General features: G+C 39.7%; 51 protein-coding genes and 1 tRNA gene (2 of these 52 running past the window's edge). 17 read left to right on the top strand and 35 right to left on the bottom strand.

The window, feature by feature from the left end; translation table 11 throughout:
* Nucleotides 1-4, top strand: the 3' end of a protein-coding gene (locus tag QWY93_RS02365) for a porin family protein (protein WP_353959613.1). Its footprint begins 581 nt before the window's first position; only the last 4 of its 585 coding nucleotides appear in the window; its start codon lies beyond the left edge, outside the window; the stop codon is at nt 2-4.
* Between the two features lie 192 nt (nt 5-196).
* On the opposite strand, the gene QWY93_RS02370 is transcribed toward QWY93_RS02365, so the two are convergent.
* From QWY93_RS02370 to rpoN, 3 genes are read right to left on the bottom strand one after another with little or no spacing between them, the layout of a single operon-like run.
* A complete protein-coding gene (locus QWY93_RS02370; RefSeq protein WP_290246588.1) occupies nt 197-991 on the bottom strand; it encodes an enoyl-CoA hydratase/isomerase family protein in 795 nt (264 codons plus the stop codon).
* A 3-nt stretch (nt 992-994) separates the two neighbouring features.
* Nucleotides 995-1,618, bottom strand: a complete 624-nt coding sequence (locus tag QWY93_RS02375) for a phosphatase PAP2 family protein (protein ID WP_290246589.1) — start codon at nt 1,616-1,618, stop codon at nt 995-997.
* Complete coding sequence (gene rpoN, locus QWY93_RS02380) at nt 1,618-3,069, bottom strand: RNA polymerase factor sigma-54 (RefSeq protein ID WP_290246590.1); 1,452 nt, start codon at nt 3,067-3,069, stop codon at nt 1,618-1,620. The genes QWY93_RS02375 and rpoN overlap by 1 nt, the downstream gene beginning before the upstream one ends.
* A 206-nt stretch (nt 3,070-3,275) precedes the next feature.
* Here rpoN and asnS point away from each other — a divergent pair, with 206 nt between their 5' ends.
* Nucleotides 3,276-4,727, top strand: a complete 1,452-nt coding sequence (gene asnS / locus QWY93_RS02385) for an asparagine--tRNA ligase (RefSeq protein WP_290246591.1) — start codon at nt 3,276-3,278, stop codon at nt 4,725-4,727.
* Between the two features lie 222 nt (nt 4,728-4,949).
* On the opposite strand, the gene QWY93_RS02390 is transcribed toward asnS, so the two are convergent.
* The 14 genes from QWY93_RS02390 to QWY93_RS02455 all read right to left on the bottom strand — a co-directional run bounded on the left by QWY93_RS02390 (nt 4,950) and on the right by QWY93_RS02455 (nt 16,964).
* Entirely contained in the window at nt 4,950-6,449 is a 1,500-nt protein-coding gene (locus tag QWY93_RS02390) for an NAD(P)H-hydrate dehydratase (protein ID WP_290246592.1), read from the bottom strand.
* Nucleotides 6,450-6,458: 9 nt separating this feature from the next.
* Nucleotides 6,459-7,772: an MFS transporter gene (locus QWY93_RS02395; RefSeq protein ID WP_290246593.1), complete on the bottom strand. Its 1,314-nt coding sequence runs from the start codon at nt 7,770-7,772 to the stop codon at nt 6,459-6,461.
* 65 nt (nt 7,773-7,837) lie between these two features.
* A complete protein-coding gene (locus QWY93_RS02400) occupies nt 7,838-8,302 on the bottom strand; it encodes an ExbD/TolR family protein (RefSeq protein WP_290248804.1) in 465 nt (154 codons plus the stop codon).
* A 2-nt stretch (nt 8,303-8,304) separates the two neighbouring features.
* Nucleotides 8,305-8,940 (bottom strand): ExbD/TolR family protein, encoded by a 636-nt coding sequence (locus QWY93_RS02405; protein WP_290246594.1) that lies wholly within the window; start codon nt 8,938-8,940, stop codon nt 8,305-8,307.
* A gap of 6 nt (nt 8,941-8,946) precedes the next feature.
* Nucleotides 8,947-9,276 carry a hypothetical protein gene (locus tag QWY93_RS02410; RefSeq protein WP_290246595.1) on the bottom strand — a complete coding sequence of 110 codons (330 nt, stop codon included), beginning with the start codon at nt 9,274-9,276 and terminating at the stop codon, nt 8,947-8,949.
* A 57-nt stretch (nt 9,277-9,333) separates the two neighbouring features.
* Nucleotides 9,334-10,149, bottom strand: coding sequence for a MotA/TolQ/ExbB proton channel family protein (locus QWY93_RS02415; RefSeq protein ID WP_290246596.1), 816 nt, complete (start codon nt 10,147-10,149; stop codon nt 9,334-9,336).
* 302 nt (nt 10,150-10,451) lie between these two features.
* Nucleotides 10,452-10,539, bottom strand: a tRNA-Ser gene (locus QWY93_RS02420).
* 201 nt (nt 10,540-10,740) lie between these two features.
* Nucleotides 10,741-11,817 carry an asparaginase gene (locus QWY93_RS02425; protein WP_290246597.1) on the bottom strand — a complete coding sequence of 359 codons (1,077 nt, stop codon included), beginning with the start codon at nt 11,815-11,817 and terminating at the stop codon, nt 10,741-10,743.
* The gene (locus tag QWY93_RS02430) at nt 11,814-12,611 is read right to left on the bottom strand and encodes a TatD family hydrolase (protein ID WP_290246599.1); all 798 of its coding nucleotides are present in this window, start codon (nt 12,609-12,611) and stop codon (nt 11,814-11,816) included. Before QWY93_RS02430 ends, QWY93_RS02425 begins: the two co-directional genes overlap by 4 nt.
* A complete protein-coding gene (locus QWY93_RS02435) occupies nt 12,590-13,693 on the bottom strand; it encodes a glycosyltransferase (protein ID WP_290246600.1) in 1,104 nt (367 codons plus the stop codon). Before QWY93_RS02435 ends, QWY93_RS02430 begins: the two co-directional genes overlap by 22 nt.
* On the bottom strand, nt 13,690-14,316 hold the full coding sequence (locus QWY93_RS02440) for a polysaccharide deacetylase family protein (RefSeq protein WP_290246601.1): 627 nt from the start codon (nt 14,314-14,316) through the stop codon (nt 13,690-13,692). Before QWY93_RS02440 ends, QWY93_RS02435 begins: the two co-directional genes overlap by 4 nt.
* 10 nt (nt 14,317-14,326) lie before the next feature.
* On the bottom strand, nt 14,327-15,538 hold the full coding sequence (locus QWY93_RS02445; protein WP_290248805.1) for a PP2C family protein-serine/threonine phosphatase: 1,212 nt from the start codon (nt 15,536-15,538) through the stop codon (nt 14,327-14,329).
* 21 nt (nt 15,539-15,559) lie between these two features.
* Nucleotides 15,560-15,811 carry a hypothetical protein gene (locus QWY93_RS02450; protein WP_290246603.1) on the bottom strand — a complete coding sequence of 84 codons (252 nt, stop codon included), beginning with the start codon at nt 15,809-15,811 and terminating at the stop codon, nt 15,560-15,562.
* A gap of 25 nt (nt 15,812-15,836) precedes the next feature.
* Nucleotides 15,837-16,964 carry a glycosyltransferase gene (locus QWY93_RS02455; protein ID WP_290246605.1) on the bottom strand — a complete coding sequence of 376 codons (1,128 nt, stop codon included), beginning with the start codon at nt 16,962-16,964 and terminating at the stop codon, nt 15,837-15,839.
* 26 nt (nt 16,965-16,990) lie between these two features.
* On the opposite strand from QWY93_RS02455, the gene ruvC reads away from it, so the two are divergent.
* Nucleotides 16,991-17,563, top strand: a complete 573-nt coding sequence (gene ruvC / locus QWY93_RS02460) for a crossover junction endodeoxyribonuclease RuvC (protein ID WP_290246606.1) — start codon at nt 16,991-16,993, stop codon at nt 17,561-17,563.
* A 26-nt stretch (nt 17,564-17,589) separates the two neighbouring features.
* Here ruvC and thiL read toward each other — a convergent pair whose 3' ends face one another.
* Complete coding sequence (thiL, locus tag QWY93_RS02465; RefSeq protein ID WP_290248806.1) at nt 17,590-18,618, bottom strand: thiamine-phosphate kinase; 1,029 nt, start codon at nt 18,616-18,618, stop codon at nt 17,590-17,592.
* A 153-nt stretch (nt 18,619-18,771) separates the two neighbouring features.
* Nucleotides 18,772-19,173, bottom strand: coding sequence for a methylmalonyl-CoA epimerase (gene mce, locus QWY93_RS02470; protein WP_290246607.1), 402 nt, complete (start codon nt 19,171-19,173; stop codon nt 18,772-18,774).
* Between the two features lie 94 nt (nt 19,174-19,267).
* Here mce and QWY93_RS02475 point away from each other — a divergent pair, with 94 nt between their 5' ends.
* From QWY93_RS02475 to QWY93_RS02510, 8 genes are all read left to right on the top strand, one after another.
* The gene (locus QWY93_RS02475; RefSeq protein WP_290246608.1) at nt 19,268-19,594 is read left to right on the top strand and encodes a HesB/IscA family protein; all 327 of its coding nucleotides are present in this window, start codon (nt 19,268-19,270) and stop codon (nt 19,592-19,594) included.
* Between the two features lie 220 nt (nt 19,595-19,814).
* Nucleotides 19,815-22,901: a SusC/RagA family TonB-linked outer membrane protein gene (locus QWY93_RS02480; protein WP_290246609.1), complete on the top strand. Its 3,087-nt coding sequence runs from the start codon at nt 19,815-19,817 to the stop codon at nt 22,899-22,901.
* Nucleotides 22,902-22,906: 5 nt separating this feature from the next.
* Complete coding sequence (locus QWY93_RS02485; protein ID WP_290246610.1) at nt 22,907-24,280, top strand: RagB/SusD family nutrient uptake outer membrane protein; 1,374 nt, start codon at nt 22,907-22,909, stop codon at nt 24,278-24,280.
* Between the two features lie 295 nt (nt 24,281-24,575).
* Nucleotides 24,576-25,670: a glycine cleavage system aminomethyltransferase GcvT gene (gcvT, locus tag QWY93_RS02490; RefSeq protein ID WP_290246611.1), complete on the top strand. Its 1,095-nt coding sequence runs from the start codon at nt 24,576-24,578 to the stop codon at nt 25,668-25,670.
* An 89-nt stretch (nt 25,671-25,759) separates the two neighbouring features.
* The gene (locus tag QWY93_RS02495) at nt 25,760-26,488 is read left to right on the top strand and encodes a 2-phosphosulfolactate phosphatase (protein ID WP_290246612.1); all 729 of its coding nucleotides are present in this window, start codon (nt 25,760-25,762) and stop codon (nt 26,486-26,488) included.
* Nucleotides 26,489-26,876: 388 nt separating this feature from the next.
* Complete coding sequence (locus QWY93_RS02500; protein WP_290246613.1) at nt 26,877-28,001, top strand: aminotransferase class I/II-fold pyridoxal phosphate-dependent enzyme; 1,125 nt, start codon at nt 26,877-26,879, stop codon at nt 27,999-28,001.
* Between the two features lies 1 nt (nt 28,002).
* Entirely contained in the window at nt 28,003-28,602 is a 600-nt protein-coding gene (gene bioD / locus QWY93_RS02505; protein ID WP_290246615.1) for a dethiobiotin synthase, read from the top strand.
* Between the two features lie 112 nt (nt 28,603-28,714).
* Nucleotides 28,715-29,863 carry a beta-ketoacyl-[acyl-carrier-protein] synthase family protein gene (locus QWY93_RS02510; protein ID WP_290246616.1) on the top strand — a complete coding sequence of 383 codons (1,149 nt, stop codon included), beginning with the start codon at nt 28,715-28,717 and terminating at the stop codon, nt 29,861-29,863.
* Nucleotides 29,864-29,977: 114 nt separating this feature from the next.
* Here the strand turns inward: QWY93_RS02510 and QWY93_RS02515 are convergent, their stop codons facing one another.
* The 3 genes from QWY93_RS02515 to dtd form a co-directional block, all read right to left on the bottom strand.
* Entirely contained in the window at nt 29,978-30,304 is a 327-nt protein-coding gene (locus QWY93_RS02515) for a nucleotide pyrophosphohydrolase (RefSeq protein WP_290246617.1), read from the bottom strand.
* A gap of 87 nt (nt 30,305-30,391) precedes the next feature.
* On the bottom strand, nt 30,392-31,906 hold the full coding sequence (locus QWY93_RS02520) for an ATP-binding cassette domain-containing protein (RefSeq protein WP_290246618.1): 1,515 nt from the start codon (nt 31,904-31,906) through the stop codon (nt 30,392-30,394).
* Between the two features lie 188 nt (nt 31,907-32,094).
* Nucleotides 32,095-32,547 carry a D-aminoacyl-tRNA deacylase gene (gene dtd / locus QWY93_RS02525; protein ID WP_290246619.1) on the bottom strand — a complete coding sequence of 151 codons (453 nt, stop codon included), beginning with the start codon at nt 32,545-32,547 and terminating at the stop codon, nt 32,095-32,097.
* A 36-nt stretch (nt 32,548-32,583) separates the two neighbouring features.
* On the opposite strand from dtd, the gene QWY93_RS02530 reads away from it, so the two are divergent.
* Nucleotides 32,584-33,798, top strand: coding sequence for a hypothetical protein (locus QWY93_RS02530; protein WP_290246620.1), 1,215 nt, complete (start codon nt 32,584-32,586; stop codon nt 33,796-33,798).
* Nucleotides 33,799-33,858: 60 nt separating this feature from the next.
* Here the strand turns inward: QWY93_RS02530 and QWY93_RS02535 are convergent, their stop codons facing one another.
* From QWY93_RS02535 to QWY93_RS02575, 9 genes are all read right to left on the bottom strand, one after another.
* A complete protein-coding gene (locus QWY93_RS02535) occupies nt 33,859-35,151 on the bottom strand; it encodes a nucleoside hydrolase-like domain-containing protein (RefSeq protein WP_290246621.1) in 1,293 nt (430 codons plus the stop codon).
* Nucleotides 35,152-35,205: 54 nt separating this feature from the next.
* Nucleotides 35,206-38,361 (bottom strand): DUF6298 domain-containing protein, encoded by a 3,156-nt coding sequence (locus QWY93_RS02540; protein ID WP_290246622.1) that lies wholly within the window; start codon nt 38,359-38,361, stop codon nt 35,206-35,208.
* A 126-nt stretch (nt 38,362-38,487) separates the two neighbouring features.
* Nucleotides 38,488-40,035: a family 43 glycosylhydrolase gene (locus QWY93_RS02545; protein WP_290246623.1), complete on the bottom strand. Its 1,548-nt coding sequence runs from the start codon at nt 40,033-40,035 to the stop codon at nt 38,488-38,490.
* Nucleotides 40,036-40,456: 421 nt separating this feature from the next.
* The gene (locus tag QWY93_RS02550) at nt 40,457-40,960 is read right to left on the bottom strand and encodes a GreA/GreB family elongation factor (RefSeq protein WP_290246624.1); all 504 of its coding nucleotides are present in this window, start codon (nt 40,958-40,960) and stop codon (nt 40,457-40,459) included.
* A 420-nt stretch (nt 40,961-41,380) separates the two neighbouring features.
* Nucleotides 41,381-41,818, bottom strand: a complete 438-nt coding sequence (locus QWY93_RS02555; protein ID WP_290246625.1) for a hypothetical protein — start codon at nt 41,816-41,818, stop codon at nt 41,381-41,383.
* Between the two features lie 472 nt (nt 41,819-42,290).
* Nucleotides 42,291-42,854 (bottom strand): DUF4256 domain-containing protein, encoded by a 564-nt coding sequence (locus tag QWY93_RS02560; protein ID WP_290246626.1) that lies wholly within the window; start codon nt 42,852-42,854, stop codon nt 42,291-42,293.
* Nucleotides 42,855-42,946: 92 nt separating this feature from the next.
* Nucleotides 42,947-43,543 (bottom strand): YdeI/OmpD-associated family protein, encoded by a 597-nt coding sequence (locus tag QWY93_RS02565; RefSeq protein WP_290246627.1) that lies wholly within the window; start codon nt 43,541-43,543, stop codon nt 42,947-42,949.
* Between the two features lie 605 nt (nt 43,544-44,148).
* The gene (locus tag QWY93_RS02570; protein WP_290246629.1) at nt 44,149-45,414 is read right to left on the bottom strand and encodes a GAF domain-containing sensor histidine kinase; all 1,266 of its coding nucleotides are present in this window, start codon (nt 45,412-45,414) and stop codon (nt 44,149-44,151) included.
* 641 nt (nt 45,415-46,055) lie between these two features.
* Nucleotides 46,056-46,778, bottom strand: coding sequence for a flavodoxin family protein (locus QWY93_RS02575; RefSeq protein ID WP_290246630.1), 723 nt, complete (start codon nt 46,776-46,778; stop codon nt 46,056-46,058).
* Between the two features lie 588 nt (nt 46,779-47,366).
* Here QWY93_RS02575 and QWY93_RS02580 point away from each other — a divergent pair.
* From QWY93_RS02580 to QWY93_RS02600, 5 genes are read left to right on the top strand one after another with little or no spacing between them, the layout of a single operon-like run.
* On the top strand, nt 47,367-48,107 hold the full coding sequence (locus QWY93_RS02580; protein ID WP_290246631.1) for an outer membrane lipoprotein-sorting protein: 741 nt from the start codon (nt 47,367-47,369) through the stop codon (nt 48,105-48,107).
* Nucleotides 48,107-49,330 (top strand): ABC transporter permease, encoded by a 1,224-nt coding sequence (locus tag QWY93_RS02585; protein ID WP_290246632.1) that lies wholly within the window; start codon nt 48,107-48,109, stop codon nt 49,328-49,330. The genes QWY93_RS02580 and QWY93_RS02585 overlap by 1 nt, the downstream gene beginning before the upstream one ends.
* A gap of 6 nt (nt 49,331-49,336) precedes the next feature.
* Nucleotides 49,337-50,551, top strand: coding sequence for an ABC transporter permease (locus QWY93_RS02590; RefSeq protein ID WP_290246633.1), 1,215 nt, complete (start codon nt 49,337-49,339; stop codon nt 50,549-50,551).
* Between the two features lie 11 nt (nt 50,552-50,562).
* The gene (locus QWY93_RS02595; protein WP_290246634.1) at nt 50,563-51,270 is read left to right on the top strand and encodes an ABC transporter ATP-binding protein; all 708 of its coding nucleotides are present in this window, start codon (nt 50,563-50,565) and stop codon (nt 51,268-51,270) included.
* Nucleotides 51,251-52,447, top strand: coding sequence for a hypothetical protein (locus QWY93_RS02600; protein WP_290246635.1), 1,197 nt, complete (start codon nt 51,251-51,253; stop codon nt 52,445-52,447). The genes QWY93_RS02595 and QWY93_RS02600 overlap by 20 nt, the downstream gene beginning before the upstream one ends.
* 67 nt (nt 52,448-52,514) lie before the next feature.
* Here the strand turns inward: QWY93_RS02600 and QWY93_RS02605 are convergent, their stop codons facing one another.
* From QWY93_RS02605 to QWY93_RS02620, 4 genes are all read right to left on the bottom strand, one after another.
* Entirely contained in the window at nt 52,515-53,735 is a 1,221-nt protein-coding gene (locus QWY93_RS02605; RefSeq protein WP_290246637.1) for a radical SAM/SPASM domain-containing protein, read from the bottom strand.
* Nucleotides 53,725-55,416 (bottom strand): hypothetical protein, encoded by a 1,692-nt coding sequence (locus QWY93_RS02610; protein WP_290246638.1) that lies wholly within the window; start codon nt 55,414-55,416, stop codon nt 53,725-53,727. Before QWY93_RS02610 ends, QWY93_RS02605 begins: the two co-directional genes overlap by 11 nt.
* Nucleotides 55,417-56,012: 596 nt before the next feature.
* Nucleotides 56,013-56,402 carry a VOC family protein gene (locus QWY93_RS02615; protein ID WP_290246639.1) on the bottom strand — a complete coding sequence of 130 codons (390 nt, stop codon included), beginning with the start codon at nt 56,400-56,402 and terminating at the stop codon, nt 56,013-56,015.
* A gap of 342 nt (nt 56,403-56,744) precedes the next feature.
* Nucleotides 56,745-57,671 carry the 3' portion of a sodium:calcium antiporter gene (locus QWY93_RS02620; protein ID WP_290246640.1) on the bottom strand. 114 nt of this gene lie beyond the right edge of the window, so the window shows 927 of its 1,041 coding nt (coding positions 115-1,041); the start codon falls outside the window, past its right edge; the stop codon is at nt 56,745-56,747.

The raw sequence follows: 57,671 nt of genomic DNA on the forward strand, positions 1-57,671 counted from the left end.
CTGATTAGATATGGAGTATATACCCGTATAGGAATGCCTGGATTTAATGTTTGGGGGTATTATGGGCTTAATGAGTTTTTTGAAAATGGCCAGGGTCCATTTGAAACCCAAACAAAACAATTTAATTTTGGTATATCTGTGGCATTATTTTAAGCCAAAATAAAATTGCAAAACTTCTATCAGGGCGTAAAATAATCTACGCCCTTTTATTTTTTCCAAAATTTGGGCTTCGTTTTTCATTAAATGCCCTTATCCCTTCTGCAAATTCGTCGGAACTCCCAGCCTTATTCTGGTGCTCGGCCTCCATTTCCAAAACTTGATCCAGGTTCATTTCCAATGATTTATTCAAACCCTGCTTTATAAGCTTTAGGGCCATTTCAGGTGCACTTGAATAATGTTCGACATAGTGCTTTACCAGTTCATCCAACTCCGATGCCTCAACGCACCTGTCCACCAACCCCATTATCTCAGCTTCCTCTCCAAATACCTTCCTTCCAGTGGTTGTCAATTCAAAAGCCTTGGAATATCCAACTCTCCTCAGAAGGAAGAAACTGGTTCCAGCATCCGGAACCAGCCCTATTTGGATAAAATTAAAAGCCAAATAAGCTTCTTTACAAACAAGGACTAAATCCGTTGCCAATGCTAAAGCACAACCCGCCCCTACTGCTGGCCCATTTATTTTTGCAATAACAGGAAGCTTTATGGATCGGATTTTAATAATTAATGGGTTATAATATTTTTTTATAAATTCCTTAATAGGGATGTCTTCATAACTTTCTTTTAACACTTTCAGGTCTTGCCCACTGCAAAAAGCTTTCCCCTCACCGCTTAATACAACACATCTGCATTTGGAGTGATTTTCAACCCTATCAAACGCACTGAACAACTCCATTAACAATTCTTTATGGATCGCATTAAAAATCTCAGGCCTATTCAACCTAATTTCTAACCATTCACCATGGTCAATAAACTTGATATATTTAAAATCCATTTTCTATAACAAAAGGAAATAATAAAATGACACAAAACAAGTGATAAACCCCAAACAAAAACCGCCCAATACCTCCAATGGCCGGTGGGCATTTAAATATAGGCGGGAAGAGCCTACCAAACCACAGATTAAAATAATCCCTATCAATGGATACAACAATACCTCCGCCTGAAATTTCAAACTGAGAACAACAGTAATTGCAATTAGCCCGGAAAGACCGGTAATGTGTGCACTTATTTTCCAAAAAAAAGTAATGAAGGTCAGCAAAACGATGGACACAGTTATGGTCAACAAGGTAAATACTACCAATTCATCTATATGTATTCTTGCATAAAAATAATATGTCACCACTCCGTAGAATAAGCTGACCATGGAAAAGGGAAGAAACCTTTCTTGCTTGGTCCCCATCTGGAGGCTAGGGATGGTCCTCATATACCGCATCCCCAATACACTTAATAGGGGAATCAACAGTGTGGACACAATGACCAAAAGCAACATGGAAAACTTTATTTCCTCCGGTACTATGGTAGCCTCAGGAATCAAATATAGTAATATTACAAATACCAAAGATGGTACCAATAGCGGTTGGAAAATTATCGAAAGTAAAAGGGCTAATTTTCGATTCACTACAACTCCTTTCTTAATCTTGCAACTGGTATTTGAAGTTGTTCCCGGTATTTAGCTACTGTCCTTCTTGCAATATTATAGCCCTTTCCATTCAATAATTTAACCAGTTTGTCATCAGAAAGAGGTTTCCTTTTATCCTCCTTATCAACCATTTTCTGCAAAACACTTTTCACCTCACGGTTACTCACATCCTCGCCTCCTTCTGTGCTAATCCCCTCGGAAAAGAAATATTTCAGTGGAAAGACCCCAAATTCTGTTTGAACTGCCTTACTATTGGCCACCCGGGATACCGTGGAAATATCCATGTCAATTCTTTCTGCAATATCCTTAAGGATCATGGGTTTAAGCTTGGTTTCATCACCTTCCTCAAAAAATTCATACTGGAAATCAAGAATGGCATGCATGGTTTTCAAAAGAGTCTGTTGCCTTTGTTTGATGGCATCAATAAACCATTTAGCAGCATCCAGTTTTTGCTTAACAAAACTGACAGTCTCCTTTAATTTTTTATCCTTCTTATCACTTTTGTCATAAGCCTCAAACATTTCGGAATAAGACCGACTAACCCTTAACTCAGGCGCATTTTTAGCATTTAAGCTAATTTCAGGCTTACCATTGACATTATTCAAGATAAAATCAGGTAGGATATATTGGGTTCTTAACATACCATCCGAGCCTCCTCCAGGTTTGGGATTGAGCCTGATAATCATATGAATCACCTCCTTTAAGTCTTCTTCATCAATACCGCACTTTTTCAGAATTTTGTCGTAATGCTTTTTGGTAAATTCATCAAAGCAGTCATTTACTACCCTAAGGGCTTTTTGTATTCTCGCATCCTCCTGATGCTCTTTCCTTTCCAGTTGAATGATCAAACATTCCTGTAAATTTCTGGCTGCAATTCCTGCAGGATCAAAATTCTGGATTTTCCGAAGCACTTCCTCCACTTCATCCAGGTCGGTTTCAACATTCTGGCTAAAAGCCAGATCATTGATAATTGCCTCCAAATCCCTGCGGATATAGCCATCACTTTCAATGCTTCCAATTAGCTGTTTTCCGATTATCTTCTGATGGTCATCAAGCTTCAGGAAATTCAATTGGGAAATCAATTGCTCATGAAGTGAGGTAGCACTGGAAAGTGGGATTTCCCTTTCTTCATCATCAGGGGAATAATTCCCATCTCCCTGCATTTTATACCCGCTATAATCATCACTGAGATATTCTTCTATATTGAGGTCTTTCTCCTCCTTATTGTCATCCTCAAAATTTTCCGGGATTTCATCTTCATTTTGTTCTCCATTCTCTTCCTTTCCCTCTTCCAAGGCAGGATTAATCTCCAATTCTTCTTCCACCCTAGCCTCCAACTCCGCAGTTGGTACCTGCAACAGCTTAATAAACTGAATTTGCTGTGGAGACAGTTTTTGAGATAGAACCTGATTTAAATTTAATTTTTGCATAAAGTATAGGTCCTCAATATAATTATGTATGCAAGTTACTTAACAAACTTTACACCAACAGGACTAATAACGTCCCTTTCCATATTCAAATTTAGGAAATTAGATCAAAATTTTGATAAAAAGCTTATTATATCGTTTTTTGCATTCCATTTTAGAAATTGTCAACTTCTGGCCCGTTAAGAAATGGGCAAATAAGCAACAAATTTATGGCATTCAACAAAAGATCGAAAATCAGGTCAATACTAGAAAAAAAACCTATAGGGGACCAAGTTACTCTAATGGGTTGGGTCAGAACCAAAAGGAGCAATAAAAACATCACATTTATTGCCTTAAACGATGGCTCTATCATTCAAAACTACCAAATAGTTGCCGATCCGAATGTCATTGATGAAAAAACCCTAAGAAGAATTACCACTGGGGCCAGCATCAAAGTAACCGGAAAAGTAGTAGCTTCACAGGGAGCAGGCCAGGACTCAGAACTGGTAGCTGAATCCTTGGAAGTCTTAGGGGAAGCTGACCCTGAAAAATATCCTTTGCAGCCCAAAAAACATTCCCTGGAATTTCTTAGGGAAATCGCCCACTTAAGAATGCGAACCAATACCTTTGGTGCTGTTTTCAGGGTAAGGCATGCGCTATCATTTGCCATTCACCAATACTTTCACGAAAAAGGATTTTATTATATCCATACCCCAATCATTACCGCTTCAGATGCTGAGGGAGCTGGGGAAACATTTAAAGTAACAACCCTGGATCCCAAAAACCCACCGCTAACCCCAGAAGGAGAAATTGATTACAAGGAGGACTTCTTCGAAAGAGAAACCAATCTGACTGTTTCAGGTCAGCTGGAAGGGGAGTTGGCCGCCATGGCCTTATCTGAGGTGTACACCTTTGGTCCAACCTTCCGGGCAGAGAACTCTAATACCACAAGGCATTTGGCTGAGTTTTGGATGATTGAACCGGAAATGGCTTTTTATGATGCCGAGGACAACCAAGATCTTGCTGAGGATTTCCTAAAATACATCATCAAATACGCCTTGGAAAATTCTCCAAAAGACCTTGCCTTTTTGGATAAAAGGGCTTCGGATGAAAATGCAAAAAAACCCGCCAATGAAAGAAGCGAAATGGGACTTTTGGAGAGGTTGAAATTTATTATTGATAACGAATTTGAAAGGATCACCTATACTGAGGCTATTGAAATCCTGAAAAAGTCAAAACCCAACAAAAAGAAAAAGTTCAAATACCTTATCGAAGAATGGGGGGCAGACTTGCAATCAGAGCATGAGAGATTCCTGGTAGAAAAGCATTTTAAAAAGCCAGTGATCATCACCGATTATCCAAAGGACATCAAAGCTTTCTATATGAAGCAAAATGAGGATGACAAAACTGTAGCTGCCATGGATATTCTATTCCCAGGCATTGGGGAAATTGTTGGTGGTAGTCAAAGGGAGGATAATATGGAAAAACTCACCTGTAGGATGGGCCAGCTGGACATTAGTGAGGAGGAACTATTCTGGTACCTGGATACACGTCGTTTTGGAAGTGTTCCCCATTCAGGATTTGGGCTTGGTTTTGAAAGAATGGTTCAATTTGTAACTGGAATGGGCAACATCAGAGATGTCATCGCCTTCCCCAGAACCCCTGGAAGTGCTGAATTCTAAAAGTGAATTAAATAACAAAAAAAGCCAATTCAATTTAAGAATTGGCTTTTTTTGTTATAGATTTCTTCACCCATATCAATATGAAACCTCTCCAATAGAACCTTAGCTTAAAACCTGGGCGCATTCCTGTTCAACCCTTAATTTATAAATACTTAATCCTTCCTGGAATGGACATTTTTCAAAAATAAAATCAACCATCAATAAGGAAGGTTTTCATCTTTTCTAATGGATTCCCAATTGTAAATAGGTCTGCGGAATTTTTGCAATAATATCCGAGGCAATCGTTCCTCTCCTGTTTACCTTTCCTGCCAATTCCCCAGCTAAACCATGATGATAGACCCCGCAAAATGCAGCTTCTTTGGGCGAATAACCTTGCCCCAGGAAAGACGTAATCATGCCTGTGAGAACGTCCCCAGCACCTCCAGTGGCCAAATAAGCATTGCCAGAGGAATTAAAGTTTAGGGTACCGTCAGGACAGGCGATCAAACTATGAGCCCCTTTCAAAATTATAGTACATTGAAATTTTTCAACAAATTCAGCCACCTTATCAACCCTTTCCCTTTGATGGGCACAAGCACCAGCCAGTCTTTCAAACTCTTTTAAATGAGGGGTTAGGATAATATTGTGCCCTAACATGTTCAATAAGTGGGGATGTGAGGCCAGTAAATTGATTCCATCTGCATCAATCACCATCGGCCCTTTATATAATTTCAATAGTTCCTCCAACATAATAGCAGTTTTGGAATGTTGGCCCATGCCGGGCCCTACCCCTAAGGCATCATAACGGGTCAGATTATCAGGAGGGTATTCATCCAAATAATGATCCTGTTCGGAAACCTCCACCATGGCTTCGGGAAGTGAAGATTGAAGCACTTGGATACCACACCTGGGAACAAAACAAGAAACCAAACCACTGCCGGTTCTTAATGCTGCCTCAGAAGCCATACGGACTGCTCCCATTTTCCCATAGCTCCCGCCAATTAGCATTACCTTTCCGAAATTTCCTTTGTGACTAAACCGGTCAAAGGATTTATGCAATTCAGGAATATCCTTTTTTTCCAGATAATACATTTTTGGTTCAAAGGTTTCAAAGTAATCAGGACTTATCCCTATATCCTTTATCACCAATTCACCTGTGTAAGAAGCGTGCTCAGGGAAAAGCAGGGCCATCTTGGGAAATTGAAAACTAACGGTAAACATGGCTTTAAATGCCTCTCCCTCCAAAATTTCATCCGAGGGCAAACCGGTAGGCATATCAATGGCTATTCTTTTAGCCGGAAAGTTATTCAGCCTTTTTATCAGGTCTAAATACGCCCCTTCGAGTGGACGGTTGATACCAACACCCAATACTCCATCAATTATTACTTTTGCCTTCCAATTTTCCCAATTGACATTTTCAACTAATTGGACAGGTATGGCTTCTGGTAAAACTTCATGATTCAATTTAAAATCCTTGGACCCATTGGCCGGATCACCCATGATAAAAACTTTAACGGAATATCCCCTCTCCCAAAGCAATCGGGAAATGGCCATACCATCCCCCCCATTATTACCTGTTCCACAAAAAACTGCCAAATCATTTTCAGGACTAATCTGTTCTACAAACCAGTCACAAAATGCCAGAGCAGCTTGCTCCATTAACTTGTATGAAGTTATGCCTTTATCTTTAATAAATGCGGCATCCAGTTCTTTAACGGATTTTCCAGGTATGATTTGTTGCATGATTAAAGTTTATGTCTCCACCAATTTCATTTTGGGAACCTTAACCAAAATAAGAAAACCTAAGCCAACAATAAAGAAGGAAGCCAACATTAAAGAATTATTTCTCATACTACCTGTGAGTTGTTCTATCAAGCCATATGAAAATGTTCCCAAGACAATGGCCACTTTTTCGGTGACATCATAAAAACTAAAATAAGAAGCATGGTCTATGGTGTTTCCAGGGATCAATTTGGAAAAAGTGGATCTGGATTGGGATTGAATTCCTCCCATAACAAGGCCAACCACAAATGCCAAAATATAAAATTCGGTTTCGGTATAGACCATGTAGGCAGCCCCACAGACTCCTGTCCATATTATTACCATGGTTATTAAGGAGAATTGATTCCCCAATTTTTGGGACATAAATGCAAAAAAGTAACTTCCCAGGATGGCAACGATTTGAATAATCAAAATGGTAAGTATCAATTTATCACCAGCCAATTGAAGCTCCTTCTCCCCAAAGGTAGCTGCCATATACATCACGGTTTGGACTCCCATGCTGTAAAACAAAAAGGCTGACAAAAACCCTTTAATGTTGGGCATCTTTTTTACCTCATGGAAAACTTGGCGAATTTCCCTGTATCCGTTCCACAATAAGGAACTTGTGATTTCCCTTTTAAAGGGATTATCAGGCAAAAATTTAAAGGGGATTTGAGAAAAACCAATCCACCAAAGTCCGGTAATTAGAAAAGACCAACGGGCTGCCTGTCCTCCATCTTCCAAGAAAAACCATTCCGGAAATTGAACCATCAAAAGGTTAACAATTAAAAGCAATACACTTCCTAAATATCCCAAAGCAAAACCTTTGGCACTAAGCATATCATATTCTTTTGGTTTACTGATTTCAGGAAGGAAACCGTTATAGAAGACTATACTTCCCGCATATCCTATACTTGCCAACATGCTACAAATAATTCCCCACTCTAGGTTTGGCCCATTAAAGAAAAACAACCCCATACAGGAAAGCCCCCCCATATAGGCGAACAATTTCATAAAGAGCAATTTCTTTCCACCCGCATCAGCCATTCCCGATAATAATGGAGAGATTAAAGCTATAACCAAAAAGGAAAATGAAATGGACCAGGAATACAGCACCGTATTTTCCACATGAAAACCAAAAAAGGATACTATCTCCCCAGTTTCAGATGCTGCCCTGGTTACATTGTTATAATAAACAGGAAAAATAGTAGAGGTAATTACTAAACTATAAACGGAATTGGCCCAATCATACATGGACCAGGCCCATTTTACTTTTTTTGGAGAATGTTTAAGTTGGTTTTTCATTATTATTAAGACAAAAAAAAAAGCTACCCCGGAAAGGGATAGCTTTTTGTTAGATTAATTTATGATTATTCAGGCCCTTGTTTCCCAGTAGATGCATATAAAATCTTCCGGGCATCCGCCTGTCTTAGTTCCCACTGAATATCAGCTATAGGTCCCATTTTCACATCCCGGTCAGCTTTAAGGGAAATGGTAATCTGATCCCTTTCCACTTCCGACAAGTTATCTTTTTCCTGGTTTACCCACCTGATGATGTCATTGGTGGTAATCAATGCATCATTGGCTTGAATCCTTGGTTCAGTACCGTACAAGCTTGTATTTTTGGGTTTTCCTACATAGAGATAAGAAATCAGGGACTTCTTTTCCAATTTCTGTAATTGGGTTGCTTGAGGGAGACTTTGTTCTACCAAAATTTCCTGTTCTCTCAAAACGGTTGTTACCATGAAAAAGAAAAGAAGCATAAAGATAATATCAGGTAACGCTGAGGTTGGGATATTCTCTTCGGTTTTCGATTTTTTCTTAAACTTACCCATCATTACTCACCTCCTGTTTTATCTGGTTCAGCAATAGAAATGGCCATAGGTATATTTTCCTTACCTCTTTCCAATAATTCTTTTTCAGCTGCAGATCTACTGGACAATGCCCTGTATTCATCTGCGGATAATCCTACCCTTTCAGCATAAATTTCAAAATATGCCTTTTTCACCAAGTCCAAAACTTCCAGGTAAAGCTCATAGCTAGTACCTCGATTGGTTTTAATAGAAACCACCGCTTCATTGGGGTGGTCGGATGAATTAGGATCCCTTTGGGCAATTCCCTTTAGAGAAGGGGGAAGGCTATTGTAAAGTTCAATATTTTCCTGGTCTGGATTTCCGAAGTTCATCACAAACTCCTTGATTTCCTGCCCCAGTCCTTCAGTATTTTCTCTAAAATCATCCTCCACCAACAACTGGTCGTTGGAGTTGATCAATATTTTGAAAATATTTCTCTCGTTCTTTTTAACGTCGGGTGGTGGAACATTAGGATCTTGCTTAGGAGGCAGGATATTGGTTATCCCTTTATCTGAAGCAATAGTTGTGGTAACAAGAAAGAAGATAAGCAGCAAGAAGGCGATATCCGCCATGGAACCTGCATTTACCTCCTGACTCATTCGGTTTTTCTTTCTTGCCATTATAACTTACTTTAACAGTTTATTAAACTCCGTAATTACAATTCCGATCAAAGACAATCCGAATAATAAATACGTGGTAATCAACACGCCTCCAACCATTTTGGAGGTACCTGGGGTCAAGTTAAATGGTTTAACGGCATATTTTGGAAGTACTTCATCACTGGATATACTATAAGCAATCAAGAACAAAACCAAAACTCCTAATACGCCGACTCCGATTTTAACCAAACTTTGGGGGTTGTCTATAGACTTGATCAGGGGCATGATGATTGCAGCAATCAAGCCCAGACCTATCAATAGGTACCCAACTCCTAACATAATATCGAATGAATCCATATTGTTTTTCTTCTTTGGTTTAAAGATTAATTAATCAAAGCCACAAGGCCGGTCCAATTATTTGGACAGTTTGTGCTTTACAAGGATATCTACCAAGGTAATGGAAGCATCCTCCATATCGTTCACCAAAGAATCGATTTTAGCTACACAATAGTTGTAGAACAATTGAAGAATAATCGCAACGATCAAACCAGCAACCGTAGTCAAAAGGGCGATTTTGATACCACCAGCTACCAAAGAAGGAGAAATATCTCCCGCTGCTTCAATAGAGTCAAAGGCACCGATCATACCAATTACCGTACCCATGAAACCCAACATTGGAGCAAGGGAAATAAACAAGGAGATCCATACCAATCCTTTTTCCAATCGGCCCATTTCAACAGAACCGTAAGAAATGATGGATTTTTCAACCATCTCGATACCTTCAGAATATCTCATCAAACCTTGGGTAAAGATGGAAGCTACAGGTCCTTTAGTGCTCTTGGTGACGTCTTTAGCTGCCTCAATACCTCCTTGGTCAAGGGCATCTTCAACTTTTGCCAAAAGCTTTTTGGTATTGGTAGTAGAAAGGTTAAGGGTGATAATTCTTTCCAATGCCACTGCCAGACCCAAAATCAAACAAATCAACACTGGAGACATGAAAGTAGGGTCCCCCTCAATAAATTTGTCTTTAATTATTTGATGGAAAGGTTTTTCTTCCACAACAATTTCGTCGTCGGTCATTGCAGGAGCGGGTTCTTCAGCTTCCTCCTCCATCATCATTTCAGTAGTGTCCGCTGCAGAAGCTTCTTCTGTAGTGTCCTCTTGTGCTTTTGTAATAACCGGAGACATAAGGATTCCGGTAAGCATGAACAAAGCGATTAACTTTTTCATAATTTAGTTTTTAATAGACTTTAAATAAAGGTTAAACGGTATCAAATATTAATAATGAGCTTTTAAAGATATAATTTTTTCAAATCAAATGACAATGGATATTTGTATTATTTTTCAATATCGCTATTTCCCCTAATATTCCCTTTAATGTCACAAGGTAACCATCTTTCCGTAAATTGGAAAAATGCTTTTAATAAGAAAAGGAATGGAGGAGAGTCATTTGGATAATTGTGTCAGTGGAAAGGAAAGAACTTGGTAGCTCCGTTTCGGTTCCAAAAAACTACCGTTGGATTAAGAAAATGCAGAGAGGAAGGGATTCGAACCCTCGATACCCTTTAGGGGTATACACGCTTTCCAGGCGTGCTCCTTCGACCGCTCGGACACCTCTCTGTTTGATTGATTTTCGTGCTAACAATCGAGGCGACAAATAAAGATATAATATTTAGCCAATGCAAGTATTCAAGAGCTTATTTTCTATAAAAAAAGCTTTTTAAAAAGCTTTTTTTCCTTCATCCACCAAGTAGGGAATTGATTTTCAACCGCTTATTTCCACTGTTTTTTTCACCCTCTTTTTTTGCAAGTACAATCCCCTTAATTGCTTGTAAGGGACATTTCCCCCGCCAATGGAGTTATCAATTTTCTTCGTATTTCTTCTTCATCCGTTTCATTGGCGAGTAAAAACATCATTTTGGAAATGGCTGCTTCCGAAGTAATATCCCCTCCACTAAGAACCCCCACTCTTTTTAGTTCCTTACTTGTTTCATAACGCCCTTGAATGACCCTTCCCCCATTACACTGAGATACATTAAATATAATAATTCCTTTCTTCACTGCCTTCTCCACACTTTCAATAAACCAAGCCTCAGTGGGACTGTTTCCAGAACCGTAAGTCTCCATTACCACTCCCTTAAGGCCCTTGGTATTGAAACAACTGTCCAGTACCCCAGCGGTAATGCCTGGAAACAATTTTAAAATCATCACATGATTGTCCAATTTATTGAGATACTTTAACTGTATACCTTCCTCAAAAGGCTTGATGGCGGCATAATTATAATCGATAACAATCCCTGATTCTGCCAATGGTGGATAATTTTCAGATTCAAAAGCATCAAAGTGTACACTTTGCATTTTTTTTGCCCTATTTCCCCGAAGGAGCATATGGTTGAAAAATATGCATACTTCAGGAACAATGGGTTTCCCATTGGCTTTGGATATGGCTATTTCCAGAGAAGTCATCAAATTTTCCCTCGCATCCGACCGCATGGCACTAATGGGCAATTGTGCCCCAGTAAAAATAACCGGTTTACTAAGCCCTTTGAGCATAAAGCTGAGCATGCTGGCTGAATAAGCCATAGTATCAGTACCATGAAGCACCACAAAACCATCATAGGTATCGTAGTTTTCATAAATAATGTATGCCATATCTACCCAATGCTGCATATTGACATTGGATGAATCAATGGGTTCCGGAAAAGATATTACAGTAATGGCAATATTAAGATTGGTCAGGTTTGGCATTTTCTCCAGGATCTGGCCAAAATTAAATGGCACCAATGCACCGGAATCATCGTATGCCATACCAAGCGTGCCGCCAGTATAGATAATCAAAACAGAGGATTTTATCTCACTTTTGGCTGCGGTATTTAATCTTACGATCTTATAATTCATAAAGTAGACCGGTTAAAAATCTTATTGGCATTAAAATTAGTGATTTTTGCTACCTTTTCAAGTGGATTTTCGGTCAGGTCCCCTACCCTTTCTGCAATGAGAGGTATATACTCCGGTGAATTTCTCTTTCCCCGGTAAGGCACAGGAGCCAAATAAGGTCCATCTGTTTCCAAAACCAATTGACCAAGACCAATTTCCGGAAGCACCTTATCCAATCCTCCGTTTTTAAAAGTAGAAACACCACCAATACCCAATAAAAAATCCATCTCCATAATTTTTTTGGCCTGGTTTACTGTTCCAGTAAAACAATGGAAAATCCCCGTAAGGTTTTCCTCTTTCAATTCCTCAATAATTTGGATGGTTTCATCAATGGATTCCCTGCAATGGAGCACTATGGGTAACTTTTTTTCTTTTGCCCATTCCACCTGAATCCTCAAGGCTTCTTTTTGATATTCAAATAATGACTTGTCCCAATATAAGTCTGTTCCGATCTCCCCAATAGCTACAAAATCCCTTTTATTAAGCCATTCCTCAATTACATACAATTGTTTTTCAAAATTCTTATCCACCTCACAAGGGTGTAAGCCCATCATGGGAACACAAACATCCGGATATTTTAACTCCGCTTCTAACATGGGGTCAATGGAATCTACATCCACATTAGGCATATAGATTTTTTTCACACCTTTTTCCTCACATCTCCTTATGACATCATCCCTGTCATTATCGTATTTTTTAGAATAAATATGTGCGTGGGTATCAATATAGTGCATCAGTAATTCCTTTCTTTCCATTTAATCTTCGAAGGCCAAAAATAATATACTATTGTAGACCATGAAATTACCGCATAATAAACTTCAAAAAATAATAATGGAATAAAAGGCAGCCTGGTTTTAGTTTTTTGGGCATAATACTGCATCAGGTTCATTTGTAAAAAGATTTTGATTGCCCAAAGCAGCAGGCCAAAGGTAAAATTTTGAAAAACCAAATAAATTATGGCTGGAAAAAACAGCAATTGCATTACCAATGCCATTTTCCAAAACCAGGGAAGTCCCATGGCCCCCTGAGTCCAGCGTTTCCGCTGCCTGAGCAAATCCAACACATTATTTTCGGCTTTGGTCAATGCCAAGCTTAATAGGCTTACTTGATGGACCGGCCGGTATCCTTTTGCCCATATAGCCCTCCCCAGTTCAAAATCTTCTGTAACAGAAAAGGGAAGGGCCTCAAATCCCCCTACACTATTATAAGCTTCCTTACTGACAAGCATATTATTCCCAACACCTGTAAGGGATTGTCCCAAATCGGAGGCCACCTTGACCATGCTTAATGTCAGCCACCAATCCATTCCTTGCCACCTTTCCCAAAAGGATTTTGCCTTTACCCTGGAAATGCCGATTACCATTCCCTTCTCTGGGGTAAAGGCCCTTACCATTTCCCTTGCCCATTCGGGATTTACCTCGCAATCTGCATCGGTAAACAAAAATAATTCCCCTTCTGCCACTTGAATCAACTGGACTAAGGCATTGGCTTTTCCATTCATCAAATTTCCCTTTTGGGGACTGACATTTACATAAACCCTGTTATGTTCCTTGCCTGCCCAAGCCTTGATTATGGCTTCTGTTTGATCAGTACTTTCATCATTACCTATGATAAATTCAATCTTTTCAGGAGGATAACGGAGTTTTTCAAGAGCTTTTAAACATTGAGGTAAATATTGGGCTTCATTCCTAGCAGGGATCAAAACACTAATTCTTGGCCAACTTCCTTCCTCAATCGGCTTTGAGTAATCCTGGAAATGATATTTCAACAATATCCATAAAAGTAGGTCCTGAATAAGCAGCAAAAAAACAAGGAATATGGAAATCAAGCTGATCATAACTTTCCAGTCCGATAACCCTGACTTCCTAAATAATCTAAAAATTCCGGAAGGACTTTTCTGATAATATTTTTTGTTTTTAATTGATCATGAAAAACTATAATGGAACCGTTCCTGACATAGTTTAAAGTTTTTTGAAGGCATATTTCGGCAGGTTGGCTTGGATCATAATCACCAGAAAGAACATCCCACATTATTATATCAAAGAATTCCTTGGTTTGTTTACGTTGACTTTTTCTCATTCTTCCATAGGGGGGGCGAAACAAATAGGGCTTCATTCCCAATTCCTGTTCTATTATTTCCTGGCATTTCCCCACATTATCCCAATAATCCCTCAAGTTTACTTTTGTACCTTTGATATGATTAAAGGTATGGTTACCGATTTGATGGCCCTGATGGAACACTTCCCGCGCCAATTCGGGAAACTTGGCAACATTATCTCCTACCATAAAGAAGGTAGCTTTCATACCCCTTTTCCCCAATTCTTCCAGCACAAAATCCGTTACTCCAGGAACGGGGCCATCGTCAAAAGTGATATATACCTGTTTTTCTTCCCTGCTCTTATGCCAAATCAAATCAGGGTACATCCACCTAACAACTTTGGGAACATGGTGAATAACCATTTATTACTATTTAATTAAATCTTAAACTCATCAAGGTAATATCATCCCTCTTTGGAACTTCATCTGTAAAAGCATTCCATTTTTCAAAAAAATCATTATGAAATCCCATTGGGTCTTTGCATAAATTTCGCCCTATATATTCCAACAATCTCTTTTCCCCAAATTCTTCTTGTTGAGGATTCAATGCCTCAGTCAATCCATCAGTATAAAGGTGAAGGGTAAAGCCCTTTAATTCTTTTCTCTCCCCCTCTTCCAAAAATGGTAATTTTTCGAAAGCCCCTAAAATGGTGGTTCCAGCTTCCAACTGTTCGGTGGCCTTTTTATCCTCCCAACACAACACAGGAGGATTATGACCTGCATTGATATATTTCAATGTTCGGGTTTTATAATTGTAATAACCCAAAAAGAAAGTAATAAACCGCTCCCCATGCGTATTCTCAAAAATCGTGAAATTGAGCTGCTCTGCGATCATCTTCAAATCGGAGGAACTTCGGAGCAAAGTCCTTAGTGCGGCCTGGAAATTGGACATCAATAGGGCTGCTGGCATTCCCTTTCCAGAAACATCGGCGATACAAAAAAACACTTCATCTTCCGACTTTTGAATCAAATCATAATAATCTCCCCCCACCCTGCTATGTGGGAAATAGGTAACTTTAGCTTTGAGCTTATCTGTTTCAGGAAGCTGGAATGGAAATAACATCCTTTGAACACTGCTGGCTATTTCCACCTCCTTTTTTAAGCGTTCCTGCTCCAATTGCCTTCGGGCAAACCTTTTGTTTTCCAGCGCAACCACCAAAATATTGGTAAGTGCCTGGGTGAAATCAAGGTCCAAATCCCGCTCTCCATCCTTGGTTTTTAGCAAAAGGATTGCAAGCATTTTGTCCTTATGATATACCGGAACATAGATATCCAATTCAGAAAAGGAAAATTCTCTGGGCATCACCAAGTTTAATTTTCCAATGGCCCGGTTATCCTCCACATCTGAATTGGGAATAAACTTGGGTATATTTGCCTTTACCCCATGAACCACCCGCTCTTCAAACCCATCCTGATTGGCCACATACAAGACCAAGGCCTTGATGTTCAAATGCACCAAACAGGTAAATTTGAAAATATTGAGCAATACAGCTTCCGTCTTGTTTTCATTGATGGCCTGGGTGATTTCCAAGAGGGCTTTTAACTCAAGTTCTTTCCTTTGATATTTTAATGTCTCGGTGGTCAATTTATCGGCTTCAATCACTTTTTAAAGGGTATTATGGGCCATAAGCCCTTTTTTGGTGGCCAGAAAGTAATATTGCTTTCCATTTTTTGGAATATCCGGACTTCCGGTCAAATCCTCATCTGGCCCGGCCAGACATTTGATGTATTTTTTCTCAAATAGTAACTGCAATGTACTCAAAACCTTGGCTTCTTCCCAACACAAGGTTTCTTTTAACCCTTTGAAGGATTGGACAAAGTACAATTCATCCATCAAATCAAATTCTTCATCGGACATGGTCGGTATTATTTTTGACTTAAAATTACTGATTTGAAATATTATCCCTTCCCTTCCAGGAAAATTTTCCAGTTAAGGCTTTTCCTGCCACTACCACAGAATATATGGGATGTAATAGGCTGGCATAAATGTAACTGTACCAGGGAGTGGGAATAAGGAGTTCATTTAATACATGGCCCAAAGCCCAATATTCTGCCCCGACCTTTATCCCCCAAAAAAGTACAAAAGCACTAAACTGCTTTTCCACCAAAAGTCCTAAGCTAAACAAAAAGACCAAGGCAAACCCCACCATTCCAATGGCGGTACCAAAATTACTTTTCTTTTGATGCTTGTTCCATTTATTGGCCCACCTGGCCCTTTGCTCAACCAAGCCTTTCCAATCAGTGGCAGTAGATGTTACCACTAAATTTTCCCTGTAAGGAAGATAAGTTATAGCTTTTGGCCCATAATAATGGTTGATCTTATAAAGCAGAAAAGCATCATCCCCTGAAAGCACTGAATGGTTTCCAAAGTATCCTCCTGCTTGCTGAAAAGCTTCCTTCCTATAAGCTAAATTGGCCCCGCTGCACATAATAGGCCTTTTCCATTTGAAAAATGCCTGGGTAACCAATAAAATACTGGCCCATTCTATTTGCTGAAAATAATCCCACATGTTCCCCTGGGATTTGGAGATCACGGGCCCTGCCACCATTTGAACCTTTTCATCCCAAAATGGCTGAACCATCCTTTCTACCCAATCCGGGGGAAATTGGCAGTCCGCATCCGTGGTCAAAATGATATTTCCAGTCGATAACATTACCCCAAATTCAATCGCACCCTTTTTTCCCTGAGCTGGGCTTAATACCACATGGCAATTCCGAATCTCCTTTTTATTAATGACTTCTTCGGCAAGTAGCCTTCCACCATCTGAGCTGTGGTCGTCTATCAGGATTATTTCTAATTGGGAATAGGTGAGTTGCCCTAAACTTTCGATCAGGGATTCTAAATTTGGTTTTTCGTCCCTGAAAGGAACTAATAGAGTAACTGGAAAGGGGGATTTTTTAGAAGAAATGGGACCATGGACTGTTTTCCACTTATCGGCCAACACCACTAAAACAAGTCCGTACAGCAATGCTGCACCTAGGAAGAAAATCACCAAAAGATTCATGCCCATGGAAGGAAATCTGCTAAATTGCGACAATGGGCAAAATACCGAAAAAGGAATTGAAAGAGCAAATTATTTTGGGAATCGACCCCGGTACCAATGTCATGGGTTATGGGTTGATCCTTGTAGAAGGGAAGAAATATAAAATCCTGCAATTTGGGGTAATCCATCTAAAAAAATATGGGTCCCATGAACTGAAATTAAAAAAAATCTTTGAACGGATTACAGGAATAATTGATGAATTCCACCCCGACAATGTAGCACTGGAAGCTCCATTTTTTGGTCAAAATGTGCAGTCCATGCTAAAACTTGGAAGAGCCCAGGGGGTTGCCATGGCCGCAGCTTTGGCAAGGGACATCCCCATTACAGAATATTCTCCCAAAAAAGTCAAACAATCGGTAACCGGAAATGGGAATGCCTCCAAGGAACAAGTTGCTGAAATGCTTAAAACCCTGTTAAAAATTGAAAGTGTGCCCAAGCTTTTGGATGCCACAGATGCTTTGGCAGTAGCCCTTTGCCACCACTTCCATGCAGGAAGGCTCCAAACCCGTGGCAGAAGTGCTGGATGGAAAGCATTTATTGAAGAAAACCCCGGCCGGATTAAATAATCCTTTCCGGCCGGTGAGGTTTTTTTTTAAAAATGTTTCCAACCTTGAGCTTTTAGTTCAACGGCAGTTTGGCTTTTGGTCACCATCAATTTTCCTTCTTCAGATTTGGTCACATGGCCAATAAAATGGACATCTGGATGCTTTTCTAATTTATCGAAATCCTCCTGCTTAATGGTAAAAAGCAGCTCATAATCTTCTCCTCCATTCAATACACAGGTAATCGGATCCAGCCCAAATTCCACTGCAGAATCATATGTTTGTTTATCAATAGGCAATTTATCCTCATATATTCTTACTCCAACACCAGACTGCTTGCAAATATGAAAAAGTTCAGAGGCAAGTCCATCAGAAATATCAATCATACTGGTAGGAACTACATTTAAATCGCGAAGTTCATGGATGATATCCATTCTGGCATCTGGGCGAAGTTGCCTACCGGTAACATAGGCATATTTTTCCAACTGGGGTTGCATTTTGGGATCGGCCATAAACACCTCTTTTTCCCTTTCCAAAACCTGAAGGCCCATCAAAGCCCCTCCCAGGTCACCTGTTGCACAAATGATATCCTTATCTTTGGCCCCAGACCTTAACACTTCTTTTCCTTTTTCCACCTCTCCTAATACAGTAATAGAAATCACCAATCCTGCCCGGGAGGAAGTAGTGTCTCCACCAATGATGTCCACATTATAATGTTCGGCTGCAGCATTTACTCCTGCATACAAAGCATCTACAGCCTCAACAGAAAACCGGTTGCTTAATCCCACGCTGACTGTAATTTGCTTAGGAATCGCATTCATTGCAGCAATATCAGAAACATTGACAGCCACGGCTTTGAACCCCAAATGCTGTAATGGAGTGTAAGACATATCAAAATGAACTCCTTCCAGTAACAGGTCGGTAGAAATCACCTGGACAAAATCCCCCTTGTCCAGTATTGCAGCGTCATCACCGACGCCTTTTATGGTACTTGGATGTCGAAGCTTTATATTTTCATTTAAATGATCAATTAGACCAAACTCTCCCAATTCACTTATTTCCGTTCGCTTTTCCTTCATGATATATTGTAATTTATTTTGAAGGCCTAACGCCTTAACCTTTCCTTCTTTTCTGGTAAATCCACCAATTTTTATTTTTTGGAAGGTATTGCTCTCCTCCCAAATTTCCATTGGAGGGTAAATAACATTTATGTTTTTCCCTGTAAATGAATTTTATTGAGTCGATTGACAAATCTCCACTAACACCCCATTGGTGCTTCGGGGATGCAAAAATACAACTAATTTATGATCAGCCCCGGTTTTTGGTTGTTCATTTAACAATTCAAACCCCTCCTTTTTCAATCGCTCCATTTCTTTTTGAATATCCTCCACTTCAAATGCGATATGATGGATTCCTTCCGCCCTCTTTTCCACAAACTTGGAAATTGGGGAATCAGGTCCAGTTCCTTCCAATAATTCCACCTTGGTATCGCCAACCTGAAAAAAGGACGTTTTCACCCCTTCACTGTCTACCATTTCCTCTTTATAAGCCTTATTTCCCAACAGTTTGGCAAACAATTCATTGGATTGTTTCAAGTCTTTTACCGCAATTCCAAGATGTTCAATTTTTCTCATCCTTTAAATTTGTATATTTGTATTAGGAATTATTTCCAAGGTAAGCATGTTTTATGCTTACTTAAAATCAATTTGCATTAAAAAGCACAACAATATGATCATCGTTTCAGATAAAGCTAAAGCACGTATTAATGAATTAAGAGAGCAGGAAAGCCGAAGCGAAGAGGAAAACATCCGGGTTTCGGTAAAAGGTGGAGGATGCTCAGGTCTGATGTATGACCTGGGTTTTGATGCCAACATTGCTGAAAATGATCAGGTTTTTGAAGACAAAGGCATTAAAATCATTGTGGACAAAAAAAGCCTCCTATACCTGGCTGGTACTACCTTGGAATTTACAGATGGATTAAATGGAAAAGGTTTCCAATTTGTCAACCCCAATGCTTCCAGAACCTGCGGATGCGGTGAAAGTTTCTCGATTTAAAAATTTCTTAATTATTTTTTCGAGCACGGCAGACCTAAGCCGTGCTTTTTTTATGCCTTCCTCCCGATATACTCCAAACTGCTATCAAAATATCAAAAATTTTTTTATTGCATTTTCTTCAAAATCAAGACATTATTTTTTATTTTGATAAAACTATTGGAATAATCTAATAAAAGACCATTAGTCCTTTTCAATTTTTAACACCCAACTCTAATAACCCATGAAACAATGTTTAATAATGGCCATTGTTTTAATATTGTTTTCCAGTATTAGGACATTAGCTCAAAACAGATCAATCACCGGAACGGTTCTCTCCGCTGAGAATAATAGTGCCTTGCCCGGTGTGAATATCCGGATCAAAGGCACCACTAAGGGAACCTTTACCGATATTGATGGAAAATATCGCATTCAAGCCTCTGAGGATATGGTCCTGATATTTTCCTTTGTGGGTTTCCATCCCGTGGAAGTCCCTGTAGCCAACCAAAGCATTATTGATGTGGTTATGGAAACCGATGCCCGGATTTTAAGTGAAATTCTGGTGGTAGGTTATGGTAACATCAACAGGAGGGACCTAACAGGTTCTGTAGCACAAATTAGTGAACAGACCATTCAGGATATACCTGCCATTGGGATTGACCAAGCCATGCAAGGAAGGATGGCAGGAGTCCAGATTAATCAAAACTCTGGGATTCCGGGTGCAGCAATTTCAGTTAGGGTCAGGGGCTCTTCCTCCATTTCTGCCAGCAACCGGCCTTTATTTGTCATTGATGGAATCCCCATGCTTACGGGCAGTCCTTCCCAGTTTGATTATGGTGGTCAGTCCATAGACGCAATTACAGACCTTTCCCCTTCAGACATTGCCTCCATTGAGGTTTTAAAGGATGCCTCTGCATCTTCCATTTATGGATCACGGGCAGCCAATGGAGTGATTTTGATCACCACCAAAAGAGGGGCCGACCAGAAAACCCAATTTAACCTTAATGTATATGGCGGATTCCAGGAATTATGGCGTAAACCTGAATTCCTGAATAGAGACCAATATTTGTTGCTATTCAAAGATGCTTTTGCTGAAGATTTCTTTGGGGAGCCTGCTGAAGAAATTTCCGACAATGAAATTCTTAACTTTTATTATGGGGGGCTTCCCTATCCTGAAAATACCGATACAGACTGGGTGGACGAAGTTACCCGAAAAGGCCCCATTCAAAACTATGAATTAAGCGCCAGGGGTGGAAATGATAAAACCCAGTTTTACATTTCAGGAAATTATTTTGATCAAAAGGGGGTACTCATCAATAGTCGGTTCCAAAGGATTTCAAGCCGATTTAACCTAGACCACTATATTAATGACAAGTTTTCCATTTCCCTAAACTCCGGTATTACCCGATCCACACAAAACCGAGTTTCCTCTGACAACACCCTATACAGCCCATTTTCCAATGCATTGGCTGCTTCCCCCCTATGGCCGGTTTATGAATCAGATGGTTCATACACCAGACCACAATTCTTCTATACCAACCCTGTAGCTGAAGGGACCGAAAATGATGATGAAAATCAATCCATAAGGGTATTTGCAAACGTACTGGGTTCATATGAAATACTTGATGGACTAAGCATTAATGTCAGGGGCGGAGGGGACATGCTTTACTTCCATGAAAGGAGCTATATCCCCGACAGTTACCCAGGAAGTTTATCTACTCCCCAAGGAGGCTCAGGAACCTTTGCAACCTCTAATGTCAACAAATGGATGGTCGAAGGATTTCTGGATTACAAAAAGGTCCTCAACAACCTCCATATCCTTAATGTAGTTATAGGACATAACCGGGAAGAAAACCTCAGCTCTTCCTCCAGTGTCACCGGGATCCAGTTTCCGGGTGAGCGATTCCGCTATATTGGGGCTGCCGCCACCGTCAACCAGGGTTCAAATGGGGCTGGAGGCAGTGGCCTGGAATCCTATTTCGGTAGGACCAACTATTCTTATGAAGACAAATATTTATTCAGCGCTTCATTCCGGGCTGATGCATCTTCCCGTTTTGGGCCCAATAACCAATGGGGATTTTTCCCATCGGTTTCCGGAGGCTGGAAGATCAACGAGGAGGAGTTTATGGATGACCAAGAGTTCATTTCTGATCTAAAAATCAGGGCAAGTGTGGGTAAGGCAGGCAACCAGTCCATTGGAGGCTTTGCCTGGAAAAACCTGGTTGGAGCAGGTAATTACCTGGAAACATCCACCATTGTTCCGGTACAGTTGGGCAACCCGGATCTAAAATGGGAAAGCACCACGCAGACAGATGTGGGGATTGATGCCGGATTTCTGGATGGTAGAATCTATTTGATAGCCGATTATTATTACAAAAAAACAACTGACCTTTTGTTTGCCAGGCCCATTGCAACGCAAAATGGTTTTGGGGCTTATCAGTCCAATATTGGGAGCATAGAAAATAAAGGTTTTGAACTGACCATTTCTTCTATAAACATCAATAATTCAGCAATAGACCTTCAATGGAGATCCAATTTTAATATCACTTTCAACAAAAATAAGGTTCTAGAACTTTACAACAATGAGGATATATTCTATGGTTTCAATGGGAACTCCCTTGTATTAAGAGAGGGCGAACCTATTGGTTCTTATTATGGATTAATTGCAGATGGGGTGTTTATGACCCAGTCTGATGTTCCGGAATCCCGTCGGATACAAGGTATCCAAGCAGGGGACATGAATTACAGGGATATCAACGGGGATGGCGTTATTACAGATGATGACTTTACAATCATTGGCAATGCACAGCCCAAGTTTTATGGAGGATTAACCAATGAAGTGGAATTTAAAGGTTTTGACCTTCAACTTTTCCTGCAGTATTCTGTCGGAAATGATCAGTGGTTTGCCTCCGGGGCATTCCAGGAGGGAATGTTTGCTAACTTTTTTGATGATAATAACCGAACAACTGTCCTGGATCGTTGGCGATCGGAGGATGACCCAGGAAATGGGGAGATCCCTAGAGCAGCTTATGATGTTTCTGTCAACCGGAACAACCAACCCAATACCACCCGTTTTGTGGAAGATGGGTCCTATCTAAGAATTAAAAACCTGGTCATCGGCTATAAATTGCCCAAAGATCTTTTGGACCGGTTAAAAATGAGAAAGATCAGGATTTTCGCACAGGCGCAGAATTTATTCACCTTTACCGAATACACCGGTTTTGACCCTGAAATAAATTTTGCTGGTACTTCTAATGCAACACTGGCTACGGACTTTTACACTTTCCCCCAGCCCAGAACTTATACTTTCGGTATTAACGTAGGATTTTAATAGATATGGACAAGGCAATTAAGATCAACCAAATAATATATGCGGCTTGTTTCCTGTTTTTTGGGAGCACCGCCTGTGATACTTTGGACCAGGAACCGGTAAACACTATCGAAACCGAAGGAGCCATCACCTCTTTTAGTGATGCCCAGCTCGTCCTCAAAGGCATGTATGATGAGCTTCAAAGCGGTAATTATTATGGCCTAAGGTACCTGTATTATCAGGATGTATATGCAGACAACCTTTTACATTCTGGTACATTCACCACGGACCAGGAAATCAGTTCCCGTAGGATTAACCCATCCAACTTGCAAATTTCCAGTACTTGGGCAACTTTATACAAAATTATCGGGACTGCCAACTTCATGTTAGAAGTTTTACCTGACATTCAGAATTTAAGTTCAAGTCAGGCTGCTGCTATTGAGGGAGAAGCAAGGTTTGTAAGAGCATTAGTTTATTTTGACCTGCTAAAAATCTTTGGAGGCGTACCCATTGTTACAGATTTTGTTACCACCACCTCCGAAGTTTCACTTGCGGGGAGGGCTTCCGAAACCGAGGTTTATAATTTTATCATTGAGGATTTGGAATTTGCTGAAAACAATTTGGGTAATACGCCCAATGCGCCATTCCGAGCCAATAATTGGGCAGCCACTGCACTTTTGGCAAGGGTGCATTTGCAGGTTGGCAATTACGCTCTTGCCATTCAAAAAGCCACAGAGGTGATCAATGCGGGCTATATCTTGCTACCCAATTATGGGGATATTTCCAGAATCAAGGGCAATAATGAAATGATTTTCGAACTGAATTTCACCAACAATGTTGGGGATCAAAATGGTTTAGCCATTTCATCAGACCCTTCCACAAGTGGACAAAAATTTTATGTCCGCCCCGCCTTTTACAATGCTTTTGTTGCTTCTGCCAACCAAGGGGATGAAAGATTTTCCACCTCTGTTTTGGAGCAAGGCAATAATTTAAGAGTAATCAAATATTTTAGGGTAAGTACAAGTGACGACAATGTTCCTATTTTAAGGTTAGCAGAAATGTACTTGATCCGTGCCGAGGCAAATGCCCGTCGAATCGGATCTGGCTTTACCACTGGAGCCATTATTGATGATATTAATATCATCCGGCAAAGGGCCGATTTAGACCCATTATTATTAACAGATATTCCTACAATTGCCGGAGCATTGGAGGAAATATTGGAACAAAGAAGGTTTGAGTTTGCCTTTGAGGGGCACCGCTACTCAGACCTCAGAAGATACGGCCTGGCCGATGACTTGTTTCCTCCTGGTGAAAGTTTCCGGGAACTCTGGCCCATTCCATTGCAGGAGCTGGAACTCAACGAAAATCTTGTCCAAAACAATGGGTATTCCAGTGAATAAAACCCGTAAAAAGGCCTCATTTTAATTGAAAATGAGGCCTTTTTTTATCCAATTCCTTAAGGTATTTTTCCCTAAACATCAACTATCCTTTGACTTTCAGAGCCTTAGAGGCCTTTCATTTTATTCCCCACTTATTTTTTTCAAATTGCCAAGAAGATCAGATGAAAGAAAAATCATTTGCATTGAAACCCTGCTGCTTCCTGGTGTTAAATAAACCAACCGCATTTGGGAACAAGATTCGTAATGTTATCCCTCATTTATTACCTTTGCCGAAACAGTAACCAAATCTTTTTTCATGGAAAATACTATCAAGAAAGTTGCATTAAATGACACCCATGAGGAATTGGGGGCAAAAATGGTCCCATTTGCCGGATATAACATGCCTGTCCGTTACTCTTCCGACAGGGAAGAACACAATACTGTCCGAAAGGACTTGGGGATATTTGATGTATCCCATATGGGAGAATTTTTAGTCAAGGGTCCTCAAGCCCTTATTTTGATCCAAAAGATAACTTCCAATGATGCATCAAAGTTGGCAATCGGCCAAGCACAATATTCCTGTTTACCTAATGAAACCGGAGGCATCGTTGATGATTTGTTGGTCTATAAAATCCATGAAGAAAAATACCTGCTGGTTGTTAATGCTTCCAACATTGAAAAAGATTGGAATTGGATCCAACAGCATAACCAAGTAGGGGCTGAATTGGAGGATATTTCTGACCAAACTTCCCTCTTTGCCGTCCAAGGTCCCAAAGCCACTAAGGCCCTGCAAACTCTAACTCCAGTAAATCTGGATGAAATTAAATTTTACCATTTTGAAATAGGTGAATTTGCCGGAGTACCTGATGTCATCATTTCGGCAACTGGTTATACAGGTGCGGGTGGATTTGAGATTTATGTTCCCAATGATCATGCGCAAAAAGTATGGGATGCCATATTTGATGCAGGGAAAGATTTGGGGATTAAGCCCATCGGTTTGGGGGCAAGGGACACACTTCGCTTGGAAATGGGGTATTGCCTATATGGAAATGATATTGACGAAACAACCTCACCAATTGAAGCAGGATTGGGCTGGATCACCAAATTCAACAAAAAATTCATCAACCGGGACCAATTAGCCAAACAAAAAGAAGAAGGTGTTTCGCGAAAGCTGGTAGGTTTTGTTTTGCAGGAAAAAGGAATCCCCAGAGCACACTATCCCATTGTTAACCTACATGGAGAACAAATCGGTGAAGTTACTTCCGGAACCCTCTCCCCCAGCATGGGAATAGGCATAGGTTTAGGGTATGTGGATTCCAAATACGCAAAGCCTGGCACATCCATTGCAATAACTGTCCGGAAAAAAAACCTGGAAGCCAAAGTGAAAAAGTTACCTTTATTGGATATTTAAAACCAACTTTTAATAAGCATTACATTACAATTAACCCGGTTAGCCCAGGCGGATTATTAAATCCTAATGGTTGGTCGAATAACAATAAAATGAAAAAAATAGAAATTTGCTTAAGTCCTGAACTGATTCACCTTCATGATTTAAAAGGGAAAATTGTAGTCGTGGTGGATATTTTCAGGGCTACTTCAACCATGGTTACAGGCCTTGCCAATGCAGTTCAATCCATTACTCCCGTAGCTGGCCTTGAAACTTGTCGGGCCATGAAAAAGGAAGGGTACATCATTGCCGGAGAAAGAAATGGCCAGACCGCCGAAGGATTTGAGCTGGGCAACTCTCCCTTGAGTTACCTGAAAAAAGCTTATGAAGGGAAAAAAATAGCAGTGACAACCACCAATGGCACCTTAGCCATTGAATTATCCAAAAAAGATGCAGATGAAGTAATTCTTGGTGCCTTTTTGAATTTGCAAGCCACTGCTGATTATTTAGTTCAAAAAAATAAGGATGTGGTCATCCACTGTGCTGGCTGGAAGGGCATGTTTAACTTGGAAGATTCCTTGTACGCAGGTGCCCTGGTAAAAAGGCTTGCTGGGCATTTTACTTTTGATTGTGATGGAGCCATAGCCATGAAATCCCTTTTTGAGCAGCACCAAAACAACCTTCAAGGCTTTTTAAACCAGGCTTCTCATGCCAAGAGATTGCAAAATCACAATATCGAAGCGGATATTGACTTTTGCCTGACTATGGATAAATATGATTTGGTGGGAAAACTTCAGGGAGAAGCCTTGATCAAGGTAAATCCTCAAAAGGAAACTACTTAGATTTGATTAGGCAAATTACTTAAGTTAGGGACTTTTTATACCAAGTTTCAGATGGATCCTACATGGAATACCCCCTTGATAAGTATGGGGGTTTATGAACAATGATCACGGAACTTTTACCTCAATTTTTTTTAAGGTTAATTTGGAACACCTAGCGAGAGGTAATTTGCTAAAAACCAAAGAGGAGGTAATTCAAATGATAAATACCGAAATCGGAATTTATCATTTCCCTTTTTTAATTGCCTTAGTTCTTTCCTCCCGGCACTTTGGTCTTTATTAGCGGAGCTTAGGAACTGGGAAGTTCCCTGCTGGGAACTCCACACCAAAAAAGCTTAGCAGATTCAAAGCCCCTTTGCAATCCCACTGATCTGGTTTACCTTTGTGGTTCATGGAGAATATTCACCAATTTATTCAACAAAAATTGACCCAAGCGGAGGCTGCTAACCAATTAAGAAGCCTCAAACCAAATGATAAGCACAAGGTGGATTTTTTCTCCAATGATTACCTGGGTTTTTCCCAAAAAGGATTACTCCAAAAGCAAATCACCTCAACAAAAGTTTCTTCCGACTGGATGGGGGCAACGGGCTCCCGCTTAATCAGTGGAAATCATTTGGAAATTATCCAATTGGAAAAGCTGGTAGCCCAATCCATGGAAAGTCCTGCTGCCCTTTTATACAATACCGGATATTTGGGCAATTTGGGTTTACTTTCGGCCATTGGGGATAAGGATAGCCTGTTTATATATGATGCACAGGTTCATGCCAGCATCAAAGAAGGCATGAGGTTGAGTTTTGGACAAAAGGTGTCTTTTAAACATAATGACACTGAAGACCTGAAAAAAAAACTGCAACTACATTCGAATAATCCAAAAAAGATTTATGTGTTGACCGAGGGGCTTTTTTCCATGGATGGGGATTTTCCTGATTTAGCCAAAACCCTCAGCCTTTGTGAGCAATATAATGCGGGATTGATCATTGATGAAGCGCATTCATTGGGAACCCTTGGTGAAGACCAAAAGGGATTGGCCCACCAATTTCGGAATCACCCGCATTTATTGGCAAGGGTCATCACCTTTGGGAAAGCTGCGGGAAGTCATGGTGCCATGGTATTGGGAAGTGAAGAATTGATACAATTTCTGGTCAATTTTAGCAGGGCTTTTATTTATACCACTGCTCCTTCTTTTGAGCAAGTGATGACCCTCAATGCTTCTTGGAAGTTGCTGGAGCAAAAAACCAATTTTCAAAACCTGGAAAAGATAATCCAAAAGTACCTGGAGTTGGTGCCTTCTAAAGCCAATTCCTTTTCCAAAAATAAAAGCCCCATTCAAGCTTGGTTTTGTTCAGACATTGGCCTGCTCAAACAAAAAGCTGCCAGGTTAAATGAAGCTGGTTTCAATGTGTACCCTATTCTTTCCCCCACAGTTAAAAAAGGAACTGAACGGATACGGATTGTATTACATGCATTTAATACCCCGGAAGAAATTTCACAACTAATTGAAATTCTGAATCATTAAAATGAAGGATAAAATATTTGTCACAGGCATAGGAACTGGAATTGGCAAGACGGTCGTTTCTGCTTCCATTTGCAAGACTTTTGGTCATGCTTATTGGAAACCAGTGCAATGCGGGGATTTGGATGAGTCAGACTCTCATTTTGTGGCCAAGCATGTTCCTCATGCCCGGGTCCATTTGGAGGCCTATCGACTTGAAACCCCACAAAGTCCTCATTGGGCAGCGGAAATTGAGAATACTCAAATTGACCTGAACCACAATCACCTCCCTTCTGAAGCAGGCAAACTTTGTGTGGAGGGAGCAGGTGGATTGATGGTTCCCTTGAATGATCAGGAGACCTATTTAGATTTTCTCCTAAAAACTGACCTACATCCTGTCGTGGTGATCCGCCATTATTTGGGCAGCATCAATCACAGCATGCTGACCTTAAAAGTATTAGAAAATGCAGGATTCAAAGATTTCACTATTATTTGGAATGGATATCCGGTACCAAGTTCTGAAAGTGCTATTCTACAAAGGTTTTGTCCCTCACAGGTCTACCGATTGGAAGAATGGGAAAACCAAAATGAAGAAATACCAAAATTGATGGCAGAAAATCAATAAAATTCCATCCCAGGAAAAGTAATTCGGCAAGGTTTCTTTAAATCATAAAACCTTTCCCCGGGAATTGATATAATAATTCAGGAATTGATTAAAAAAAGCTTAGGGAAATTCAATGGAAAATAATTTCATCACCATAAAGAAAGGCATTGGCATCAATCCATTGGGATTATTTCCCTCGGAGGAAAACCAAAGATATGCTTCACCTTGCCACCAATTATCTATCAATGCCAAAGGAGATTGGGCAGGAAACATTGAACCCGAATTATGGAAAAGGGTGGATCAATACATTCAAGGGGAAGGCCACAAGGCGGAACGGTTTCCATCGGAAGCCAGATTGCTATCTTATTTGATCCAAAAAATGGACCTCAAGGCTCACCCCCATCAAATGATCAATGCAGCTACATCCAGGGGAAGCATTGATTACCTTGTCCAAACCCAACGGAAACACTCCAAATTACCTGTATGGACTTCACCTCATTCCACCTTGGGTTTTGCGAGTAGTTGGCCGGGATTACTTCATAGCTCCAAATCCCCATTGTTTTTTCAGTCTTCCACTTGCAGCAGTTTTGGACTTACACTTCAAAATGCTTTTGCCTGGCTTAATAGTGGAATGGCTGAAGATTTTATCGCAGCAGCGGTAGAATGTCCCACCGGGCCGTTAACTATCGACCAGATGAAATCCATTAGGATTTATGCCCCATTTGGAAATGAAATTGATTATCCAAGCCGTTCCATGGATTTTAATAAAGCTCAAAATACCATGGTTTTGGGGGAAGGGGCTTATGCTTTTCAGTTAAGTAAGGATAAGGGAGAAGGATTGGCCTTACTTAAAGGGGTTGGGTCTTCAATAGAAAAAATTCATCATTCAACAGAGTTATCCCCCAATGGAAATTGCATTGTTGGGGCTGCTCAAAAAGCAATGGATATGGCGGAGATCAGTCATGTCGATATGATCATTGGGCACTTCCCTGGAACCAAACTTGGGGACCTTGCAGAGAAAACTGCTTATGAAAGGGTTTTTGGGGATAAGGTGCCCTATACCATTTCCAATAAATGGAAAGTTGGCCATTCTTTGGGATCCAGCTTAGCTGCCAATTTGGATCAGGCCATTTCTATTCTTCAAGGTCAATACCTTCCTGAAATGCCTAATTATGTCCCAATTCCAAAAAATGTGCCTGACAAAATCGAGAATATTTTGATCACTGCCCTGGGATTTGGTGGACAGGCCATTAGTGCGGTAGTAGGCAATATGGAGGGGTGAATATTATATGGGGATTGCACTCCTTATTATTCTTAGGTCCTGATTGTAAATCAGGACCAGCTTAACGGCTATAAAACACCGTAATTTCGAAAGACTTAAATTCCGCACAACACGCTATTTCAACTTTTCATTACCCTTATGCCGGTCTTTATCCCGGATATTTTTCTTTTCAAAATTCCTTTCCAATGCCTGAGTCAAATCAATCCCGGTTTGATTAGCCAAACAGATCAAAACCCAAAGTACATCTGCCATTTCATCCCCAAGATCCTTGTTTTTATCACTTTCCTTAAAAGACTGTTCCCCATATTTCCTGGCAATGATCCTGGCTAACTCCCCCACTTCCTCCGTTAAAATGGCCATATTGGTCAGCTCATTAAAGTACCTTACACCAACGGTATTAATCCATTCATCCACTTTTTTCTGCGCTTCTTCTATTGTCATTTTATTTAAATTAGATTATAAATGCTTTAACCTAACAGGAACGATTTTACAAAGTCAACATTCTAACTTTTAAAACCTCCCAAATTTCTAAACCTTTTTAACGACTTTTCCTTCTTCAAGTACCAATTCCCGGTCAACTACCTGGGGAATGTCGGCTTCATAATGGCTAACATAAATCAAGGAAACATCAGGGTGACGACCAATATGGTCGATGGTCTGGCGGAAAAGCACCCTTTGCTCATCATCCATCCCCTGGGCTGCTTCATCCAATATCAGCAAAGCTGGTGATTTTATCATGGCCCGAGCCAACAAGCAAAATCTTTGGTTTTCCAATGAAACCTGGTTTAATCGCAGCTTTGCCACCTGTTCTATTCGGAATAATTTTAACCAGTCAAGGGCAAGTTGTTCCTGATCAGGGCTTGTTTTTTTGTATAGCCCAATGCTATCAAACAAACCAGACAAGACCACTTGCAGGCAATTTTGGTTTTTGGGAAAATACCGGACCAGTTCTGGTGAAACAAAACCTATGGGCCTTTTGATATCCCAAATAGTTTCTCCAGATCCGCGTTTCCGGTCAAATAATTTGATGTCATTGGCATAGGCTTGAGGATTTTCTCCATTGATCAAGCTCAACAAGGTAGACTTTCCAGCTCCATTATGGCCCCGCAATACCCAGCATTCTCCCTGCTTGATTTCCCAATTTACCTTATCGAGAATAACATTTCCATTATATTGAATATGGATTTGATTCATTTTGACTAATTCTTGATACATCTCAATCGGTTTTTTTTCAATGAAGGCATCCAATTTTTGATGGTCAAATTGGGATAAAGCGGCATGATGGACCAAGTCAGAGGGATGAAAAGCGGTTTTTTCCACAGCCTCCAAAATTTTACCATTTTCAATAATGGCCACATGGGTTATGGCATCCGGAATTTCTTCTGGGGAGGTTGTCATTATCACTTGAATGCCTGATGCCACAATAGCATCCAATACTTCATTGAAGTGCCTCCTGGTTTCCACATCCAAGCCAGTTAAAGGTTGGTCCATAAGAAATAATCTGGGGTTTTCCAGCAAAGCTCCGGCAATAGCCAACCTCCGGGATTCACCATTAGACAACTTGATCAGGGATTTGTCCCTCAGTTCATTTAGTTCAAGCAAATCCATTACTTTTGCTACATCCCAATAACCTGGCAGAGGAGCCTCCACTTGGCCCAAATGTTCCACTACAGTGGCTGCCTCTTCAGATTCGTAAGAATTGAACCTTTGCTGGTAATAAAAATTCTGGATGTTGGATTTATTTTTGAAGGTATATTTCTGGGAGACCACAGCAATCAAATCCCTAAAACTATTTATTTGCCCTTTAGCGGTCATTTCTTTTTGATAATCCTGTGCAAAAGGTCTGACTATCCTTCCCTCCACCAAATTGGTATGTCCTAATAGTGTATCCAAAAAGGCGGTTTTTTCTGATCCAGAGGCACTCAGGATGGCCCAATGTTCCCCTTGACGCATGGTATAATCCAGTCCCTGGAAAATGATCCGGTCCAAAAACTTTACTTTGGCTTTTTCTATTACAAAAACGGTCTCCTTATTTTTGTTCATGTCTTGTGATTAATAATACCCCCAACTAAAATACCCTACTAGGTTAAGCAATGGATCGATTGTGCTTTTGAGTAATTTTTCACATGATCCTTTTGGAATCATGAAAAATTCGGCCGTTGTATAATTAGAAGATGAATGAAAGAATTTGAATTCATCCTGGCAGTTGAAAAGTTGGTTTTTCGGATATTCTAAACTTTATTTTTAGTATCAATGGTTATGGTTACCGGTCCATCGTTGACCAAAGCAACTTTCATATCAGCTCCAAATTCTCCCGTTTGGATGTTTTTCCCCAATTGATTTTCCATTGCCTTAATAAATTCCTCATATAATGGGATCGCTACATCCGGTTTGGCAGCTTTGATGTATGAGGGGCGGTTTCCTTTTTTAGTACTGGCATGAAGGGTAAATTGACTGATCAGCAGCACTTCACCATCCACATCGATTAAGCTTTTGTTCATTACTCCTTTTTCATCCCCAAAAATCCGGAGATTGACAATTTTTTTGCTCAACCAATCAATATCTGTATCATCATCAGCTTCTTCTATTCCCAACAAGACCATCATTCCCTTGCCGATTTGCCCCTGAATGGTCCCATTAATTTTTACCGAAGATTCAGAAACACGCTGAATAACTGCTATCATTGTACTTATATTCCTTTTTTTAAAGTTTGAAGATAATTGATTCCAGGGAAGAACTATAGTTTTCTAGATATCATTTTGGCCATGGCCTTTACGGGGCTGGGTTTTTGGAGTTTTTCCTTGTTCCAATCTCCTCTAAACCATGAGCTCAACCCATTATTTGATGCCAATCAGTATCAAAAGGCATATTACTATTTCCGGGGTGACAGCAGCCATTATTCCGTCAATTTTCCTTTTAGCGTCCGGCTATTTGTTCCCTGGCTCGCCGCCCAACTTCCAGGGCAAAGTATGATGGGAAACTTCAAGATGGTCAACTTATACTTTGGGCTTTCCTGGATACCCATTTGGTTTGTGTTAGGGCAAAAATTGAATTTGGAAAGGTATAAAATATGGATTGGCTGGTTTTGGATCAGCTTCCACTGGGTTGGAGTGTTGAAGGCCAATCTTTCAGACCCCATAACAGTAGATGTCCCCCTCTATACCTTTCAATTGCTTTTATTATGGCTCCTTATAGAAAAAAGAAAAACAATATGGTTGTTACTTATCTTGGGTCCTATAGCCACACTTCAAAAAGAATCCATGTTAGCCATTTTACTGATTTTAACTTTATTTCCAGGCCTAAAATGGCTAATAGAGGAAAAAAAGGAGGCTTTTTTTGCCTTATTAGGAGCATTTATCCTCAGTTGGGTAAGCTTAAAAACAGCTACTTTAATTTTTCCTCAAGCCAATGAAGGTAAAAATGCTATTATTAATATTTTGAATTATACAGCAGGGTTGTTTGGTCATCCTGATTTGATTTTAAGGTGGATATGCTCCATAACCCTGGCATATGGCGGGTTTCTGTGGGCAGGAATTTGGAACAGTAAAAAATTGAAAGCAAAATATGGGGAAGTAATAATTCCCCTAGTTGTAGTTTATGTTTTTTTCAGTTTGTTTGCAGGTGGGGATTTTACCCGGATTGCTTTTTTGGGATCAACCTTTGTGATGCTATTTTTACTGGATGCCCTTCCCCTCAACTTCAAACAATGGGTTCTATTGTTTATAATCAGCCTACCTGCTATGCGGTTAACGGGTTTTCTCCCAGATGGCGGGGCTCAATTTGACCAATGGAAAACCTGGTATCCGGAATTTGCCCCCTGGAATTGGCTGGTGATTTATTTGGGCTATACGCTTTTGTTGGCTTGGGTAAGCTGGAAGTGGTTTCGGATAAAAAACGGAAATTATTCCACATCAACTTCTTCATCAAATGCCTAAATTATTTTCCTAAAAACCTACCTACAAAATGTATGTTTCAATTACATAGAAGCTACCTATTTACCGGAGCCAATCCCAGCGATTTGCCCAATCCAACAAAGCCTCATTACGCCATTTGAGTACTGTTTTGGCGCCCTGCCAGATTCCGTCAAACAATTCTGGATCTTGCGGGTCCGTGTACCAATTTGGGCCTAATTTATAATCAATGGGTGAAGGTTTACCTGGCCAAATATTGTTGACAACAAATTCCCCAGTCTGCTTAGGAAAACCTGGAATTTCAGATGTAACCGAATAGGACAAAGTTTCGGTTCGCTTTGGGGCATATTTAACCGCATAGTCCCCATCCCCTAGGTAAAAACCACCCCACTTTTGCTCACCGATTCCAGCTTGTACCGTCATTGTAAAACAGGCCGAATCTGCGGGAATGTTCAGTTTTGGCCCTTTAAAATAAAACTCTACTACTGAATACACCTTTACGGTATCTCCTAGGGTGGTATTTCGATGATAGACCTTTTTTGGACTGTGGTTAATCTTCTCATAACTTCCGCCCCAATTGTCTCTTTCCGGGTAATTGGGGTTACCATCCATCATATAGAGTAATGAGGGGGAATCCCCCATTTTAACTTCTCCTTTATAACGGTTATCATCATAATCTTTTCCCAGATATCCTGCGCCCTGAATGAAATTATCATAATAGTTTTCATTTTTCAACCTTTCGGGTGCTTCATTATTCGAAAAGAAGCCCCTATACGTAGCATTGGATTCAATGATCCAAAGGTCAGGAAAGTTTTGTGCGATGTAGGAATAACTGTTGACGCTCCATTTTTTATTGGGACCTCCAATCCAGTAAATTTTTATTTTGTCCTTAATTTCAGGTGCATCATGCAATGCTTGGGCTAAATCATCCAGGCCACCCCATACGAGCACCCATAGGGGCCGGTCACTATCTTTCTTTGCACATTGGATGATCCAGTCTGAGCCCTCTGTGGATTGCATGTACCCAACAAAGGGAGCACTACCCTGTCGTCCTTGTTTGGTTACGGAGCGTAGATATGCTGGTGCTGCAAGGCCTTTCTTATGTTTATTTAATTTGGGCAGGTCTTTTTCATAGAGGTCAATCATGCGCAAAATTTCCCCTTTTGATCCATCACCGTAAGAAGGAGAAGAAATGAGCCCTTCAACTTCAAACATGTCGCTGTACATCAGTAAATGTGCCATGGATTGATTATCGTCGGGATCTGTTCCTCCAATATCGGTACTAACCAGAATACGGGGCTTGACCGGCACAGGCTGTTGGGCGAACAAGGCTATCCAACATGTAGATAGTGAAATAATCAAAATCAGCTTTTTCATTGGTTTTCTTTTGGGGTAAAGTTTTTTCAACAACTATTGCTTTTCCACCTAATTCTAATTTTTCACCAACCAGGCCACCACCGGAACTTCCATGGTTGCCGCAAGGGTGTGGAGCATGCCTCCTTTAACTTCCTTTTTCATTTCTGTTATTTCCCCGCTAGTTGGATCGATCCACTTTAAGGTATATCGATTTTGATCATCCGTTAAATCAATTTTTAGCTCACCGTTTTGTAAAAAAAGGACATAACCAGTTCCTTTTTGGCCAAGCACATATAAGGAGGAATCCAGGTTTTTTGAAGTCAAAGGTTTCATAATGGCGGCATCTCTAAAAAATCTCTCCTCCTGGATTTCAGGAAGTTCGGCCAAGGATCCTCCACCTATAAAAACAGCCCAATCTTTAAAGGGTACCCCCCTTCTGGAATAAACAATGGCTTTTTCAGGGTACTTAGTACGAAATTCCTGCACTGCACGATAGATTTGATCAAAAGAAGGCTCCCCTGGATCAATTAAACGGGCATATTGCCTTCCTGCTAGATTTTGACCTCCCTCAGGAGCATACAAACTACCGTCTTTCCGGTATTGCCATTGAATAACATCAATGCCATCCACTAAAGTCGACAATTTGGGATCTTCCAGAATAGCATCCTGTACATCTTTCGTTCCAGGAAGCAAAACCATCACCTCTTGCTGGTTTTCCCTTTCCCACTCTCCAATCACATCCAACCAAAACTGAACAAAGTGCAAAGGCCCTGTATATTCCACTCCCAAATGGTGAATGATATTGGTGTTGCCCTTAAAATTGTCCAGACTTTTTTTGATATAAGCCCGGTGCAGGGTGTTTCTAACCTGGTGGGTCGTGTCATAAAATGATTCTGCCATATACACCCGCTTATCTCCGGCATAGGCTGGGGGTTCGGCAAATCCGGATTGATTAATATTATTCGCTGTCCTCCAGGGATAATCTGCCCAATGCGCCGCTTCTTCAAGAATATTGTGTTGAAGGTAATGTTCCTGGATATAAAGCAAACCATTTTGATCAGCCAGGTTGGCAAACTGATTCAATCGCAACCAGTACCAGGTGTTCCATTTGGTCAAGTCGTATTTACTTAGCCGGTCATAGGCTTCGCCCTGTCCACTTCGGCTAAAAGGCTGTTCATAAAATGGTGCCCAAACATCCGCATCAGCTCTGCGACTACGGGAATGGTCATCCCTCCTTCTTTCGTACCAAAGGGCAGGAAAGCTTTGCATAGCCACAACATCATGTTGGAGCATATCATATACCAATGTATCCAAATTATCCGTCAGCCCCCGGCCAATTCTTCCCGGAACAAACCGCACCAGGTTGGGAGATGCACTCTCTATATCATTTGGCCTTGTAGTCCCCCTCCAAAGAGAAGTTCTATCCCTCTTTCCGGTTAATACCTGATTTCCACTAAGCAGCCATCCATTTTTTATGCTTATGAAAGCTCCCTTTTGATTCTTTTTTGGTGACTTTTGAACTACTTTCGAAACAACTTGATTCACCATCTTTGCTTCCGAAAGCTCAGAATGAATAGGATATTTTTCTACCATCTGATCAATCCAGCCTTCCATGGTTAGGTCCGGATACTTTGACTGCTCACTCAGCTGGGCAGCTTGCTCGGGTGAAGGCTTATTGGTTCTGCTTGTTTCATACTGAAGGATTTTTTCTTCTTCAGGAGATGGCTGCCCTGTCCGGGCCCTCAATTGGGCATAGAAAAGGCTTTCTGGCTTAACAAATTCGGTTGCCAATTCATGATGACCTTTTCCGTAACCCTGGGCTTTATAAGCATAAGCCCAATTTTCTGCCCCTGGAGGAGAGGACAAAAATATCTTTGCCGCTTTTGATTGCCAGATCAGGGAGTTGGCGGCGCTCCACCCCCCGCCTTGTCCATCTACGTCGCGATAGGCCAAACTGATATTACCTCCATCAATAGATACCTTGTCAAACAGCACACCACTTGCCCAGCCACCAATAGTACCGCTAAAGTTATAAGGCATGTATGCATGGCATTGGACAAAGGCATTGGGGCCTGGGGTTGTAAAACCTACAGAATAAGCATGAAAAGCATATTCTGAATAACAACGCTGAAATAGCACCTGTTGCCCAAGAGTCTGGAACGCATATCGACGGTAACCACCAATCTGCCCCACAGGGGCCAACGATTTACAGTCCTCTACCGTAATACGGCTAGCTTTTTCCCAAATGGCCACTGCTGAACTTACAAAATGTTCAGCAACCATTCTCCGCACCCAGGAATCCCGTACATTTTCCATCGTCACGGCCATCCATCGATGGTTTTCATCTTTTTCATTCGACGGGTCAAAAGCCGATATACACCGGAGATTTTCCACCCCCACCTGGCTGATCTGACCCTCCCAACTGTATTTGGCCACACTCCCCCCGCCATATTTCGGGTCAAGGGAATTAGTTAACGGTACATCAAGAATAATAGATTGAGGCGACACTGCTACTACCTCCCTGAACCAATTTTGGTCAAAATCTCCTGATTCCCATTTTGTAAGTGGATAATCGACATGGATCCCTATTTTATCAGCTCCAATATCTTTAATCCATTTTTCTGTAGATGGTCGGTTCACGATAACGCTATCTCCCACCTTAAAGGAATGAGGGCTATCGAATGTCAGGGTTGTTGCATTTACCGGGAAATGGGATTTTACCAAAGGAATGGGATCCTCTTTTTTAAGATTGTTAACGCCCGCAATTCTAATAAGGGTTTGGCGATCCACTCCTGACCCTATCAATAAGGATCCGTCTTTTCCTGACCCGCTTCCGCGCAACACTACTCCCGAACTCCGGATGGTCAATCCACCAGAAATTTCAAAAGTACCCTTTTCCAAAAGCACTGTTCCCCGAAACCCATTATCATCCAGTGGTAAGGTAGCCACATAATCAATGGCTGCCTGAATTTCTGCGGTAGCATCTCCCCTTTTTGGTCGTACAATAACCTTTACGGGGACATCGGGTATTGGATTTTCGGAAAGCATATAACCACAAAAAGAATAATCAGGAATCTGGTCGCCATCGCCCTCCACCTTATAAGATAAAATTCCGCCCTCATTTATTTGGATTGGAGCATTCGAACTCGTTCCTGATTGTGCTAATAAGGTGACTGGTAATGCAAAAGCAAATAAGCCTAACAACAAATTCATACCATATTTTACATCCATTTTCAGCAATTTTTTGGCATTTTTTTTTTACAAAGCCCCCTAACAAACATTAATAAAATAATAATAAAATTGGCAATAAGGTAGGCGTCCAAAAACTTGGTCATCCTATTTTGCTTTCACATTTCCCTAAAGCTCGCGGTAAATAAAATTATCAAACTTCACTTTACCCTCCCCAAAAGCAAATAAGCCTGCCCTGAGGCTCAAAAACCTGCCAAAAATATTATGATTAAAACCCTGGGCATAAATGGTTCTTTCTACCCGTTGCCAGTCTTTTCCATCCGCACTAAAGTAAAGGATTACTTCATGGGCATCATTGAGAATTCTTATAAATCCATGTTTCCCCAATTGGTTGCTTTCACTGATTTTTCTGTGCTCTTGGTTGTAAACTGTAAATTGCTTAGTATCTACAGAAATGCGCATATTGGCCTGTTCATCGTAAAATAATGTCAGCCCCGCTGTAGCGCCCTCTTCTAGGGTATATTCCACTTGAATTTCATAATTCCGGTCTTTGGCATTGACTAACAATGGAGAGCTGTTTTCAAAAGAATTTCCATCTGCCATTAATTCCAGTTGGCCATTTTCCATCTCCACCCTTTCCGGGGAATAAAGGTTAAAGAACTGCCATTGAAGCCCAAGCTCCTTCCCTGAAAAATCATCGGAAAGTACATCTTCAGCAATTTCATTGGAACCTGCGGGTTTTCTGATCGGATCACCCGCTGACACTCCTGCCGGCACACGAAACCAGTCATCTTCCGTCCATTCTATAGGCAACATCAGAGTTTGACGGCCCAAGGTATGAAAGTCCTTTTCATAGCCATGATAGAGTATCCACCAGTTCCCTTCCACATCGTCCACAAGGGAACCATGTCCCTGGCTCCACCAACGTTCCTCCCGGCTATCAGTATGCACAATTGGATTATAGGGAGAATTTTCCCAAGGGCCTAGTGGAGATTTAGCTCTTCCGGATACGACCATATGTGAAGTAGCTGGGCCGGCGGTGCCTCCTTCGGCCACCGTTTGATAATAATAGCCATTTTTAACAGTGGACTTGGGAGATTCCAAACAAAAACACTCCGTGCTCCATGATTTTGGAAATTCCCAACCCTGATAACCTGGCTCCGGCTTCCCCACGTTGGACAAACCATCATCTGCTAAAGCTACGACATATCCTTTGGAAAGATACAGGTACCGATTTCCTTCCTCGTCTACTACATGACCAGGGTCAATGTATCCTTCTAGTTTCAAGTCCACTGGAGCTGACCAAGGACCTTCCGGTGATTTTGAAGTTACCACCCAATTGGTGCCACCTGCCGGAAAATAAATATAATATATCCCCTTGTGTTTAATTAAATCCGGTGCCCAAACAGAACCAATATTCTCTTTAAGGGCAAAGGCTACCCTTTCCCAGTGAATCAAATCGGTGGAGTGCCAAATCAACAAACCTGGATAATATTCAAAAGAGGAATGGGTCATGTAATAATCCTTTCCATCCCTAATGATGGTAGGGTCGGGATAATCTCCTCCTAATATTGGGTTTTGAAAGGTTTGCTCTTGCTTAACTTCCTCCACCATTTTTTCTGATTTTTCACCTTCCTCAGAAGTACATCCCATTAAAAAACTGATAAGCAGGATAAAAGAAAAGGTTGGGGGATAAACAATATTTAATCTGGTCATTATTTAGGTTATTTAAAGAAATTAGAATATTGAGCCATTTTATTAAAAAAGGCTTTTAGGAAGGCCCTATTTCAATTGAAATATAAGACATTCTAACCATCGCTGGTTCTCTATTTAAAAATTTCTGTTTTAATGCGGAAGTTATTTCCTAATTGAATCAACTTGGAAATTTGTTTTCCCTTTTCCTCACCAATTGGGTTCCTTATGAGTTTGAAAACCTACTTAAAGCCTACCCCTGCCGCTTAAATTAGTTCATATTCCAATAGGCTAAGGGCAATCCTCTTCCTTGTAATTTCTCAATGTATATCTCCTACTTTTCTTCAAAACAAGTAAGGTTAAATGTTGCCTTAAAAATCAAACCATTTTCCCAAACAAGATAAAAACAACCTGGGATTACACCATTTTGGTGTTAGTTGAGCTCCTATTTATATACTATTTCCAAAACATCAAATACATTTTCTCCCCTGGCCAGTTTTAAAACTGCTTTTTCTCCTACTTTTTTATCAATTAAAGCTTTGGCCAAAGGGGAAGTAAAAGCAATTTTCCCTTTGGAAATATTGGCCTCATCCACCCCAACGATCTGAAAGGTCTGGACTTTTTTGGTTGCCCCAACTTTGAGCTTTACGGTGGCTCCAAATCTAATTTCATCCTGGGGTTGATCTTGGAGGTTCACGACTTTAGCAGTTGCGATTCGAGCATCCAAAAGCTGTAACTTTGCTTTAATATGATTGGAAGCAATTCTTCGCTCTTTTTCATTCGCGCTGTCTAGGTTATTCCTTTCATCTAGCAGCATCTGCCTTTCGGCCAATAGTTCATCCATGCCAACTTGCGTCACATAGTTGGTTATCCCTTCAGGTAAATCCGCTCTGGGCGGTACCATTGGAACTTCTTCCTGATCATCTTCTTTGACAAATCCTCTGCTCATAGCTTTTACAATTTTTTCCTTTTTTCCCAAAGGGGAACATAAATGAGTGTTTCTTAAAAAGAAACTTATCATTCTTTCAACTTAAAAAAAAGTTAATACCACCCCATGAAATTCCAAAATGTCCAATTCTTTAACCTAACATCAGATTAGGCCGGGTTTGTTCCTGATTTTGAAAGAGGGGCAATTTTATAAGGATCCTTCCAAGAAATAATTACGTTTCCAAGTCCAAGGCATTACCCTTATTGGATACCTACCCGGACCAATTTATCTTTTAATTTTTCACGGCTTTGCTTACTTTTTTAAAAACTATTTCGTGAACTTCTACCAATTTAATTACAAAAAGTCTCTATCTACCTTTTCCATATTAATCACCCTCACAACCCACTTTAATAGGGAAATTATAATTGCCACTGAAAGGTCCTAATCAGTTATTCCTGGAACATTGGGAGGAAAAACAAAAAACTCAAAAAAATTTCTATGGATTTCACTCACATGTTTTGCATAACTCTTCAAGCTTTTGGTTAACCATCTTGCATAATCTTCATCTAATTTCAAGATTACTTTATTTACCTCCTCAACCTCTTGACCTAAGGCTTGATGGTTCATCTCATCGAGGGGAGAGTATTGCTGAGTTAGCTGTTCCCACTGTGATTTAATTATTTTTTCAACTTCCCGATAAAAAGGCTGAAGTTCCGGAATGGCTGTAAATGTCCTAAAATGAGCTAATTCTATGGCATCTGCCTTTTCCTCCTCGTCAAATGCGCCATCTGTACTGGCTGCTAATAAGGAAACCAGTACAGGAGCTTTCAGCAATAACTCCCTGTCTTGCTGGGATAGTTTTTCAAATTCCTTTTGCATATCCTTTTCTTTTAAAAATGGTCCTACAATCCTGGACGGATTTTTTAATCCAACTCAGAGCTCCAAAACCGGGTTTTTCAAACCGGAAATTGTTAAAATCTCTAAGCCTGCCCTAGAATCTAAAAATCAAGTGGTTAAAAAAAATAATTACATATCAATTCCTAAAGGAAAATTGCAAACCAATTATAAAAAAAGCCATTAAGTCGTCATTTTTTGAAGCTTACCGTCCAACACAAAAGAAACCCATTTTGCTAACCTCGAATTACAACTTGTGAAGTTGTAATCAATAAATCCATGAGCAAAAAGGTCATTTCCTGCGAATTTGCAATTATTGAAATTACAATTTTCATATTCAACTCTTGTTAATGAATATTCAGAGAAATCCTGGTTTACAAAATTTTGTTCATCTACGTATTTTATTGCCTTTTTCCTTGTTTGATATTGACAAAGAAGCCTCCATAAATAACCCATTTCAAACCCTTAAGGAACCTCGAAACCCTCTGGCGGCATAATAAGATTGCGCCCCGTTGTGGTATATGAAAACGTGATTATACCGACGGTCGCAAAAAAGAGCTCCACCTAACCTTCTTATTTCGATAGGGGTTTGGACCCAACTGGAAGATTTGGTATCGAAATCTCCCAGTTGCTGCAATTCCCGGTATTGTTCTTCTGTCAATAGCTCAATACCCATTTCAGCAGCCATATCGATAACGTTATTTTTTGGAGGGTAGTCTTTTCTGGATTCTAGTGCCTCTCGGTCAAAACAAAGGCTTCTCCGGCCTTTGGGACTTTCTGCTGAACAGTCAAAAAAAATAAATTCACCAGATTTGTTATCAAGCCCCACCACATCAGGTTCTCCTCCAGTTCTTTCCATTTCAAATAACGACCATATTTTTTCGGTATTTTTCTCCAACTTGAACTGCACTTCTGCCCATTCAATCCCCTGATGGCGGACCCTGTTTTTCTCAAAACGGGCCTTTAAGGTGCTTATCAATCCTTCAATTTGCTCGGCAGGCAATTCTTTTGGATTCCCCATGGCTTAAATCTGTTTTTTTTAAAGTATTCGTTTGGAAAGTTTTTCAACTATCAAAAAAAGTTAATAAAGATGAATAAAAAGCCAGGTAAAGATTACCGGTCATTCAAACCTTTTCCTTCAAATATTCTTCCAATACATTTTTCAACCCTTGAGGCCCTGGTTTTGGATTGTTTAGGTTGGGAAAAATGAAGCAGGTATCCCCTCTGCCGGCCTGGCGTCAGGGCTTCAAAAGCCTTTTTTAAGGTTGGGCTTTCATCCAATTTCATTTGGAATTCTTCTGGGACATTGTATTCTCTGGTCTTTTTTAAATCAACCTTCAGTCCCGCCCTTTCCACTTCAATGGCTTGCCTGATATAATCCTTTAGTGTGGATTCCATCTCCTGTATTTTCTGAACATGGGTAAATCTGATTTGTCGGGCCGATTGAACATTTTCAGTTTGTTGGATCAGAATTCCTTTTGGATCTTTTAACAAGGCACCTTTGTGAAAAAAAAACGCACAATATTCTTTAAAACCATGAATAAGGACAATGTTGTTTCCCTCATGAGTGTAACAAGGCTTTCCCCATTTCAACTCTTCTTTAAGTCCACAATCAAGGACTACAAATCTTAAAAATTCAAATTCCTCCTGCCATTTATCAGTTTTATTAAAGAAAAAGTCAACCTTTGGATTTAAATGTTTTTTTTCCATAAAAGTATACTTTATTAAAATCCCGCTTTCTGTTCACTCCTAAAATCATAACAAAACAACTGAATATTAAATGATTATCCATCTATTTCGAGCTTTCATTGCCAAGTTGCCTCAAAAATCCCCCTATGTCAACTCCATATAAATTTCTGAAAATTAAAAAGATTTAGATAAAGTAGCTACTCAAGGGAAATACAAAAACCAAATCATTGCTTCCTTCAAAAAAGGGGAGAAAGTTTATGATATGAAATTGAACTTCCCAGTTCCTGGTTTGGAAAAACGGTCTTGATCTGAGTACGATTTTTAAATTTGAGAAATTTAATAGCTAAGGTCTTTGTGCCAAAGAAATGTCTTCGGCATAGCATGAGGCCTTGTGCTTTCGGCCATTTGAAGGAAAAAGGGGATGATAGCCTGGCCCTGGAAACAAGAACCCTTATATCAGGAGATTCCCATGGTTTTCTCGCCACAAATCCAACCCTAAACCTGCGGAGTGACGTTTTATTAAACCGAACCGAGGTTCTTAATCATCCCCCTTTTCAATCTTTGAATTCGCCCACACTCCAGGTAAAAACTATTTTAAGGTAAAATATTCTAATAGTCTGTGGCTATCAATAACCCTTACTTTTCCTATCCTCCAAGTTATTGGGAATTTGAAGAATAAAGGTGGTTCCTTTATTTTCTTGGCTAATAAAATCTATCGTTCCATCAAGAAGATTAATATAATGTTTAACAATATTTAGCCCTAGTCCTGTGCCCGGAATGTCGTTTACGTTATTTGCCCTGAAAAACTTGCTGAAAATTTTTTCCTGTTGGTTTTGGGGTATCCCAATCCCTTGGTCTTTAACAATCAATGTTATTTGAGAATCTGTAACATTGGCTATAAGGTAAATGTCCCTATCTGAATATTTGATAGCATTAGACAGCAAATTGATCAATACATTCCGCAATATTATTTTATCTACAGTCAGGTCTGGGGAACCATTAAGGCAAATTTGGATGGTTTGCCCTACCTTTTTCATTCCATCGAGGCCCTCGGATATTTCCCTCAGAAAGGAATTCAGATCAATCCTCTCTATATTAGGTTCCACCTTTCTTTGCTCTAATTTATCGAGGGAAAGGAAGTCATTTAGGGTTTCAATTAGCGCTTTGACCGATGATTTTATTCGGTTCAGTTGTTTGTATCCATTACCCTTTTGGTTAGCCTCTATATATTTTTGGACAAGGAAAGCACTTGAAAGGATCGTACTCAATGGGGTTCGAAATTCATGGCTAGCCATGGAAACAATCGTTGACTTCATTTTATGAATCTCAATTTCCCTTTCCAGGGCATCGGAAAGTTCATTGGTACGTTCTTTGACCTTAAGTTCCAGCTTGTTTTTTACTTCTATATTTTCTATTGACACAGCAGTAAGATCTGCCAATGCTTGAAGGATCCTAACTTCCTGCTCTGTGGGATGGTGAGGGGTAGCCCAATAATTACCGATTGCACCAATGGGGTCCAAAGAACGAATGGGAACCATGGTCAAACTTATTACGAAAGTTGACTTATAAACATCTATGGGAACCCGGTCATCCATATAAATATCATCAATTACAACTGGTTTCTTGTTTTCCATAACCCAGCCACTGATACAACTGGACATGGGGAACCTTTCACCTTTCCACAATGGACTAATGGCATCCTCTTCTGCATAGTAACACTTGTCCTCCTCCCTAAGAACAAATGTTGCCCCATCTGCACCTGTTAACCTGCGTGCATAATAACGAACAACTTGCATGATTCCCTGAATATCGTGCGCCAGAGATAGCTTTTGGACAATATTCACCAATTGTTCAGTATCTATTATTCCAGGGTTTGGGCTTATTGTTTTCATTTGGCATCAACTTCGAATTGAACACAAAATCTGAGGCTCCTAGGAGTGGTTGTTTTAAATCATGAGTGATTGACCTCTGAAATCCGGGTTAATGAAAAGTTTTTTTCATTTGGGAGTTTCAGTCCTTCTGGCTTTAACCATTTCCAAATACTCCAAAAAGAAAATTTGGAAAAATTGGAACGATGGCAATAATTACTATCACTATGATTAATTTAGTAAAATTCTCTAAGCAATAAAATCAGTTCAGCATATAAAAGCCTATCCTTATGAGGATTTATTGAGCCCAGGTAATATTAGCATAGGAAGAATGGCATTTAAAATGCACCAAAAATCAAGTATTATTGAAGCAGGAAAAATATTAGAATTCCTCCATTGGAAGACGCGATTAATAAAAACCTACCTTTTGATAATTTGTTTTTTCCCTTTTTAGATTTTCTGTTACCCAGGCTTATTTTTAATCATATATGTGACGGGAGATTGATAGTCACACCATTGGGATCTTCCACAAAAAATCCGCCTTACTCCCCAACTTTCATTGGTAATCTCATAAGCAATATTACAACCCATTTCCTTAGCCCTACTATGCATTTGGCCTACATGGGAAATTCAACTGACAAAAAAATAGATCATCAGAATTTACTTCAGCCTTTCTCAGGATTTTGAAAATTCCAACGGGTACCTTCATCCCAGTCCTTTCTCGAATTTCCATATGGTGGGTAACCTTGGTTTTCTTTTAATATTTTGGCCAGATGCATTAAGTTATATGTCATGAATGTGGTGTTTCGGTTGGTAAAGTCATTCTCAAAAGCATTTGACCCCTTATCCAAATAACTAGGCCCAGGTCCAATTTCACCAAGCCAGGCACAATCTGCCTGTGGAGGGATAGAATACCCGATATGTTGCATGGCATACAATATCCCCATGGCACAGTGTTTTGCACCATCTTCATTTCCGGTAATAATGCAGCCCCCCACCTTGCCATAATATAAATATTGGCCTTTTTCATTTTTTTTACCACTCATACTATAAAGCCTTTCGATCAGCTTTTGGCAAACTGAGGATTTTTGGCCAAGCCAAATGGGAGTCCCGATTATTAAAATATCAGCATCAAAAATATCCTTGAATAATTCAGGCCATTCATCCTTTTCCCAGCCAAATTCTTTCATATCCGGATAAACCCCTGATGCCACTTCATAATCCACCAACCGGATCTGCTTAACCTCAACTCCCTCCTTTTTCATAATGTTTATTGAAACATCCATTAACCCCTTTGTGTGGCTTACCTCCGGAGTTCTCTTTAATGTACAATTAACATACATTGCTTTAAGTCCTGAAAAATCAATTTTATCCATAACTTCTTTCATTAAATTTTACAAATGGACCTCTTTCTTTTAGCTAACAATAAAATACTTGTGAAAAAAAATCTCTTCCTATATTTTGGTTTTATTGTTAATGTCTACTTTTAATAATTACACCCCAAGATTTAAAGAATACTGTTGAACTACTGAAAATTTTTCAGCATTACTTTCTAAAATTAACAACAGGCTTAGCCACTTAATGTAACAATTATACTTTAGCTTATTTCAAGCGAAAAGCAAGCAAAAGTGGTCCATTAATTCTAAAGTTACTTACGGTTTTTTCAAAACCTTTATAAGCTAAAAAAATTAGCCATGCAATGCTCGGAAAATTCTACTATTTCGATTCCGGGTTTCTTCCTAAAATCCAAACAACTCCTACACTAAACAAAAAAAATCACTGAATAACAAACAGTTACATTTTACATAATTAAATCAACGAGACTCTTAACTGAAAAAAATGGATCCTCTTGTGAACTCCAGGAACTGGACTACAATAATGCTAAAAATCACCAAACAATCTGTTGTAACATGCATTTGGAATCGCTAAATTAAGCAAAGGAAGGGCTGGATTATTTAAGTTTGGATGCAACTATCATGAAAACAACCGTAGGAATACTTTTTCTTTTTTTATCCTTTTTCGCCAATGCCCAGGATGCTACCGAGATCATCAAAAAGGTAGATCAAAAAATGAGGGGAAACTCTTCCTCATCCAACATGACCATGAAGATTATCCGGCCAGATTGGTCCAGGGAAATATCAATGAAAGGTTGGACCTTGGGCACTAATTATTCTTTGATATTGATCACAGCACCTGCACGAGACCAGGGTACTGCCTTCCTTAAACGGGATAAGGAAATATGGAACTGGCAACCCACCATTGACCGGGTGGTTAAGTTACCTCCCTCTATGATGAGTCAATCCTGGATGGGGTCAGATTTTACCAATGATGATTTGGTTAAGGAATCCTCCGTTGTACACGATTATCACCATTTTATCCGAGGGGATTCTACCATCAAGGGGTACGATTGCTGGAAACTTGAACTTATTCCTAAGGAAGATGCAGCGGTGGTCTGGGGTTCTATTGAGTTATTTGTCTCAAAAAAGGATTATATCGAACTTTTGATCCGGTATTATGACGAGGAGGGATATCTTATCAATACCATGATCCTTTCCGAAATCAAGGAAATGGATGGAAGGATTATCCCCACCAAAATGGAAATGATCCCTGCTGAAACCCCCAAACAACGAACGGTTATCATTTATAATAATATCGACTTTGATATCGATGTCGATGAAAGTTTTTTCTCCATTCAAAAAATGAAACGCATACGCTGATGCTGCTAAAACTTGCCTGGCGAAATATTTGGAGAAATAAGAGAAGGACAGTGATTACCGTCGTAAGCATTGCGTTTGCGGTCATTTTGTCCAGTGTGATGCGTTCCATGCAGTTGGGTTCCTACGAAAGGATGATCGATAACAGTGTTCGTTTTTTGACAGGCTATATTCAAGTTCACAAAAAGGGATACTGGGATGAACAGGTTATCGATAATGCTTTTGAACCACCTCCCCAACTGAAGGAAAAAATAGGAGCAATAGAAAATGTAGAGGCCGCAGTACCTCGTCTGGAATCCTTTGCATTGGCATCCTACCAAACCCAAACCAAGGGGGCGATGATTATTGGAATTGATCCGGAAAAAGAATCATCCCTTTCCGGAGTGGAGGAAAAGATAGTGGAAGGGGAAATTTTTGACATAAATGATCAGCAGGTATTGGTGGGTAATGGCTTGGCTGATTACCTGAAACTCGGCATTGGTGATACTATTGTTTTAATCAGCCAGGGGTATCATGGTGTCAATGCAGCAGGAAAATACCCGGTAAGTGGATTGGTGAAATTCGGACTACCCCAATTGACCAATCAGGTGGTTTTTATGCCCCTACCCGCTGCGCAGTATTTTTTTGGAGCCGATCAACTGTTAACAGCATTGGCTGTTGTGACTGATCACCCCAAGCATGTTGGATCAATTCAGTCAGCCATTCAGCAGGAAGTGGATACTACTGAATTGGAAGTTTTGAACTGGAAAATAATGATGCCCGAACTGATACAGGGAATTGAGATAGATAATATTTCCGGGATAATTATGTTGCTTTTGCTATATGTGGTGATTGGATTTGGCATGTTTGGAACATTTTTGATGATGACTACCGAAAGGATGTATGAATTTGGAGTCCTGCTTTCAGTTGGGATGAGAAGGTATAAGTTGCAGTTGGTGATTTTTGCCGAAATCATTATGCTCGCCATGATTGCCGTGCTTGTAGGTTTTGCCTTGAGCTTGCCAGTGATCAGCTATTTTTATAAACATCCAATCACCTTGCCTGAAGAGTATAAGGATGCATTTGAAAAATTCGGCATTGAACCGATTTATGTTTTTAGTTTGGAGCCTGTAGTATTTACCAGCCAGGCTTGGGTGGTGTTTTTTATGGCGCTGGTGCTAGGAAGTTATCCATTATATAAAATCTGGAAACTAGACCCGGTAACGGCAATGAAGGAGGGAAGATAAATGATTATGTTGACCAAAATAGCGTGGCGAAATGTATGGAGAAACAAAGGCCGTAGCCTGGTAGTCATTGGGTCCATTTTGGTTGGCATTTGGGCCCTTTTATTTATGGTGGGCTTTATGAACAGTTTTACCATTTCCTATATCAATGGGGCTATTCAGCATGAAATATCCCATATTCAAATCCACCATCCCGATTTTAAAAAGGATTTTCAAATTGGATATACTATTCCCAAGGGGCTTTCAATTGCTGAATCTATTCCAGTAGAACCAGGGGTTGAAGCAGTATCTCCCCGAAGCATTGCCACGGGCATGATCTCATCGCCCCGCAAAGCTAATGGGGTCCGTATATATGGTATCTATCCTGAATTGGAAAAAAGTGTTACCCATCATGATTCTCTTTTAGTTGAAGGAGCCTATTTTGGTTCCGGGAAGAGAAATCCTATAGTAATTGGAAAGGAATTGGCAGAGGAGCTCAAAGTTAATATTAATTCTAAAGTTGTACTTACTTTTCAAGATGAAGAGAACAACCTGGTTTCCGGGGCCTTTCGTGTGACAGGTTTGATAGAGACCACTTCCCCCACTATTAACAAAGCCACAGCTTATGTGAAAATGGAAGATCTTAACCGGATTGCAAGTATTGGGGATGGAATCCATGAAATTGCCTTATTGCTCTCCAACCCTGAAAATGAACCCTTGATATTGGATAAATTAAAAGCTGACCATCCCAACTTGCTTATCGAATCATGGCGAAACCTCGCACCGGAACTGGAACTGTTTCTCTCTATGACCGACAGTTTTCTTTGGGTACTTTTTGGGATCATAATGGTAGCCCTCATTTTTGGGATCATCAATACCATGTTAATGGCAGTGCTTGAACGATACAGGGAACTGGGAATGCTGATGGCTATTGGGATGAATAAAGGGAGGGTGTATGTAATGATTGTAATCGAAACGATTTTTCTTTCTTTGGTGGGTGGTCCATTGGGAACCTTGATTGGCCTGGTTACAATGAATTGGATAGGCATCCACGGAATTGACCTGAGTGCCTATTCAGAAGGGCTAAGAGAATACGGATACAGCAGCATTTTGTACCCCAGCATTGAAAATTCTACTTATTTATATGTCACTATCGGTGTGGTTCTGACTGCCTTAATAGGAGCCCTTTATCCTGCCTATAGGGCCATTCAGCTTGACCCCACTAAAGCCTTACATATGGTATAAACTTTTGAGATATGGAAACAATGACCGATAAAAAGATCGTAATACAGACTGAAAATGTGGCCAAAACTTACCGTGAATCAAAAATTCCTGTTCAGGCATTAAAAGATGTTGACCTTATTGTTGAAGAAGGTGAATTTACAACAATCGTTGGGCCGTCAGGTTCAGGAAAAACTACGCTTTTAAATATTATTGGTGGTTTAGATAGGCCCACCCAAGGAACCGTCATCATTGGCGGCACGGATATTTCGCGTTTGAAAGAATCCGAACTAATAGATTTTAGACTTCATCATATTGGCTTTGTTTTCCAACAGTACAACTTAATTCCGGTGCTTACTGCCAAAGAGAATGTGGAGTTTATTATGCTTCTTCAGAAACGGTCAACCCAAGAAATGAAAGAAAGAGCCATGCAGCTACTTCGGGAAGTGGGACTTGAGGAAAAGGCCAACGTACGTCCCTCAGAATTGTCAGGAGGGCAGCAACAAAGGATTGCCGTAATCCGCGCATTGGCCTCCAGGCCTAAGTTTATCCTTGCTGATGAACCCACCGCCAATCTTGACTCAGCATCCGCGGGAAACTTGTTGGATATGATGGCCCGGATGAATCGGGAAGAGGGCATGACCTTTATTTTCTCCACCCACGATCAGCGTGTAATCGACAAAGCAAGAAGGGTGGTAACTTTGGAAGATGGAAGGATCAAACATGATGAAGTACGTCCCTAGAACCTTTTTTATTATTATTTTTTTTTACCTGTCCAATTCCTATGCCCAGGAAAAAGAAAAAACACAACAGTTCTTTGTGAACGGATATCTCAAGGACATGATTTCCTTCAACGATTTAGGGGACAGTACACTAGTGGACAACTTAATCCATAACCGTCTGAATTTTAAATGGTACCCCAATGAAAATATAAGATTTTATGGTTCATTAAGAAGTAGGTTGTTCATTGGAGAGACTAACAAAAACCTTGAAAACTTTGAAGATTTTATTAGCTACGACACCTATTATTTTGATTTAAGCTGGACGGTTTTCAATGAAAATACCGTAGTGTTTAACACGATGATAGACCGACTTTATATGGAGTGGATAAAAAAAGACCTTACGTTTAAATTGGGCCGTCAAAGGATTAACTGGGGGATCAATACCATTTGGAACCCCAATGATATATTCAATGCTTATTCCTATTTTGATTTTGACTATGAGGAGCGGCCAGGTATAGACGCTGTCCGGGTAGAGTATTATAGAGGTACCAATTCAAGTATTGAAGTTGCAGTGGGACTTCCCGCTAAATCCAGCTCCGTGGGAAATGAAGAGGTCAACACTTTTACTTCAGCCATCTTGTACAAAACCAATAAATGGAGCTATGATTTCCAGTTTTTGGGAGGTTACAGCCGGGAAAATTGGGTCCTTGGAGCTGGTTGGGCAGGAAATTTGGGAGGGGCAAGTTTGAAAGGAGAAGTGACCTATTTTTATCCAAAAAATGAAAGCGAAACAGATCCCAAAGCATTTGTAGGGACCTTATCGGTAGACCATTCCATTGGGGATTTTTATTATAATGTATCCTATCTTTTCAATGAGGCAGGTTTCACAGATCTAGGTCCAAAAGGGTTGAATCGTCTCAATACCCGTTCACTAACTGCAAAAAATCTTTCCCCTTATAAACACTCCACCTTTACCCAGGCAAGTTACCAAATCCACCCTTTGGTAAATGGCGGTTTGGGTATAATGATTTTTCCAGGCAATAAAGCCCTTTTTCTGTCCCCTTTTGTAACCTGGAATATGTTCCAGAATTTTGATGTAGATTTTATCACCCAGGCTTTTTATGCGGAGGATAGAACAAGTGGTGATTTTCAATCTTTTTCCACTTCCTATTTTTTACGGGGAAAATGGAGCTTTTAATTTTTTTGGTTGAAAAAAATTTTGTAGGATTGGGAATCCATTAATAAATCTCTAGTCCTATTTATATCTATCTAATATTAGTATCATTATATAACTGGCATCCTTTCGACTGCAATACCGGTAGCGAATAATCCAGGGAGTCTTCAAGGGCATTTCCAGCTTTCGCAGGACAAAAAGGGCAAGGGTGAATATCCCCATCTGTATCGATATATAAATGTCTGTTTCCTGCACCAAAACATCCAACTCTTCTTTGATAATATCCATGATAAGTGATGATGGGGAAATCCCTAAACCTTTTATCAAAATTCATCTTTAAAAAAAATTCTTCTAATATTTTTTCTTGATCTGGGGGCAGTTGTACATTTTTTCCAGAATAATGGCCTAATGACTTCGGTTCAAGAACCTGAACAAATGAAACCCCTAATTTTTTTGCAAGTTCTGCATACCTCATAAGGTTTGATTCACTCACAAATGATTTTGTGACACAAATAGAAAGTGCCGTGACAAGGTTTGAATCAATGGAGTTTTTCACTGCCTCTTCAACCCATTGGTATGAATTTTTGTATCCACGAAACATATTATGTCGATCCGGATCAAAATGGTCCAGACTAATGACCACACCTGTGAGGCCCGCGAGTTTTAGTTTTTGGGCATTGGCATAGGTTAAATTAAACCCGGAAGTGAGAACCCAAAAGTCCGTTACATTATGGGAAGATTGTACCATTTCGACAATGTCATCAACTCGCAACATAGGTTCACCGCCGGTAATTTGAACTTGAGCTACTCCTTTCAACTGGAATTTTTTAATGATAGTTTGAATATCATTGAGCCTCAATTTTTCTTTTTTATTAATCACGTCCCATTCAAAACAGTGCTCACATTTTAAAGGACACTTTTTTGTAAACGCAATAAATATGTTTGAAAACCGGTTTGTTTTTTTCAGAATGGGTGAAATCCTATTAATTTCCCCTTCAAAAAACCGGTCAAAAGCAAGGGAATTACTCCCTGGGATATATAAATTCCAAAAATATCTCCCATTAATCTTTATGAATTTATTCACCCTGCCAGGACCGGAAATCTTTCTTCGGTTGCTATCCAGCGTTTTCAGAATTTTTAAGACCTTGAGAGGATTTTTAAAGTGCCTTAATACAATTCTTAAAATTCTGAGACGAATAATAAACTCAACAACTTCTTTTTTAAAGCCAAGAATAACTTTTTGGGCCTTAATCTTTACATCCTGATTACAAGGATCAGCCAATTTGGGTGGAACAATTGCTTTAGTTTTCATCTCCTTGATTTAAAGTCTGGATAAAGAAGATCTCCCTGTTTACAAAATTGTATAAGTATTGTTTTGAAAAAGATGGAAACGCCCCTTTTTTCTTAAAAGAATACAAGTGAATAATGTTCGGCTTATTCTTGTAATCCCTTATATATTCATAATAACCTTTACTGTGTAAAAATAAAGTTTGTTTCTTATTCTTATCAACAGGAATTGTGGGGTAGGTTACTATTACCCTATTTCCAACCTCTGGCTGGACTAAATATTTTTCATCAGAATAGGTAAGGAGATCCGATACGTCATCCCCATTTTCGTCAATAGCCAATTCTGGAGATAAATAGGACACATCTACAGGAGAATTTTCAGAATAATCCATGGCTATATAATCAACCTCCCAAAACATAAACCCGCATTCAAGTTTCAACTTTACTTCCTCCCCTTCTACTTTTGATAAATCAATATCCATTATCATATCCCGGGAGGCCAGTGGGCCAACAACATTAAAATAATCAACGAACTCCCATCCCTTTTCCGTTTCAATATATACAGAAAGGGGAATTCCCTGATTCAGCGACCATCTCAGATTTTTATTTGCGGGAACATTTTTTTGTTTTTCCGCAAACCTGGGATAATAAGTTCCAAATTGCTCATTAAACTTTCCAAAAATAAAATCAAGCCATAATGAATTTTTTGCATTCAAAATTAATTTCCCATTTTTTTCTGTTTTTGGCTTCTTAAAGGTGAGTGTAAGGTTACTCAGGTTTTTATTTATGGCATTTTCTTCATCGAATAGATAGAAAGAACTGTCCTTTTTTGAAATGGAATTAAAATAACTTGTATGGTTGGGAGATACTGCTTTTGTTGGTAAAAAAGTGGAATTAAGAGTAAATATTTGCCCATTTTTATCTGCAAGCACCTGAGTGTTTTCTGGATGTTCCACTAACATAAGTTCAGAAAGATTGGTATACTGCCTTTCTAACAATTCATTGGCAATTTTCAATTGATATTTGCCATTGTATGAATCCAAATCTGGCAACAGCATATAGTCATCTCTTTCCAGTGAAGAAAAAATCGCCCCTCCATACATTTCACCCATAAAATTATAGCCCTCCCCATCATATGTGTATATAAAAGGACAAGAACTCTTTGTTAATGCCACAAAAATTAGAATTATTATAAACACCCCCGCAATAACCCCTAATGTGGTAAACACATACGAGGATACAGTAGCTCCCACAGCTTTATCATATACTTCAATTTTCCTTATTGAAGAAAGAGGGACTTTGACTTTTGAATTTTCACCTTCTTCATAGTCTGAAACATAAATATGAACTTCATAGATAGGTTTTTCATTGGCAACCCTATATCTATTCACTTTATTTGGATTTGTTTTTTTGTAGGATTGGTGTTCTGGTGGCAATGATTCGATTTTGCCTTCCAATTCTTTTGTATCCTCATTTAACTTAATGTTTTTAAGATGCCATGAATTGTTATCTTGATGAATAATGAAATATTTGTGTTGTTTTTGTGCTTGTGAAATTACTTCTGGGCCGCTGGAAACCTGAGTTACCTTATAATAACTACAACCAATTATAATAAGATTTAAAAATATAGGAATTAGAATTAGTGAGATATATTGACGGTATTTACTAAAAAAATTTATGGGATTATTTGCTGAAATATTTTCCATGATACATTATTTGAGAGTTTAACAACAAAACTTCAACCCGCACCTAAATTGGTATCATTCCTTTCTCAATACATTTTTCACTAATTCATTCGCTACCTATTGAAACTATTTACCTGATTTGTTTAAGGCCAATGAACAAATAAAATAATGTTCCGAAAAAACACATAAATACAATAATAAACAACCCATTATTTAATTAGTATACCTATAAATTTTTAAAAATAAAAAAATAAAGCAACTTGTTTTTGTAAAAATATCTAGTGAAAAAATGGGAATTGGGGGGCCATCCTTCATAATTCTAGAAGTCCATACTATATGCATATCCCGGATTTGAAATCCTGGATTGGGAAAATTTGAATTTGAAATCCCGTTTATCCAAATGACTGAAATCCAACAAAGTAAAAATCCGGAGCAGAGGTCACTTTCTAAAATTACTTCTCGTTCTATTGACTAAGATTGTATTTTAGCCAGTCAATTATTGAAAAAGAATTCAAGGGTTTTCCTGCCTTCTACTCCATTTTTATCGACTTCTTACCGGAAAAATTTCCAATGGAAATCATTTCATTGTTACACCTAAATCCCCGTTAAATTATATTTTATTTTTCGCCTTCATGCACACATAGGATATTGCCTTCACTATCCTTAAACCATGCTGCTTTATCCGATCCAATTACGCAGATATGATCAACGGTTTTTAAATCCGGTAAATCATAATCTTCAAAAACCACACCTTTATCTTTTAGCTTTGCAATTACATTTTCGATGCCCTGCACTTCAAAGCTTAATGCGGTGTGCTCGGCTTTTGTTCCTTCAGGTTTTGGGATTAGGGCCAATTGTGCTCCCCCACTGCAGGAAAAAATAAAATTACCATCGGCAGCATAACCCTTCGGCTCTAAACTAAGCGCCTGTTCATAAAATTTCCTTGCTCTTTCTATATCCTTAACAGGAAGAACAGTTGTAACGGGGGCATTTGAAAGTACGTTCATGACTCCTCCTCTATTTTATTTCATAATTGAAAAAATAATTAATCAATAATCAATACAGATTTAAACAACCTATTACAAGTTAATTAATTCCTTCCTTTTTTATTAGAAAAACTGGTTGTTGTCCGGTAAAAATCACAAGTATTTTTTTCAAAATAAACATTCAAATCCAGAACGTATTTTATGGTTAAAAGGAAAATATTCCAGCTCTTAGAATGCCATTAAAATTCTACATTTTTCCCATTTGCCTCTGGAAACTTCAATTGGAAGGGGCATCACCGGTAAACACAAAAACTCCATGATTATTTCAACGATCTTTTAAAATCAAAAGCTTATAAAAAGCCTTTACCATAAATACAACACTACAAAACCCGAAACAAAGCTAAAGAGTATTAAAACTCCCTCCCAGCCAATTTTTGCAAAGCCCTTGGTTTCCCTGTCGAGCATGCCAAGAATTAAAATGGCATTCATGAAAATTGTCAACGCTAAAACAAAAATCAATTCTCCAGAAAATTCATGGTAAATGGACCCTTCTGTATAGGCAAAATCTGAAAATGAAACAAATAAAACATCATAGGCATTCCCCCCAATAATATTGCTGACAGCAAGCGTAACCGCCCTTTGGCGGACAGCCGCAACGCTTACCATCAACTCTGGAAGGGAAGTACTGATGGCAGTAAAAAACGTTCCTACAAAAGTTTCTGAAAACCCAGTTTTCTCAGCTAAACTAACGCCAGTCTGGGCAACCATAAATCCTGCAAATGCAACCGTTATGGCCAGGACAGAAAATATAACCCACAACTTCCGGGTTTTTGCTTTTGAGACAAAATCATGATTGGATTCATCCTCCTCGGTATCACTTGTAATCCTTGGCCTCCACATTGGAAATTTCTGAGCACTTCTCACCATCCTAAGCCCTGCTAAATAAATAAATATCAATAAAAATGAAGCAGGGTGAATGCCAATGATGTGGTACTCTGGCATGGCTGAAACTATCAGGATAAAAGCCAGCAATAAAATAAGCAAAACCCCAAACATCAAATTGGCAATAGAAGCGGAGGCATGTTCTAAATTAGCTTTTTTATAGGCAATATCAGCAATACCAATAAAAGCTGTTTGGGCCACAATCCCTCCCAACCCATTGCTCACAGCCAATTCTGGAAAACCCTTGATGGCTACACTAATGGAAGTCACACTGCCCGGAAGGGAGGTCATGGCCCCAAGCATTACACCACCCATAAAAGCTTCTCCAATTCCGGTTATGTCAGCCAA

Source organism: Echinicola jeungdonensis (assembly GCF_030409905.1).
Lineage (GTDB): Bacteria > Bacteroidota > Bacteroidia > Cytophagales > Cyclobacteriaceae > Echinicola > Echinicola jeungdonensis.

Excerpts from the sequence above, each read along its gene's own strand:
- QWY93_RS02370 (WP_290246588.1), bottom strand. The coding sequence starts at position 991 with ATGGATTTTAAATATATCAAGTTTATTGACCATGGTGAATGGTTAGAA.
- rpoN (WP_290246590.1), bottom strand. The coding sequence starts at position 3,069 with ATGCAAAAATTAAATTTAAATCAGGTTCTATCTCAAAAACTGTCTCCA.
- asnS (WP_290246591.1), top strand. The coding sequence starts at position 3,276 with ATGGCATTCAACAAAAGATCGAAAATCAGGTCAATACTAGAAAAAAAA.
- QWY93_RS02390 (WP_290246592.1), bottom strand. The coding sequence starts at position 6,449 with ATGCAACAAATCATACCTGGAAAATCCGTTAAAGAACTGGATGCCGCA.
- QWY93_RS02395 (WP_290246593.1), bottom strand. The coding sequence starts at position 7,772 with ATGAAAAACCAACTTAAACATTCTCCAAAAAAAGTAAAATGGGCCTGG.
- QWY93_RS02400 (WP_290248804.1), bottom strand. The coding sequence starts at position 8,302 with ATGGGTAAGTTTAAGAAAAAATCGAAAACCGAAGAGAATATCCCAACC.
- QWY93_RS02405 (WP_290246594.1), bottom strand. The coding sequence starts at position 8,940 with ATGGCAAGAAAGAAAAACCGAATGAGTCAGGAGGTAAATGCAGGTTCC.
- QWY93_RS02410 (WP_290246595.1), bottom strand. The coding sequence starts at position 9,276 with ATGGATTCATTCGATATTATGTTAGGAGTTGGGTACCTATTGATAGGT.
- QWY93_RS02415 (WP_290246596.1), bottom strand. The coding sequence starts at position 10,149 with ATGAAAAAGTTAATCGCTTTGTTCATGCTTACCGGAATCCTTATGTCT.
- QWY93_RS02425 (WP_290246597.1), bottom strand. The coding sequence starts at position 11,817 with ATGAATTATAAGATCGTAAGATTAAATACCGCAGCCAAAAGTGAGATA.
- QWY93_RS02430 (WP_290246599.1), bottom strand. The coding sequence starts at position 12,611 with ATGGAAAGAAAGGAATTACTGATGCACTATATTGATACCCACGCACAT.
- QWY93_RS02435 (WP_290246600.1), bottom strand. The coding sequence starts at position 13,693 with ATGATCAGCTTGATTTCCATATTCCTTGTTTTTTTGCTGCTTATTCAG.
- QWY93_RS02440 (WP_290246601.1), bottom strand. The coding sequence starts at position 14,316 with ATGGTTATTCACCATGTTCCCAAAGTTGTTAGGTGGATGTACCCTGAT.
- QWY93_RS02450 (WP_290246603.1), bottom strand. The coding sequence starts at position 15,811 with ATGTCCGATGAAGAATTTGATTTGATGGATGAATTGTACTTTGTCCAA.
- QWY93_RS02455 (WP_290246605.1), bottom strand. The coding sequence starts at position 16,964 with ATGGGCATGAATCTTTTGGTGATTTTCTTCCTAGGTGCAGCATTGCTG.
- ruvC (WP_290246606.1), top strand. The coding sequence starts at position 16,991 with ATGGGCAAAATACCGAAAAAGGAATTGAAAGAGCAAATTATTTTGGGA.
- thiL (WP_290248806.1), bottom strand. The coding sequence starts at position 18,618 with ATGAAGGAAAAGCGAACGGAAATAAGTGAATTGGGAGAGTTTGGTCTA.
- mce (WP_290246607.1), bottom strand. The coding sequence starts at position 19,173 with ATGAGAAAAATTGAACATCTTGGAATTGCGGTAAAAGACTTGAAACAA.
- QWY93_RS02475 (WP_290246608.1), top strand. The coding sequence starts at position 19,268 with ATGATCATCGTTTCAGATAAAGCTAAAGCACGTATTAATGAATTAAGA.
- QWY93_RS02480 (WP_290246609.1), top strand. The coding sequence starts at position 19,815 with ATGAAACAATGTTTAATAATGGCCATTGTTTTAATATTGTTTTCCAGT.
- QWY93_RS02485 (WP_290246610.1), top strand. The coding sequence starts at position 22,907 with ATGGACAAGGCAATTAAGATCAACCAAATAATATATGCGGCTTGTTTC.
- gcvT (WP_290246611.1), top strand. The coding sequence starts at position 24,576 with ATGGAAAATACTATCAAGAAAGTTGCATTAAATGACACCCATGAGGAA.
- QWY93_RS02495 (WP_290246612.1), top strand. The coding sequence starts at position 25,760 with ATGAAAAAAATAGAAATTTGCTTAAGTCCTGAACTGATTCACCTTCAT.
- QWY93_RS02500 (WP_290246613.1), top strand. The coding sequence starts at position 26,877 with ATGGAGAATATTCACCAATTTATTCAACAAAAATTGACCCAAGCGGAG.
- bioD (WP_290246615.1), top strand. The coding sequence starts at position 28,003 with ATGAAGGATAAAATATTTGTCACAGGCATAGGAACTGGAATTGGCAAG.
- QWY93_RS02510 (WP_290246616.1), top strand. The coding sequence starts at position 28,715 with ATGGAAAATAATTTCATCACCATAAAGAAAGGCATTGGCATCAATCCA.
- QWY93_RS02515 (WP_290246617.1), bottom strand. The coding sequence starts at position 30,304 with ATGACAATAGAAGAAGCGCAGAAAAAAGTGGATGAATGGATTAATACC.
- QWY93_RS02520 (WP_290246618.1), bottom strand. The coding sequence starts at position 31,906 with ATGAACAAAAATAAGGAGACCGTTTTTGTAATAGAAAAAGCCAAAGTA.
- dtd (WP_290246619.1), bottom strand. The coding sequence starts at position 32,547 with ATGATAGCAGTTATTCAGCGTGTTTCTGAATCTTCGGTAAAAATTAAT.
- QWY93_RS02535 (WP_290246621.1), bottom strand. The coding sequence starts at position 35,151 with ATGAAAAAGCTGATTTTGATTATTTCACTATCTACATGTTGGATAGCC.
- QWY93_RS02540 (WP_290246622.1), bottom strand. The coding sequence starts at position 38,361 with ATGGATGTAAAATATGGTATGAATTTGTTGTTAGGCTTATTTGCTTTT.
- QWY93_RS02545 (WP_290246623.1), bottom strand. The coding sequence starts at position 40,035 with ATGACCAGATTAAATATTGTTTATCCCCCAACCTTTTCTTTTATCCTG.
- QWY93_RS02550 (WP_290246624.1), bottom strand. The coding sequence starts at position 40,960 with ATGAGCAGAGGATTTGTCAAAGAAGATGATCAGGAAGAAGTTCCAATG.
- QWY93_RS02555 (WP_290246625.1), bottom strand. The coding sequence starts at position 41,818 with ATGCAAAAGGAATTTGAAAAACTATCCCAGCAAGACAGGGAGTTATTG.
- QWY93_RS02560 (WP_290246626.1), bottom strand. The coding sequence starts at position 42,854 with ATGGGGAATCCAAAAGAATTGCCTGCCGAGCAAATTGAAGGATTGATA.
- QWY93_RS02565 (WP_290246627.1), bottom strand. The coding sequence starts at position 43,543 with ATGGAAAAAAAACATTTAAATCCAAAGGTTGACTTTTTCTTTAATAAA.
- QWY93_RS02570 (WP_290246629.1), bottom strand. The coding sequence starts at position 45,414 with ATGAAAACAATAAGCCCAAACCCTGGAATAATAGATACTGAACAATTG.
- QWY93_RS02575 (WP_290246630.1), bottom strand. The coding sequence starts at position 46,778 with ATGAAAGAAGTTATGGATAAAATTGATTTTTCAGGACTTAAAGCAATG.
- QWY93_RS02580 (WP_290246631.1), top strand. The coding sequence starts at position 47,367 with ATGAAAACAACCGTAGGAATACTTTTTCTTTTTTTATCCTTTTTCGCC.
- QWY93_RS02585 (WP_290246632.1), top strand. The coding sequence starts at position 48,107 with ATGCTGCTAAAACTTGCCTGGCGAAATATTTGGAGAAATAAGAGAAGG.
- QWY93_RS02590 (WP_290246633.1), top strand. The coding sequence starts at position 49,337 with ATGTTGACCAAAATAGCGTGGCGAAATGTATGGAGAAACAAAGGCCGT.
- QWY93_RS02595 (WP_290246634.1), top strand. The coding sequence starts at position 50,563 with ATGGAAACAATGACCGATAAAAAGATCGTAATACAGACTGAAAATGTG.
- QWY93_RS02600 (WP_290246635.1), top strand. The coding sequence starts at position 51,251 with ATGATGAAGTACGTCCCTAGAACCTTTTTTATTATTATTTTTTTTTAC.
- QWY93_RS02605 (WP_290246637.1), bottom strand. The coding sequence starts at position 53,735 with ATGAAAACTAAAGCAATTGTTCCACCCAAATTGGCTGATCCTTGTAAT.
- QWY93_RS02610 (WP_290246638.1), bottom strand. The coding sequence starts at position 55,416 with ATGGAAAATATTTCAGCAAATAATCCCATAAATTTTTTTAGTAAATAC.
- QWY93_RS02615 (WP_290246639.1), bottom strand. The coding sequence starts at position 56,402 with ATGAACGTACTTTCAAATGCCCCCGTTACAACTGTTCTTCCTGTTAAG.